Origin of the sequence: Actinoplanes sp. NBC_00393 (assembly GCF_036053395.1) — a bacterium.
Classification (GTDB): Bacteria; Actinomycetota; Actinomycetes; order Mycobacteriales; family Micromonosporaceae; genus Actinoplanes.
In genome coordinates this window covers 4304360-4361100 of the sequence record NZ_CP107942.1, presented here as the reverse complement: position 1 = coordinate 4361100, position 56741 = coordinate 4304360, and the positions used below count along the sequence as shown (strand labels likewise).

Annotated in this window: 53 protein-coding genes (2 of these 53 running past the window's edge); 31 read left to right on the top strand and 22 right to left on the bottom strand. The window is 71.0% G+C overall.

All coding sequences use genetic code 11. The features are described 5' to 3' along the window. From OHA21_RS20585 to OHA21_RS20560, 6 genes are all read left to right on the top strand, one after another. A protein-coding gene (locus OHA21_RS20585; protein ID WP_328475921.1) for an AAA family ATPase crosses the window boundary here: on the top strand, positions 1-265 show its 3' end. It extends 1955 nt beyond the left edge of the window; the window shows 265 of its 2220 coding nt (coding positions 1956-2220); its start codon lies off the left edge, out of view; its stop codon occupies positions 263-265. Next, complete coding sequence (locus tag OHA21_RS20580) at positions 219-542, top strand: hypothetical protein (RefSeq protein ID WP_328475919.1); 324 nt, start codon at positions 219-221, stop codon at positions 540-542. Before OHA21_RS20585 ends, OHA21_RS20580 begins: the two co-directional genes overlap by 47 nt. A 100-nt stretch (positions 543-642) precedes the next feature. Next, positions 643-1734, top strand: coding sequence for a hypothetical protein (locus OHA21_RS20575; protein WP_328475917.1), 1092 nt, complete (start codon positions 643-645; stop codon positions 1732-1734). A gap of 133 nt (positions 1735-1867) precedes the next feature. Further along, on the top strand, positions 1868-3478 hold the full coding sequence (locus OHA21_RS20570) for a methyl-accepting chemotaxis protein (RefSeq protein ID WP_328475915.1): 1611 nt from the start codon (positions 1868-1870) through the stop codon (positions 3476-3478). Between the two features lie 511 nt (positions 3479-3989). Next, positions 3990-4868 carry a metallophosphoesterase gene (locus tag OHA21_RS20565; RefSeq protein ID WP_328475913.1) on the top strand — a complete coding sequence of 293 codons (879 nt, stop codon included), beginning with the start codon at positions 3990-3992 and terminating at the stop codon, positions 4866-4868. A 1-nt stretch (position 4869) separates the two neighbouring features. Continuing rightward, on the top strand, positions 4870-5334 hold the full coding sequence (locus OHA21_RS20560) for an SAM-dependent methyltransferase (protein ID WP_328475911.1): 465 nt from the start codon (positions 4870-4872) through the stop codon (positions 5332-5334). Positions 5335-5368: 34 nt separating this feature from the next. Here OHA21_RS20560 and OHA21_RS20555 read toward each other — a convergent pair whose 3' ends face one another. From OHA21_RS20555 to OHA21_RS20540, 4 genes are all read right to left on the bottom strand, one after another. Continuing rightward, complete coding sequence (locus OHA21_RS20555; protein WP_328475909.1) at positions 5369-7402, bottom strand: cellulose binding domain-containing protein; 2034 nt, start codon at positions 7400-7402, stop codon at positions 5369-5371. 306 nt (positions 7403-7708) lie between these two features. Then, a complete protein-coding gene (locus OHA21_RS20550) occupies positions 7709-9040 on the bottom strand; it encodes an acetamidase/formamidase family protein (RefSeq protein WP_328475907.1) in 1332 nt (443 codons plus the stop codon). An 83-nt stretch (positions 9041-9123) separates the two neighbouring features. After that, positions 9124-9762, bottom strand: a complete 639-nt coding sequence (locus OHA21_RS20545) for a DUF402 domain-containing protein (protein ID WP_328475905.1) — start codon at positions 9760-9762, stop codon at positions 9124-9126. Then, positions 9762-10649 carry an aldo/keto reductase gene (locus OHA21_RS20540; RefSeq protein WP_328475903.1) on the bottom strand — a complete coding sequence of 296 codons (888 nt, stop codon included), beginning with the start codon at positions 10647-10649 and terminating at the stop codon, positions 9762-9764. Before OHA21_RS20540 ends, OHA21_RS20545 begins: the two co-directional genes overlap by 1 nt. A 111-nt stretch (positions 10650-10760) precedes the next feature. Here OHA21_RS20540 and OHA21_RS20535 point away from each other — a divergent pair, with 111 nt between their 5' ends. Together OHA21_RS20535 and OHA21_RS20530 are read left to right on the top strand one after the other, a co-directional pair. After that, a complete protein-coding gene (locus tag OHA21_RS20535) occupies positions 10761-13448 on the top strand; it encodes a TIM barrel protein (RefSeq protein ID WP_328475901.1) in 2688 nt (895 codons plus the stop codon). A 10-nt stretch (positions 13449-13458) separates the two neighbouring features. After that, positions 13459-14334, top strand: coding sequence for a hypothetical protein (locus OHA21_RS20530; protein WP_328475900.1), 876 nt, complete (start codon positions 13459-13461; stop codon positions 14332-14334). Between the two features lie 6 nt (positions 14335-14340). On the opposite strand, the gene OHA21_RS20525 is transcribed toward OHA21_RS20530, so the two are convergent. The 3 genes from OHA21_RS20525 to OHA21_RS20515 are packed head-to-tail and all read right to left on the bottom strand — an operon-like array spanning position 14341 to position 17244. Beyond that, positions 14341-15306 (bottom strand): ThuA domain-containing protein, encoded by a 966-nt coding sequence (locus OHA21_RS20525; RefSeq protein WP_328475898.1) that lies wholly within the window; start codon positions 15304-15306, stop codon positions 14341-14343. A 1-nt stretch (position 15307) separates the two neighbouring features. After that, entirely contained in the window at positions 15308-16069 is a 762-nt protein-coding gene (locus tag OHA21_RS20520) for a citryl-CoA lyase (protein ID WP_328475896.1), read from the bottom strand. Next, positions 16066-17244, bottom strand: coding sequence for a CaiB/BaiF CoA transferase family protein (locus OHA21_RS20515; protein ID WP_328475894.1), 1179 nt, complete (start codon positions 17242-17244; stop codon positions 16066-16068). The genes OHA21_RS20520 and OHA21_RS20515 overlap by 4 nt, the downstream gene beginning before the upstream one ends. Before the next feature lie 114 nt (positions 17245-17358). Here OHA21_RS20515 and OHA21_RS20510 point away from each other — a divergent pair, with 114 nt between their 5' ends. Genes OHA21_RS20510 through OHA21_RS20490 form a run of 5 tightly spaced genes read left to right on the top strand, consistent with a single transcriptional unit; the run spans position 17359 to position 24134 of the window. Next, positions 17359-18834 (top strand): aldehyde dehydrogenase family protein, encoded by a 1476-nt coding sequence (locus OHA21_RS20510; protein ID WP_328475892.1) that lies wholly within the window; start codon positions 17359-17361, stop codon positions 18832-18834. Continuing rightward, positions 18834-20564 carry a thiamine pyrophosphate-binding protein gene (locus tag OHA21_RS20505; protein WP_328475890.1) on the top strand — a complete coding sequence of 577 codons (1731 nt, stop codon included), beginning with the start codon at positions 18834-18836 and terminating at the stop codon, positions 20562-20564. The genes OHA21_RS20510 and OHA21_RS20505 overlap by 1 nt, the downstream gene beginning before the upstream one ends. A gap of 11 nt (positions 20565-20575) precedes the next feature. Further along, positions 20576-22684, top strand: a complete 2109-nt coding sequence (locus OHA21_RS20500) for an outer membrane protein assembly factor BamB family protein (protein WP_328475888.1) — start codon at positions 20576-20578, stop codon at positions 22682-22684. Then, entirely contained in the window at positions 22681-23163 is a 483-nt protein-coding gene (locus tag OHA21_RS20495) for a type II 3-dehydroquinate dehydratase (protein ID WP_328475886.1), read from the top strand. Before OHA21_RS20500 ends, OHA21_RS20495 begins: the two co-directional genes overlap by 4 nt. Further along, positions 23115-24134: a Gfo/Idh/MocA family protein gene (locus tag OHA21_RS20490; RefSeq protein ID WP_328475884.1), complete on the top strand. Its 1020-nt coding sequence runs from the start codon at positions 23115-23117 to the stop codon at positions 24132-24134. The genes OHA21_RS20495 and OHA21_RS20490 overlap by 49 nt, the downstream gene beginning before the upstream one ends. A gap of 103 nt (positions 24135-24237) precedes the next feature. Here OHA21_RS20490 and OHA21_RS20485 read toward each other — a convergent pair whose 3' ends face one another. After that, entirely contained in the window at positions 24238-25011 is a 774-nt protein-coding gene (locus OHA21_RS20485; protein ID WP_328475882.1) for an IclR family transcriptional regulator, read from the bottom strand. Between the two features lie 197 nt (positions 25012-25208). Between OHA21_RS20485 and OHA21_RS20480 the strand changes: the two genes are divergently transcribed. The 5 genes from OHA21_RS20480 to OHA21_RS20460 are packed head-to-tail and all read left to right on the top strand — an operon-like array spanning position 25209 to position 30278. After that, a complete protein-coding gene (locus OHA21_RS20480; RefSeq protein WP_328475880.1) occupies positions 25209-25754 on the top strand; it encodes a TRAP transporter small permease in 546 nt (181 codons plus the stop codon). Then, entirely contained in the window at positions 25751-27031 is a 1281-nt protein-coding gene (locus tag OHA21_RS20475; protein ID WP_328475878.1) for a TRAP transporter large permease, read from the top strand. Before OHA21_RS20480 ends, OHA21_RS20475 begins: the two co-directional genes overlap by 4 nt. Before the next feature lie 16 nt (positions 27032-27047). Then, complete coding sequence (gene dctP, locus OHA21_RS20470) at positions 27048-28055, top strand: TRAP transporter substrate-binding protein DctP (RefSeq protein ID WP_328475876.1); 1008 nt, start codon at positions 27048-27050, stop codon at positions 28053-28055. Positions 28056-28112: 57 nt separating this feature from the next. Continuing rightward, the gene (locus OHA21_RS20465) at positions 28113-28976 is read left to right on the top strand and encodes a shikimate dehydrogenase (protein WP_328475874.1); all 864 of its coding nucleotides are present in this window, start codon (positions 28113-28115) and stop codon (positions 28974-28976) included. A gap of 3 nt (positions 28977-28979) precedes the next feature. Further along, positions 28980-30278 (top strand): sodium:proton antiporter, encoded by a 1299-nt coding sequence (locus tag OHA21_RS20460; protein WP_328475872.1) that lies wholly within the window; start codon positions 28980-28982, stop codon positions 30276-30278. Positions 30279-30465: 187 nt separating this feature from the next. On the opposite strand, the gene OHA21_RS20455 is transcribed toward OHA21_RS20460, so the two are convergent. Continuing rightward, a complete protein-coding gene (locus OHA21_RS20455; RefSeq protein ID WP_328475870.1) occupies positions 30466-31866 on the bottom strand; it encodes an MFS transporter in 1401 nt (466 codons plus the stop codon). 58 nt (positions 31867-31924) lie between these two features. Here OHA21_RS20455 and OHA21_RS20450 point away from each other — a divergent pair, with 58 nt between their 5' ends. Beyond that, positions 31925-32404: a winged helix-turn-helix transcriptional regulator gene (locus OHA21_RS20450; protein WP_328475868.1), complete on the top strand. Its 480-nt coding sequence runs from the start codon at positions 31925-31927 to the stop codon at positions 32402-32404. Here OHA21_RS20450 and OHA21_RS20445 read toward each other — a convergent pair. The 10 genes from OHA21_RS20445 to OHA21_RS20400 all read right to left on the bottom strand — a co-directional run bounded on the left by OHA21_RS20445 (position 32397) and on the right by OHA21_RS20400 (position 44129). After that, positions 32397-33224, bottom strand: coding sequence for a carbohydrate ABC transporter permease (locus OHA21_RS20445; RefSeq protein WP_328475866.1), 828 nt, complete (start codon positions 33222-33224; stop codon positions 32397-32399). The genes OHA21_RS20450 and OHA21_RS20445 overlap by 8 nt on opposite strands. Further along, positions 33221-34102 (bottom strand): carbohydrate ABC transporter permease, encoded by an 882-nt coding sequence (locus tag OHA21_RS20440; RefSeq protein ID WP_328475864.1) that lies wholly within the window; start codon positions 34100-34102, stop codon positions 33221-33223. The genes OHA21_RS20445 and OHA21_RS20440 overlap by 4 nt, the downstream gene beginning before the upstream one ends. Continuing rightward, entirely contained in the window at positions 34099-35406 is a 1308-nt protein-coding gene (locus OHA21_RS20435) for an ABC transporter substrate-binding protein (RefSeq protein ID WP_328475862.1), read from the bottom strand. Before OHA21_RS20435 ends, OHA21_RS20440 begins: the two co-directional genes overlap by 4 nt. Before the next feature lie 8 nt (positions 35407-35414). Beyond that, a complete protein-coding gene (locus tag OHA21_RS20430) occupies positions 35415-37406 on the bottom strand; it encodes a glycoside hydrolase family 36 protein (protein ID WP_328475860.1) in 1992 nt (663 codons plus the stop codon). 15 nt (positions 37407-37421) lie between these two features. Continuing rightward, positions 37422-39569, bottom strand: a complete 2148-nt coding sequence (locus OHA21_RS20425; RefSeq protein WP_328475858.1) for a CBM35 domain-containing protein — start codon at positions 39567-39569, stop codon at positions 37422-37424. A gap of 110 nt (positions 39570-39679) precedes the next feature. After that, positions 39680-40672 carry a LacI family DNA-binding transcriptional regulator gene (locus OHA21_RS20420; RefSeq protein WP_328475856.1) on the bottom strand — a complete coding sequence of 331 codons (993 nt, stop codon included), beginning with the start codon at positions 40670-40672 and terminating at the stop codon, positions 39680-39682. A gap of 166 nt (positions 40673-40838) precedes the next feature. Continuing rightward, entirely contained in the window at positions 40839-41972 is a 1134-nt protein-coding gene (locus tag OHA21_RS20415) for an SGNH/GDSL hydrolase family protein (protein WP_328475854.1), read from the bottom strand. 98 nt (positions 41973-42070) lie between these two features. After that, the gene (locus OHA21_RS20410; RefSeq protein ID WP_328475852.1) at positions 42071-42937 is read right to left on the bottom strand and encodes a hypothetical protein; all 867 of its coding nucleotides are present in this window, start codon (positions 42935-42937) and stop codon (positions 42071-42073) included. A gap of 20 nt (positions 42938-42957) precedes the next feature. Next, entirely contained in the window at positions 42958-43404 is a 447-nt protein-coding gene (locus OHA21_RS20405) for a hypothetical protein (protein ID WP_328475850.1), read from the bottom strand. 104 nt (positions 43405-43508) lie between these two features. Then, entirely contained in the window at positions 43509-44129 is a 621-nt protein-coding gene (locus OHA21_RS20400) for a hypothetical protein (protein WP_328475848.1), read from the bottom strand. 47 nt (positions 44130-44176) lie between these two features. Here OHA21_RS20400 and OHA21_RS20395 point away from each other — a divergent pair, with 47 nt between their 5' ends. The 6 genes from OHA21_RS20395 (at position 44177) to OHA21_RS20370 (ending at position 49433) form a co-directional block, all read left to right on the top strand. Further along, positions 44177-44767 carry a matrixin family metalloprotease gene (locus OHA21_RS20395; RefSeq protein ID WP_328475846.1) on the top strand — a complete coding sequence of 197 codons (591 nt, stop codon included), beginning with the start codon at positions 44177-44179 and terminating at the stop codon, positions 44765-44767. Positions 44768-44786: 19 nt separating this feature from the next. Beyond that, on the top strand, positions 44787-45479 hold the full coding sequence (locus tag OHA21_RS20390) for a hypothetical protein (RefSeq protein ID WP_328475844.1): 693 nt from the start codon (positions 44787-44789) through the stop codon (positions 45477-45479). Between the two features lie 76 nt (positions 45480-45555). Then, complete coding sequence (locus tag OHA21_RS20385; RefSeq protein ID WP_328475842.1) at positions 45556-46104, top strand: QsdR family transcriptional regulator; 549 nt, start codon at positions 45556-45558, stop codon at positions 46102-46104. A 64-nt stretch (positions 46105-46168) separates the two neighbouring features. Continuing rightward, positions 46169-47482 (top strand): alpha/beta hydrolase domain-containing protein, encoded by a 1314-nt coding sequence (locus tag OHA21_RS20380; protein ID WP_328475840.1) that lies wholly within the window; start codon positions 46169-46171, stop codon positions 47480-47482. A 75-nt stretch (positions 47483-47557) separates the two neighbouring features. Then, positions 47558-47749 (top strand): DUF3311 domain-containing protein, encoded by a 192-nt coding sequence (locus OHA21_RS20375; protein ID WP_328475839.1) that lies wholly within the window; start codon positions 47558-47560, stop codon positions 47747-47749. Beyond that, positions 47742-49433 (top strand): sodium:solute symporter family protein, encoded by a 1692-nt coding sequence (locus OHA21_RS20370; RefSeq protein ID WP_328475837.1) that lies wholly within the window; start codon positions 47742-47744, stop codon positions 49431-49433. Before OHA21_RS20375 ends, OHA21_RS20370 begins: the two co-directional genes overlap by 8 nt. A 55-nt stretch (positions 49434-49488) precedes the next feature. Here OHA21_RS20370 and OHA21_RS20365 read toward each other — a convergent pair whose 3' ends face one another. Then, the gene (locus OHA21_RS20365) at positions 49489-49674 is read right to left on the bottom strand and encodes a hypothetical protein (protein ID WP_328475835.1); all 186 of its coding nucleotides are present in this window, start codon (positions 49672-49674) and stop codon (positions 49489-49491) included. 68 nt (positions 49675-49742) lie between these two features. Between OHA21_RS20365 and OHA21_RS20360 the strand changes: the two genes are divergently transcribed. Continuing rightward, the gene (locus tag OHA21_RS20360; RefSeq protein WP_328475833.1) at positions 49743-50723 is read left to right on the top strand and encodes a threo-3-hydroxy-L-aspartate ammonia-lyase; all 981 of its coding nucleotides are present in this window, start codon (positions 49743-49745) and stop codon (positions 50721-50723) included. A gap of 7 nt (positions 50724-50730) precedes the next feature. Beyond that, entirely contained in the window at positions 50731-51087 is a 357-nt protein-coding gene (locus tag OHA21_RS20355) for a PRC-barrel domain-containing protein (protein ID WP_328475831.1), read from the top strand. 11 nt (positions 51088-51098) lie between these two features. On the opposite strand, the gene OHA21_RS20350 is transcribed toward OHA21_RS20355, so the two are convergent. Then, entirely contained in the window at positions 51099-52511 is a 1413-nt protein-coding gene (locus OHA21_RS20350) for an MFS transporter (RefSeq protein WP_328475829.1), read from the bottom strand. Between the two features lie 82 nt (positions 52512-52593). Here OHA21_RS20350 and OHA21_RS20345 point away from each other — a divergent pair, with 82 nt between their 5' ends. Continuing rightward, on the top strand, positions 52594-53556 hold the full coding sequence (locus OHA21_RS20345; RefSeq protein WP_328475827.1) for an Lrp/AsnC family transcriptional regulator: 963 nt from the start codon (positions 52594-52596) through the stop codon (positions 53554-53556). 6 nt (positions 53557-53562) lie between these two features. Here OHA21_RS20345 and OHA21_RS20340 read toward each other — a convergent pair whose 3' ends face one another. Continuing rightward, a complete protein-coding gene (locus OHA21_RS20340; protein ID WP_328475825.1) occupies positions 53563-54027 on the bottom strand; it encodes an Lrp/AsnC family transcriptional regulator in 465 nt (154 codons plus the stop codon). Positions 54028-54560: 533 nt separating this feature from the next. On the opposite strand from OHA21_RS20340, the gene OHA21_RS52770 reads away from it, so the two are divergent. The 3 genes in view from OHA21_RS52770 to OHA21_RS20325 are tightly spaced (at most 25 nt apart) and all read left to right on the top strand, a layout consistent with a single transcriptional unit that may run on beyond the window. Beyond that, positions 54561-54998: an EamA family transporter gene (locus OHA21_RS52770; protein ID WP_442875111.1), complete on the top strand. Its 438-nt coding sequence runs from the start codon at positions 54561-54563 to the stop codon at positions 54996-54998. A gap of 25 nt (positions 54999-55023) precedes the next feature. Further along, on the top strand, positions 55024-55992 hold the full coding sequence (locus tag OHA21_RS20330) for a hypothetical protein (RefSeq protein ID WP_328475821.1): 969 nt from the start codon (positions 55024-55026) through the stop codon (positions 55990-55992). Further along, positions 55985-56741, top strand: partial view of an AAA family ATPase gene (locus OHA21_RS20325; RefSeq protein ID WP_328475819.1) — the 5' portion only. 260 nt of this gene lie beyond the right edge of the window; only the first 757 of its 1017 coding nucleotides appear in the window; its start codon is at positions 55985-55987; its stop codon lies beyond the right edge, outside the window. Before OHA21_RS20330 ends, OHA21_RS20325 begins: the two co-directional genes overlap by 8 nt.

The following is a 56741-nucleotide window of genomic DNA, read 5'->3' as shown; positions in this document are numbered from 1 at the left end:
GCGGGAGGCGGAGATGCTGCCGATGGTCGAGGAGATCGTCGGAGCGCAGCGCGGTGGTCGCGGACCGGGTGGGCGTACGCTATCTGGCTCGTCTTTTGACCAGTCCGGGCCGCGCGATCCCGGCGCTGGAGCTGGCCGGAGCGCCGTCCGGCGTGCTGGCCGTGACGACCCGGCAGCCGCTGCTGGACGAGCAGGGCCGGGCCGCCTACCGCCGGCGGGTGCGGGAGCTGACCGGCCGGCTGGAGAGCGCCGACGCCCGCGGTGATCAGGCGGCCGGCGAGCGGCTGCAGGCCGAGCTGGACGCGCTGCTGGCCGAGGTGCGCCGGATGACCGGCCGGGGCGGGCGGGCCCGCGCGTTCCCGGCGGAGGGCGAACGGGCCCGGACCGCGGTGCGCAAGGCGATCAAACGGGCCATCGACGAGGTGGCCGCCGGGGATCCGGGCCTCGGCCGGGCGCTGGCCGCGACTGTGCGTACCGGGCAGATGTGCTGTTATTCGCCGGACCCGGCGTGCCCGGTGGTGTGGCGGTTCCTGGATCCGTGACCGCACCGTGCCGTGCGATGGCACGGCTTCGCCCGGCGATGTCACGCCTACCTGGGCAGGACGCGCGACAGGCGTGCGTCATACACGGGAGGAGGCACTGATGGCGCCTCGGAAACCGGACGTGATTCTCGACGGTGTGCTGCAGCGTAAGGGCAAGGGCGCGACGATGCGCCGGCAGCTGGCCGCCAACAAGCCGCGCAACTGGATGCTCGCGCTGACCCTGCACAGCTTCGCCAAGTTCGCCGCGAACGGGCAGCTCACCGACCTGGAGCGGTCGATCGTGAGCGCGTACCAGAAGAACGGCTTCTCCGACGCCGAGATCAAGGAGCACGGCAAGGTGGGCGAGCGGCTCACCGACCCGGTCCGCAAGGAGCTGTTCCCGGAACGGTACGCGCGGATGCGCTTCGGCAAGGACTCGTACTCGATGAGCGACCTGCGCACCGACGCGCCGGACCTGGTCAAGTCGTTCCGGGCGATGCCGAACGTCGTCGACGTGGACGTGGAGGCGATCCACGGCGGCCGGGCCGTGATCTCCGACTTCCGGCCGCCGGACCGTGAGGTGCTGCGCGAGCACGCCAGCGAGGGCCTGATCGCGCTCGAGGCCGCGGCCGCGCCACCCGGGCGGTACACCATCAAGGCGACCAGGTTCAAGTGCATCGACCGGGCCACCGACAGCATCTTCGGCCCGTCCAACGAGCCGTACTGGGTCTTCGGATCGACCGACGGGGACAAGGCCAAGGCCACCCGAAGCTCGGTCTTCGGCGACGTGGACAGCGGCGAGTCACGCAACTTCAACTCCACCGACGGGGTCATGTGGGGTCTCAACGGCGCGGCCCAGCCCCTGCCCGATGGCGAGGTCGGCATGCTCGTCTCGCTGTGGGAACACGACGAGGGCGACCCCTCGAAGATCCAGGCCGGCGTCGCGGCGGCGTTCGCGGGTGCGGCCGGCATCCTCGTCGCCACCGGTGTGGCCGCGTGGGTCGGCGCGGTGGTGGCCGCGGTCGGCGGCGTCGTGCACTGGCTGCTCGGCTTCCTCGACGACGACCACATCGCCGACCAGGTGTTCACCGTCTCCGGGCCGCTGATCGCCAAGCAGGTCCCGAACGTGGGCGGGTCGACCGACCTGATCCGGCGGTTCACCGACGGCGACGCCGACTACGAACTCACCGTCAAGATCACTCGTACCGCCTGACCGGTCTCTCCTGATCCGGGCCTCTCGGGGCCCGGATCAGCCCGCTACCCGTCTGCTCCGCGACCGAACCGGGGCCCGGCCTCGCTCCCGCCGAATGGTCAGATCAGAGCCCGCCGTTGCTGAGGAGACTTTGATGGCTACCGGAACCAACCCCATGCGGAGGCTGTTGGCCAACCGGCGGGTCAGCACGAAGATCATGACCGCGGTGGGGATCGTGGCCGTGTTCAGCGTCGGCGACGGGATGTTCGCGCTCACCAGCCTGGGCGCCACCAACGACCAGGTCAAAGACGCCTACGTGCAGAACCATGAGCTGAACACCATCGGCAACCTGCGCAGTGCGGTGAACCGGGTCTGGCTCGGCGCCGACGACTACCAGCTGGCGACCACGGACCAGCAGCGTACGGACGCCGAGGCGGCGATCACCGCCGCCGAGAAGCAGGTGACCGAGTACGCCCAGGCGTACGGAACCTATCCGATCAGTGCCGGCGCCCGGACCTCGCTCACCTCGTTCCAGAGCAACTGGGCCCAGTTCGCCGAGCTGCTCGACGGCAAGCTGCTGCCGCTCGCCGAAGCGGGGAAGACCAAACAGCTGGCCGCCCTGCGCACCGGCGAACTCGCCGAGAAGCGCGCCGCGGTCCGCACCGACCTGACCGCCCTCGCCGACATCACCGTCGCCAGCGGCGCCGAACACCAGGACACCGCGCAGGACCGGTACGACTCCACCCGCTTCTGGGTGATCGCCCTGCTCGCCGCCTGCACCGCACTCGGCCTGCTGCTCGCCGCCGCGATCGCCCGCATGATCGTCAAGCCGCTGGCCCGCAACGTCGAGGCCCTCAAGCGCATCGCCGACGGCGACCTGACCGCCCGGGTCGAGGTGGACAGCGCCGACGAGGTGGGTCACATGTCTTCGGCGCTCAATACGACCGCCTCGGCGATGTCGGGGATCGTCGGCCGGATCACCGACAGCTCGGCGTTGCTCGCCTCCGCCTCGGAGCAGATGTCGGCGGTGGCGTCCCAGCTGTCCGCCTCGGCGGAGCAGACCGCGGCCCAGGTCGGCACGGTGTCGGACTCGGCCGGGCAGGTGTCCGACAGCGTCCGCACGGTGTCCGCGGGCGCCGACGAGATGGGCGTGTCCATCCGGGAGATCTCCACCAACGCGAACGAGGCGGCCGGCGTCGCCGCCGACGCGGCCCGGGCCGCCGAGACCACCAACGCTGGCGTCCTGCGGCTCGGCGAAGCCTCCCACCAGATCGGTACGGTCGTCGCGATGATCACCTCGATCGCCGAGCAGACCAACCTGCTGGCCCTCAACGCGACCATCGAGGCCGCCCGCGCCGGTGAGATGGGCAAGGGGTTCGCGGTCGTCGCGTCCGAGGAAAAGGACCTCGCCCAGGAGACCGCCCGGGCCACCCAGGAGATCACCGCGCAGGTGTCGGCGATCCAGGCGGAGAGCACGTCGGCGGTGACCGCGATCCAGCAGATCGGCCAGGTCATCACCACGATCAACGACTACACGACGACGATCGCGGCCGCCGTGGAGGAGCAGACGGCGACCACGGCCGAGATCTCCCGCAGCGTGGGCCAGGCGGCTGCAGGCTCGGCCAGCATCGCCGGCACCATCGCCGGCGTCGCCGAGGCATCCCGCCAGGTCACCGCCGGCGCCACCGAGACCCAGCAGACCGCGGCCGAGCTGGCCCGCACGGCCGCCCAGCTGCAGCAGACAGTCGCCGCCTACCGAATCTGACGCCCAACGCCGCCAAGAACTCGGCTGGCCGGCCGCTCACCTGCCCGAACGTCCGCGGCCGGGCCGTTCCGTGCCGTCCGTGCCGCGGCCGGGCCGCCGTGCCGGCAGGCGCTACCTGCCTGGCCGGCGGCTCGTGGTTGCGGGCCGTCGTTCAGGCATGTATCCGGGCTGCGGTTACCTGCGTGGGTGGCGGCTCGTGGGTGCGGGCCGCCGTTTAGACATGTATCCGGGCTGCGGTTACCTGCGTGGGTGGCGGCTCGTGGCCGCCGGCCGCCGTTCAGGCATGTATCCGGGCTGCGGTTACCTGCGTGGGTGGCGGCTCGTGGCCGCCGGCCGCCGTTCAGGCATGTATCCGGGCCGCGGTTACCTGCGTGGCTGGCGGCTCGTGGGTGCGGGCCGCCGGTGAGGCGTGTTTCGCGGCGTGGGCGGTTGGCGGCTGGGCGCGGGGTGGGGATTCCGGGGAGCGGTAATGCGGTCATCGGCCGGGGCGAATGTTCGTTAGGTTCGCTGAATGCGGATCTTGCACTTGTCGGACACCCACCTCACTCAAGCGTCCGGGCCGAACGGCGACGGCGTTGACACCCGGGACTCCCTGCGGCGCATCCTGTATGACTGTCGCGAGCTACCCGGGCTCGACGCGGTGGTGGTCACTGGGGACATCGCCGATGACGGCTCGCGGGAGGCGTATGTCGCCGCGCGGGAGCTGGTCGGCGGCTTCGCCGGGGAGCGGGGCATCCCGGCGATCTTCAGCACTGGCAACCACGATGAGCGGGTGGCGTTCGCCGGTGTGCTCGGCAGCGGTCACCGTGATGCCGGCGGGCAGGATCGGCCGGATCAGCAGTTCGACGGTGATGCCCGCGCCGCGGTCACCCTGGTCGACGGGTATCGGGTGATCACGCTGGACTCACTCGTACCGGGCAAGGGTTTCGGGGAGATCAGCGGAGCGCAACTCGCCTGGCTGCGCAACGTCCTGGTGGCGCCGGCGCCGCGCGGCAGCATCCTCGCCTTTCATCATCCGCCAGTCGCCGTGCCCGGTGTCACCGTGCAGGACGCGCTCGGGCTGCGCAACGCGGCCGAGCTGGCCGAGGCGATCGCCGGGAGCGACGTGCGGCTGATCCTTTGCGGACATTTCCACCTGCAGATCTTCGGGATGCTCGCGGGTGTGCCGGTCTGGGTGACGCCCGGCGTGGTGACCCGCATCGATCTGACCGCCACGCCCGGCGCCGAACGGGCGGTGCACGGCGCGTCCGCGACCCTGGTCGACCTCGGCGGCCCGCACTCGCCGGTGCTGCACACCCTGCACGCCCGGGACCCGCAGGCCGGCCGGACCGCCTACGACATCGACGCCGCGGAACTCGCCGCCGTCATCGCCAAGCTGGGGAAGGCCTGAGATGAGCGAGCAGATCTGGACTCCGGTGGCCCACGTGCGAGGCGGCCGCGCCGAGGTGTTCGACGACGCCTGGGACGAGGTGGGCGCCGTGATCCGCCTGGACGCCGCGCAGTTCGGCGAGGAGGCGCTCTACGGCCTGGACGCCTTCTCCCACCTGGAGGTGGTGTTCCATTTCGACCGCGTGCCGATCGGGAAGATCGAGACCGGCGCCCGGCATCCGCGCGGCAACACCGACTGGCCGCTGGTCGGCATCTTCGCGCAGCGCGGCAAGAACCGGCCGAACCGGCTCGGCGTCTCCCGCTGCCGGCTGCACCGGGTGGACGGCCTCGACCTGCACGTCAGCGGCCTGGACGCGGTCGAGGGCACCCCGGTGCTCGACATCAAGCCGTACATGACCGAATTCGGTCCGCGCGGCGAGGTCCGCCAGCCCGGCTGGGCGACCGAGATCATGCGCGACTACTACTGAGTGGCCGGGTCCGTGCTCGGACCCGGCCCACCCGTCAGATGCTGGTGCAGACGGTGCCGTTGAGGGTGAAGACCGCGGGCGGCACGTTCGGCCCGCTGTAGTTGCCGACGAAGCCGACCGCGGTGGTGCCCCCGGCGGCCAGGCTGTTTTCGCCGGTCACGCGTACCGTGCGGCCGCTGGAGTTCCAGGTGGCGTTCCAGCCGTTGCTCACCGTCTGCCACGTGGTCGGCCAGGTGAAGGTGAGCGTCCAGTTGCCCAGGGCGCTCGCCGCGTTGTTGGTGATGTCGATCGCCCCGACGTAGCCGTTGCCCCAGTCGGTGGTGTTGCGGAACTTCACCGTGCAGGCCGACTCGGCGGGCGTGCCGGTGGTGAAGGTCAGCGGCGGTGAGGCGGGCGAGACCCGGCCGGCGCCGTCGCGGGCCAGCACGTTGACCGTGTAGCGGCGGCCCGGTTCCAGGTTGCGGGCGGTCAGCGAGGTGCCGGTGGTCTCGCCGAGCAGTTCGCTGGCGCCGCCGTTCTGCCGGTACACCTCGTATTTGATCCCGGAGCCGGCCGCCGGCCAGGTGATGGTCGCGGTGCGGTCGGTCGCGGTCGCAGTGGGCCGCGCCGGCGCCTTCGGCCCGGCCGCGATCGGCCCGGCGGGTTTCAAGGTCAAGAGCGAGATGGAGTACGGCGGAAGCGTCTGCGCCGCAGCGGTGCCGGCCGGGCCGGTGGTGATCTCGTCGGCGCCGTTGGTGTAAGTGGCGACCGTCGGGGTGCTGCCGGCCGCGGTGAACCCGTGGTAGTTCAGGGCGACGGTCTGCTCCGCCTCCGGATCCTTGTTGATCATCAGGACCGCGACGTCACCGTTGGCCCGCCGCACCGCGTGCGCGCTCACCTGCGCATTGTCGGTGCCGGCGCCGATGAACCGGTCACCCGGCCGGGCAAAATCACCCAGCAGGGACAGCGCATGGTACGGGGCGAACGGCGTGTTCAACGGCGGCTGGCAGACCGTGTTGTCGGCGTTGCAGTTGCCGCTGGACAGCAGCCCGAAGTCGCCGTAGTCGGTCTCGCCCGCCACCTCGGAGATCGTGCCGAGGCCGTTGTGCACGTTCCACCAGTGCACGGTGAAGACGCCCTGGGCGAGCAGGCCGCTGTACACGTCGGCCAGGAACAGCGCGCCGGGCTGGGTGTTCCGGCCGATGTCGACGTTGGTCTCGGTCATGCTGATGCGAATGCGGTCGGCGCTCGGTCCGGCGTACCGATGAATCTGCTGCTGCAGAAGGTGAACCGCATCCTGGATCTGTGCGGGTTTGGTCAGGGTCTCGGCCGCGGTGCTGCCGCCCGGGTACCAGTGCACGTCGACGAAGTCGATCACCGAGCCGGCGCGGGTGAGCACCTCCTGGTTCCAGCTGCCGGTGTCACCGGGGCCGACGATCGCGTCCGGCCAGTTGCCCGGCATGGTCAGCACGGCGCCGATCTTGATGTCCGGGTCGACGGCCTTCATCGCCTGCGCGTAGGCGAGGACCGTCGACGCGTACTCCTTCGGGCTCTTGTCGGCGTGCTCGTCGGCCTCCCAGTTCGCGCCGTAGTGGCCGTTGCCGTAGTTCTCGTTGCCGATCGTCCAGTAGGTGACGTCGTAGTCCTTGGTGACGTTCGCGTACTCGACCCAGTCGGCGGCCTCCTGAGCGGTCCCGGTGCCGTAGTTGGCGATGATCATCGGCTCGGCGCCGGTGCGCTGGGCCCCGGCCATGAAGGTGTCGAAGTCGGTGTTCGGGGCGACGTAGCCGCCCGGCGCGGTGTGGTCGCGCCAGTGGTAGATGTCGGCGTAGGAGCCGCCGGGGTAGCGCAGCATCTGCACCCCGGCGTCCTTGAGCAGGTCGGAGACGGCGGTGGTGCCGAGCTCCTTGTCCCAGATGGCGTGGTTGACGCCGAGCGCGACGTCACCGACGGTCGCGAGTCCGGCCCGCACGTCGACGTCGACCCTGGTGGTGGCGGGGGCGGCGGCTTGCACGCCGGATGGCGCGAGGACCACGCCGGTCAGCAGGAGGGCGCCCGCCAGCGCCCGGGAAAGGGATGGGATGTGCACGAGGAACCTCCGCGGGGAAGCGGTGGATTGGGAGCGCTCCCAGCATCAACAAGGTCAAAGAAGTCTGTCAATGCCTACCGTGATCCCACCCGGTTGATCTTGGGCGGTTCAGCCCATTCGAGTCGGCGCCTGCCACGCATCGGAGGCGCGAGCTACCGACGGCGATCTGCTCGCCATCGCCGCGGGGCACTGAACTGCCGGCCGTGCGGGTCCGGCGGCCGGGACCGGCGGACCCGCGACGGGGACCGGCGGCCGGGGGCGGCGCCGGGGCCGTCCCCGGCCGCCGGCCGAAGCGAATCCGGTCCGTCAGAAGTGGTCCTTCGGGATGACCGCGTGCACGCCCACCGTCCGGTCGACCACCTGAGAGATCGAGAAGTCGGCGGCCGCCGACAGGTACGCGTACGCCACCGCCCGGTGCATGCCCAGATCGTGCTCCAGAAAGTCCAGCGCGTTGACCACCGCACGCCGCATCGCGATGTCCAGGTCGTTGCCCTGGCCGTTCTGGGCGCCGTCCGGGTCGGACAGGCCGATCGGCACCCAGGCGTCCGGCGTCTCGGCGAACGGGTAGCCGAACGCCACCGACGGCGCTCCCGGGCGGCCCTTCTTCACCACGGTCAGCCGGTAGGTGGCGCGCAGCGAACCCTCCATCGCGGTCAGCGCCACCTCGCCGTTGCCCATCGCCATGTGCGGGTCGCCGACGTAGAACAGCGCGCCCTCAGCGAAGACCGGCAGGTAGAACGTGGCGCCGTGGCCGAGCAGGTTGATGTCGATGTTGCCGCCGCCGAGGGTGGGCGGGATCGAGTTCAGTGCCGGGTCGGTGAGCGAAGGCGCGGCGGCGAAGGCGACGCCCATCATGCCCATGAACGGGTTGAGCGGGAAGGCGACGTTCTTCGACGAGCCGCGCGGCAGGACGCCGGTGAGGGCGCCGCCGCGCGCGGTGCGCACCGGGGTGAAGACGGAGACGTTGCCGTACTTGCGGGGGTCGCCGGTCGGGCGGCCGTCGGTGGCCACCGGCGGCATGATCTCCGCCTCGGAGATGCCGGCCGGGACAGCGCCGCCGGCCAGGCGCGGCAGCGCGCCTTTGCCGTGCCGGCTCGACACGACGCCGTACGGCACGCGAGGCAGCGCCGACAGAATCTCGATCTTGAGTACGTCACCGGGCTCGGCGCCGTCCACATGAATGGGGCCGGTGACGACATGCGGTCCGTCGACATCGAAGTTGCGCGCCGTACGGTCGTAGTCCTTGGCGATCGCGATCGCATCGGTGAGCACCTCGCCGCGCTTGACGCCGTGCTGTGCGAACCAGGCGACCGGGTCGCGGCCCTGATCCTCCAGGATGCCCTCGTGCGAGACCGTGTCCACGGTGACCGTCTCACCGGAGCGCATGCGCAGCACCGGGTCGCTGCTGGTCGACGGCAGGTAGCCCCAGCGCACCTCGTCGGGCCGGGAGCGCAGGTAGTGCCGCCCGTGGATGGGGCCCTTGCCGGGCTGCAGGATGCCCTTCGGGGCTTTCGCGACGGTCGCCGCGGCCGCGGACGGCATCGCGGCCGCTGCCGTGCTGCCGACGCCGACGGCCGCGATGGCCTGCAGAAAAGTACGCCGCCCGAGCGCATCCCGAAGTTTCTGAATACCGTCCACGAGACCTCCCAGCGAGCCGAACTTGATCATGAATTTCTACGGCTCCGGTGTATCCCGGGGATCGCTCAGGCGTGACGGCGGCGTTAACGGGCCTGCGGCCGCTCCCAGCCGTGCTCGGGCATCTCGGGCACCGGCCACGCCGGATCGGGCCGGAAATCGCACCACGTCCCGTCGAACGGGAACCGGCCGGCCTCGACGTCCGCGACCACCGCCTCACCCTCGGCGCGGATCGCGGCGGCCTGCTCGGCGGACCAGTAGGCGGGGTGACCGACCCGCTCCAGGTACTCGTTCTCGTCCTTCCATCGCCACTGCCGGTCCGGCATGACGACGATGTCCAGCGCGTGGTCGAAGGTGTCCACCCCGGCCAGAAGACCGTCATCCCAGCGCGACGGTGGCGCCTCGAGGTTGACGTACCAGCGATTGAGGGTGAGATCGGCATTGAACATCCACCACACCGAGTGCGCCCGGCCGGGCCGGAACAGGTGCAGGACATGCAGCCCGCTCCAGACCATCGGCGCCAGCTCCCACTCGACGGTGTGCCGCTGATGGAAGGGGATCTCGCGCCGGTCCCGCCCGTCGACCGTCCGCCGGAACCGCCACGGCGTCCCGATCGGACGCCAGGTCAGCAGGCCGCGCTCGTTGTCGGAGACGACCCGTTGCGGCATCACCAGAACCAGGTGCCCGTCGCCGCGGTAGTCCCGGTACAGCACATCAGTGATCATCACGACCAGGGTAGTGCCGCGCGGGTTCGCCAATAGGTCTCGGCCGGCTCGGCGAGCGCGGCCAGCCGGTCCAGATCGTCGGCGGCGAGGATGAGCGTGGCAGCCCGCAGGTTGGAGGTCAGCTGAGCGCTGGTGGCAGCGCCGGACAGGACGATCGTCGCCCACGGCTGATGCAGGGCGGCGGCCAGCGCGACGGCGTCATCGGCCGAGGCGAGGCGGCCGTTGGCCAGCGCCTCCTTGACGATCACGGCGCAGCCGGCCGCGTGCGCCTCGGCCAGGGCAGGGCCGGCGCTCGGCTCCAGGACGTTCCAGGTGGCCTGCACGCTGCGGAACAGCGGCCTGCCGTCCACCTCGATCTCCAGGGCGGCACGAATGGCGTCGGCCTGCGCGGGCCCGCTGGTGGACAGGCCGACCACGGCGCCCTGGCCGGCGAGCCGGCGGTGCAACTCCCGGTCGGTGAGCGCGGGACTGTCCGGGGTGACCGAGTGGATCTGGTAGAGCGTCAGGCGATCGCCCAGCAGCGCCCGGCTCTCGCCCAGCTGGCGTTCGAAGGTGGCGACGCTGTGGTCCTTCACCTCGTGGGCCTCGGCCTCCACCTGCCAGTTCGCGGTATAGGTGTAGCCCCACTTGCTGCCGGCGATCGCCTCGGCGTGGCCGGGCAGCCAGCCCGCGAGGAACTCCTCGGCCCGGCCGTAGGAGCGGGCCACGTCGAAATAGCGGACCCCGGCCGCGTACGCCGCGTCGAGCAGCGTGTGCGCCCGTTCCCGCATCGCCGGCACGGTGCGCGCGGGCGGGAGATCCCGGTCCCGGCCCAGGTTGATGTAGCCGGGGCGGCCCACCGCGGCCAGCCCCAGCCCGATTCGCGCCACCCCGTCGAACAGCCGCATGCCGCTATTCAACACGTCGCCGCTTCCGTGACCGGCGGGCGTCGACTATAACTAACTAGTTAGTTCATTAGTTCGGACCGGTAGGACCGTCTAGCGGACCAGGGAGCGCTCATGCTCATCGCTGAACCGGCCACACCGATCAGCAGCCCCCGGCTGTCCATCGCCACCGCATGCCTGTCCGGCACCCTGGAGGACAAGCTGGCGGCCGCTGCCGCGGCCGGCTTCAGCGGGATCGAGATCTTCGAGAGCGATCTGATCGCCTCGGCCTGGACACCGTCACGGGTACGCCAAGAGTGCGCCCGCCGCGGCCTGACCATCGACGTCTACCAGCCGTTCCGCGACTTCGAGGCGGTCCCACCGCTCACCCTGCGGGCCAACCTGCGCCGCGCCGAACGCAAACTCGACGTCCTCGAACAGCTCGGCGCGCGCACGCTGCTGGTCTGCTCCTCGGAGGCCGCCGAGGCGGTCGACGACGACGACCTGGCCGCCGAGCAGCTGCGCGAACTCGCCGACCGGGCCGCGCGGCGGGGGCTGCGGATCGCGTACGAGGCACAGGCCTGGGGCCGCCACGTGAAGTCCTACGCCCACGCGTGGCGGATCGTGCGCCGCGCCGACCATCCCGCCCTGGGCCTGTGCCTGGACAGCTTCCACGTGCTGTCGCGCGACGACGACCTGACCGAGGTCGCGGTGATCCCCGGCGCCAAGGTGTTCCACCTGCAGCTGGCCGACGCGCCCCGGCTCAAGATGGACGTCGTCGAGTGGAGCCGGCACCACCGGCTCTTCCCCGGCCTGGGCTCGTTCGACCTGGCCGCGTTCGTCAACCGCGTCCTGGGCACCGGTTACGACGGGCCGCTCTCGCTGGAGGTGTTCAACGACATCTACCGGCAGGCCGATCCGCGGCACGCCGCCATCGACGGGATGCGTTCGCTGCTGGCGCTGCAGGAGGCCGGCGCCCATCTGCCGCCCGCGCCGCGGCTGGGCGGGCACGTCTTCACCGAGCTGGCCGTCGACGAGGTGTCCGGGCCGGGCATCGCGCGGACGCTGACGGCGCTGGGGTTCGCCCGTACCGGTCAGCACCGGTCCAAGCCGGTGCAGCTGTGGGAGCAGGGCAGCGCCCGGATCCTGCTGAACTTCGCGCCGCAGCGCCGGGTCGAGCCAGGCACCGCGATGATCTGCGCGCTGGCCGTGGAGAGCGATGATCCGCCACGGTCGGCGCAGCGCGCGAACCGGCTGCTCGCGCCGGTGCTGCCCCGGGTCCGGCAGCCCGAGGAGGCGGATCTGAGCTCGGTGGCGGCGCCCGACGGCACCGCGGTCTTCTTCTGCCGTGCCGGGACCGAGGGCGCCAGCTGGCTGACCGACTTCGAGGCGACCGGGGAGCGGGCCCGCGCCGACGGCCTGGTCACCGCGACCGACCACATCGCGCTCACCGAGTCGGTCGACGACTTCGACCAGGTCGCCCTCTTCTATCGGTCGGTGCTCGGTCTGCAGTCCGGTCCGGCCACCGAGCTGGCCGCACCGTTCGGGCTGTTGCGCAGCCGGTCGGCGTCGGATGCCGCGCACACCGTACGGATAACTCTGAACACCGCGCCCCTGCGGCGCGGAACCTGGGCGCCGGGCATCCCGAACCCGCAGCATGTCGCGTTCGTCAGCGACGACGTGATCGCCAGTGCCCGGTCCATGCGGGCGCTGGGCGCGCCGGTGCTCGCCATCCCGGACAACTACTACGACGACCTGGACGCCCGGCTGGCCCCGCCGCCGCAGCTGCTGGCCGAGCTGCGGGAACACTCGATCCTGTACGACAGCGACGCCGAGGGCGAATACCTGCACTTCTACACCGAGATGCTCGGCTCCCGGCTGTTCTTCGAGGTCGTGCAGCGCGTCGGCGGCTACGCGGGGTACGGTTCCGCGGCCACCGTGCCGGTGCGGATGGCGGCGCACCGGCACCGGCGGTTGCAGGGGCTGCGCGAACCGGCCGGGCGGGTGCACGACTACTCGCTCGCCCACCTGACCGCGCTGAGCCTGTCACCGCCGGAGCTGGTGGAGGCCGCCGCCGAGGCGGGTTACCGCTACGTCGGCGTACGCCTGACCCGGGTCACCCCGCAGGAGCCGCACTACCCGCTCGCGACCGATCCCGCGCTGATGCGGACGACCAAGGTGCGCCTGGCCGCCACCGGCGTCGAGGTGCTCGACATCGAACTGGCCCGGATCGGCCCGAACGAGGACCCCCGCGACTTCCAGCGCTTCCTGGAGGCCGGCGCCGAACTCGGCGCCCGGCACGTGATCACCCAGCTGCCGGACCCGGACCGCTCCCGCAAGGTGGACCGGTTCGCGCAGCTGTGCGAGATGGCCCGGCCGCTCGGCCTGACCGTCGACCTGGAGTTCCCGTCCTGGACCGAGACCCCCGACCTGACCGAGGCGACCCGGGTGCTGCGGGCCGCCGCGCAACCCAACGCCGGCATGCTCATCGACCTGCTGCATTTCGCCCGTTCCGGCTCCAGCGTCGCGGACCTGCGTGAGCTGCCGGCCGAGTGGTTCCACTTCGCGCACGTCTGCGATGCCCCGCCCGGGGTGCCGCCGACCAACGAGGGGTTGATCCACACGGCCCGCTTCGAGCGGCTCTATCCGGGCGAGGGCGGTATCGACGTCGACGGCATCCTGTCGGCGTTGCCGCCGGGTCTGCCGTACGCCCTGGAGATTCCCCGGGCCCAGATGGTCGCGCAGATAGGCGCGAAAGAGCATGCGCGCCTCGCGCTGGCAGCCACCCGGCGGCGCCTGGATTCCCTCACGCCGGCAGCCTGATAATCCGTACGTGGATGGGCTTGATCGTGTGCAGTGGGCGTCGCTGCACGGCACGTATGACTCGGCCGAGAGTATCCCCGGACAGATTGTGGCGCTGCGCTCACCGGATCCGGCCGTACGCGGCGATGCGCTCGGGGAGTTGGGCAACGCCGTCGTGCATCAGGGCACCCGCTGGCAGGTCAGCGCGCACGTGGTGCCGTTCCTGGTCCGGTTGATCGACGACCGGGACACCCCGTCCCGGCCGGACCTGGTCACCCTGCTGCGGCAGATCGGGCTGGGCCCGCGCAACGATCGCGATCTGCCGTTCGACCCGGAGGCCGTGTTCCGCCGGCAGCGGGTGACCGAGCAGCAGGAGGCCATGGTCATCGATCGGGTCTACTACCGCGAGGACGACTTCGACGAGGACTGGGTGGACATCGCCGACGCCTGCGCCCAGAAGTGGGAGGCCGACGCCTATTGGGCGACCGCTCAGCACGCGGACGCGTACCGTCGCTGGCTCCCCGACGACCCGGAGGTCGCCTCCCCGGCCGCCGAACTGCTGGCCTGGATCCCGCCGACCGCGCCGACCGTCGCCGCGCTGCTGTCCGCGGACACCGGTGACGCCGTGCGGGCCAGCGCCAACCTGGCGCTGGCCCACCTGAACGTGCCACCGGCGGCCGTCGTGAGCCGGATGACGTCGCTGCTCGACCATCCCGCGCTGGTGGTGCGGGTGACCGCTGCGATCGCTCTCGCGAACCGGGTCGGCCCCGACCTGCCGGGCGAGGCGCTGGACATCCTGATCGACGCCAAGGAGCGTGAGGTGCTGCCCGACTTCCCGCGCGGCTGGCATCAGCGAGCGCAACGCGGGTTCGTCGCGCTCTCGCTGCAACGTCTCGGGTTGGGCTGACGGCGCTCAGCGGCAGAACGGTTCGCGGCCCATCGCTGACTCGATGCCGCCGAGGACGTGCTGCAGGAAGTACGTGTCACCGGCCATCGGGGCGTCGGTCCAGGCCTCCACCGCGTGACCCAGCGTGGTGACCCACGAGCGGCCGCCGTCGTAGTACTGGCACCAGGACACCGGGTGGTTGCGGCCGTGACCGGGATGGCCGCTGCCGCCGGTCGCCCCGTCCGGCAGGGTGGCCTCGTCGACCTTGGCGAGGATCCGCACGTCGCTGGGGAACGGCACCAGGTTGTACCACTCGTCGGCGAAGTCCCACCGGGCCGGCAGACCCGCGGTCGACACGTCGCGGCGGCTGGTCGTGACGACCGTGCCCGGCTGGTTGCGACCGTGGTCGTAGTAGTTGGCGCCGCCGAGCAGGCCCTCGTACCACTCCCAGTTGTACTCCGTGCCGAACGCGTTGTGGATGCCGACGAAGCCGCCGCCACCGCGGATGTACTGCCGCAGCGCGGTCTGCGCCGGGTCGTCGAGGGTGTCGCGGGTGGTGCTCATGAAGATCACCGCGTTGTAGCGGAACAGCCGGCCGGGGGAGTTGAGCTGGGTGACGTCCTCGGTCCAGTCGACCGCGAAGTTGTGCTCGGCGCCCAGCTTGACCAGGGCACTCTGCGCGGCGTGCGCCGGCGTGAGCGGCGGGTTGAGGCCGGCCGGCAGCGCCGGGCCGAGGTGGGCGTGGCGGGGCCCGGCGGTACGGCTGTACACCAGCACCCGATAGCCGGCGGCCGGGTCGAAGTTGCCCCAGTCGTGGTAGCAGTCCGGGTCGGTGCCCCGGCAGACGCCGTAGTCGACGCGGCCGAGGTTGGTCGCCGCGGTGTCACGGCCCTGGGGCGGGGTCTGGCCGCCGGCGTTCAGGACGGCGTTGCCGGACACCAGGACCAGCGCTGTCGCAGCGGCGGCGAGGACGGCGGCGGTGAGTCGTCTCATTTCAGGCGTCTCCGATCTGGGTGGGCAGGATCGTCGGTGGCATCGGTCCCTTGTTGCGCCGGCCCTGACCGGACTCCTCCCAGGCGTGAGCGAGGATCCCGACACTGCGGCTGAGGACGAACAGGCCGCGGGCCAGTGGGGGTGGAAACCCGAGTTCGCCGTAGACGACGGCGGTGCAGCCGTCGATGTTGATCGGGACCGGGGCGATCAGTTGCTCGACGGCGCGGGCCGCGCGCAGGTAGGAGCCGTCGACCACCCCGTCGGCGGCGGCCTGGTCGACCAGGGTGAGCAGCGGGTCGCGGCGCGGGTCGACGGTGTGGAAGCGGTGACCGAAGCCGGGCAGGTATTTCGAGCGGGCCCGCCACCGGGCGACGACCTCCTGAGGCTCAGCGCCGTCGGCGATTTCGGCGAGCAGGGCCACGCACTGCTCGCCGGCGCCGCCGTGCACGTCGCCGAGCAGGTTCACACCGGTGGCCACCGCGTTGTTCAGGCCGACGCCGCAGGTGGCGGCCATCCGGGCCACGGCGATGGACGGCGCGTGCGGCCCGTGATCCACCGAGGAGACCAGCGCCGCCTCGAGCAGGCGTTCCTGGCCGGGGGTGGGGGTGTCGCCGCGCAGCATCAGCCAGATGACGCCGGCGAAGCTGGTCGAGCCGATCAGGTCCTGGACCGGCCGGCCGCGCAACTCGATCACGTTCGGCGCGATGCGGGAGACGGCGGTGCCCCACCAGTCGGCGACGTCACCCACGGTCGGCTCGCTCATGGCGCCGGCACCTCCGCGTCGGTGGCTTTGAACTCGGTGTTGTGCTCGCCCAGCAGGGGTGGCGGCGCCTGTGGCCGCAGCGGTTCGCCGTCGACCAGCACGCCGTTGCCGCTGACCCGCAGGGTGCGCTGTGGATGGGCCGGGAACTCCAGGTCGGTGAAGAAGCCGCGCTCGGTGAGCTGGTCGAGCTCCACGGCCTGTTCGACGGTGAGGATGCGGGCCGCCGGCACGCCGGCGCCGTTGAGCAACTGCTCCCAGGCCAGGGCAGTGCGCTGCCGCAGCGCGGCGTTGATCTCGTCGTTGAGGGCGGCCCGGTGCTGTTTGCGGGCCTCCCGGTCGGCGAACCGCTCGTCGGTGGCCAGGTCCGGGCGGTCGATGAGCCGGCACAGCGTCTCGAACTGCTCCTGCCGGTTCGCGGCGATGTTCAGCGGTCCGTCGGCGGCGTGGAAGGTGCCCGAGGGCGCCGCTGTCGCGTTCTGGTCGCCCATCGGCTCCGGTGCGACGCCGCTGACCAGGTAGTTCGACGCGGCCCAGCCCATCGCGGACAGCGAGGTCTCCAGCATGGACACGTCGAGGTGGACGCCCTTGCCGGTCCGGGCGCGGCCGGTCAGGGCGGCGGCGATCGACATCGCGGCGACCAGGCCGCCGATCGAGTCGGAGACCGGGAAACCGACGCGCAGCGGGGCGGTGTGCGGCGTACCGGTGATGCTCATCATCCCGGACAGCCCCTGGATGATCTGGTCGTACGCGGGCGCGTGCCGCATCGGCCCGGTCTGGCCGAACCCGGAGATGGCGCAGTAGATCAGCCGCGGGTTGAGCCGGTGCAGCGTCTCCCAGCCGTAGCCGATGCGGTCGAGCACCCCGGCCCGGAAGTTCTCCAGCAGCACGTCGGCGCCGTCGAGCAGGTCCTCGAAGATCTCCCGGTCGGCCGGGTCCTTGAGGTCGAGCTCGACCGACTTCTTGCCGGCGTTCTGGGCCAGGAAGGACGCGCCGAGCGCGGCCCGGTTCAGGCCCGGTTCCGGGCCGAGCGAGCGGGCCAGGTCGCCCTCACCCGGTCGTTCGATCTTCACGACTTCCGCGCCGAGCAGCATCAACTGGTAGCTGCAATAGGGGCCGGCCAGGACGTTGGTCAGGTCCAGAACCCGGATGCCGTGCAGGGGCCGGTCGTCCGTCATACGGCGTGCCCTTCGATATCGGCCATTGCCAGGGGACTTCGCGGCCCGTACGTTACACCTAGTCCACAGAGCGGTCCAGAAGTACCGCCAAGCGGATTCTCATGGAGGGTGGCCATGCCGGGCAACGAGAAATCCGAGGTCGGATGCCTGATCGCCGGCTCCTGGGTGACCAGCGGGACGCAGTCGGACCGGGTCGGCCCGTGGACCCGCCGGGTCGTCAGCACCACCCGGCAGGCCGACGATCACGACGTCGAGAAGGCCCGGTGGTACGCGCGACGCGGCGCCAGGGCAGTCGCCCGGATGTCACCCGCGGCCCGCGCCGACGTGCTGGAGCGCGCCGCCGCCGAGGCCCTGAACCGCCGCGACGATCTGGCCCGGCTGCTCGCCCTGGAGCTCGGCAAACCGGTCAAGGACGGCCGCGGCGAGATCCTGCGGGTCGCCGACACCTTCGCGGTCGCCGCTGCCGAGGCCCGGCGGATCGGCGGCGAGGTCCTGCCGGTGGCCGGCTGGGCCCGCGGGGTGGGCAACACCGCGATGACCTACCGGGCGCCGGTCGGGGTCGCGCTGTCGATCACCCCGTTCAACGCCCCGGCCAACCTGCTCGCCCACAAGCTCGGCGCCGCGTTCGCCGCCGGCAACACCACCATCGTCAAACCGCCGCCGCAGGCCCCGGCCTCCTCGGTTGCCGTCGTGCAGCTGCTGCTCGACAGCGGGATGCCGCCGGAAGCCGTCCAGGTGCTGCACGGCGGCGGCGAGGTCGGCGCGGCGCTCAGCGCGGCGCCCGAGGTGGGCGTCATCAGCTTCACCGGAAGCCCGGCCACCGGCAATGCGGTGGCCCGGGCCGCCGGCGCGAAACGCCTGGTCATGGAACTGGGCGGCAACGCCGCGACGATCGTGTGCGCCGACGCGGACATCGCCGCGGCCGCGGCCGTCTGCGCGGCCACCGGCTACAGCAACTCGGGGCAGAGCTGCATCTCGGTGCAGCGTGTCTACGTGGACCGGCAGCGCTACGACGATTTCCTGGACGCGTTCACCGGCCAGGTGCGCGCGCTGCGCGTCGGGGATCCGCTCGACCCGGCCACCGACGTCGGCTCGATGGTCGACGACGAGGCGGCCGAACGGGTGGTCACCTGGGCGCGGGAGGCGGTGGCGGCCGGCGCGAGCATCACCACCGGCGGCAGCCGCGACGGCGCGACGGTGACCCCGACCGTGGTGGCGGCCCCGCCCGCGGACGCCCGGCTGATCCGCGACGAGGTGTTCGGCGCCGTGGTCAGCGTGGTGCCGTTCGACGACTTCGACGAGGTCATCGCCACCTGCAACGACAGCCGGTACGGGTTGCAGGCCGGCCTGTTCACCCACGACGTCCGCCGCATCGTCACCGCCTGGCGCGAGCTGGAGGTCGGCGGCCTCGTCGTCAACGGGTCGTCGAACTTCCGGCTCGACCACGTGCCGTTCGGCGGCGTCAAGGACTCCGGGTTCGGCCGCGAGTCACCGCGCTGGATGCTCGACGACTACACCACGGTCAAGACGCTGCTGCTGCGCGGCATGTCCCTATTCGGCGAGGTCCTGTTCGGCGAGGAGGAGGCCTGATGGGCACGGTCACCGCGGCTGAGGCGATGGTCAGCCAGCTCGAGTCGTACGGCGTCGAGCACATCTTCGGCACCTGCGGGCACACCAACATCGCGCTGCTGGACGCGATCGGGCGCAGCCGCATCCGGTTCGTCATCGCCCGCCACGAGCAGGCCGCCGCGCACGCCGCCGACGGGTATGCGCGGGCCACCGGCCGTACCGGGGTGGTGTTGCTGCACGTCGGCCCCGGCATGACCAACGCGGTGACCGGGGTGATGACCGCGGCGCTGGACTCGGTGCCGATCGTCGCGATCGCCGGCGACATCCCGTCCTACTACTTCGGCCGGCACCCGCACCAGGAGGTGAACCTGCACGCCGACGCCGACCAGTCGGCCATCTACCGGCCGTTCGTGAAACGGGCCTGGCAGGTGCACCGGGCCGACGACCTGGCCCGCTACACCGAACGCGCCTTCTGGACCGCTGCCTCCGGCCGGCCCGGCGCGGTACTGCTCAGCGTGCCGATGGACCACTTCTCCCGCCCGGTGAACCCGGCCGAGTTCCCGCTCGCCGAACCGCAGCGCCCGGACCTGCCCGCCGACGTCGCCGCGCAGATCGCCGAGCTGCTGCTCAGCGCCGAGCGCCCCCTGGTCTACCTGGGCGGCGGTCTGCGCCGCGGTCCCAGCCTGGACGCCCTGCGCGGCCTGGTCGAACACCTGGACATCCCGGTCGTGCACTCGCTGATGGCCAAGGGCACGCTGCCCGACGATCACCCGTTGCTGCTCGGCATGCCTGGCTTCTGGGGCCTGGAGATGACCAACCGGTACACCCGGGAGGCCGACGTGGTCCTCGCCCTGGCCACCCGGTTCGCCGAGACCGACGCCAGTTCCTGGGACCGCCGCTACACCTGGCAGTTCCCGCCCGGCAAGCTGATCCAGATCGACATCGACCCGGCCGAGATCGGGCGCAACTTCCCGGTCACCGTCGGCGCGGTCGCCGACGTCGGCCGGGCCGTGCACGCGATCGACAGCGCCGTCCGGTCGCGGCGACCCGAACCCCGCAAGCGCGACGGGCAGCGCGAGACCATCACCGCGGCCCGGCGCAGCCTGTTCGCCGACAGCCGCGGGCGCGGCGCCAGCGACCGGTTCCCGCTGCGCCCGGAACGTATTCTCACCGATCTGCGGGCGCTCCTGCCCGCCGACGCCGTCCTGGTCACCGACGTGGGCTGGAACAAGAACGGCGTCGCCCAGTGCTACGAGCTGCCCGAGCCGGGGCGGTTCATCACCCCCGGCGGCGCGTCCACCATGGGCTTCGGCCCGGCCGCCGCCGTCGGCGTGCAGATCGCCCAGCCCGGCCGCACCGTGGTCGCGCTGATCGGCGACGGCGGCATGAGCGCCCAGCTGCCCGCGCTGCCGATGGCCGTCGAACAGGGCGCTCCGGTGATCTTCGTGGTGATGAACAACCGCTCCCACGGCACGATCAGTGACCTGCAGGCGGCCAACTTCGGGCAGAGCTACGGCTGCGACTTCACCGGGCCGGACGGCGAGGCGTACAGCCCGGATTTCGCCGCTCTCGGCCGGGCCTGCGGTGCCGACGGCTACAGCCTGACCAGCGCTGATGGCTTCGGCGAGGCGCTGCGGGCGGCGCTGCAGGCACGCCGGCCGGCGGTGATCGACGTGCCGATGGTCAACGAGCCGGTGCCGACGCCCGGCCACTGGAACATCAAGGACATCTACCAGGGCATATTCGAGTAGAGGGGACACGCGTGGCCCACATCGACAGACGACACCTGCTCAAGGGCGCCGCCGCGGCAGCCACCGGCCTGGCGATCTCCGGCACCCCGGCAATGGCGGGCGGCCGCACCGGCGCCGCCGACCTGAAATTCTTCGACACCCCCGGGGACGCCGATTTCCCCAAGGTCGGCGGCAACCTCGGCAACCAGAACTACAGCGGCCTGCGCCGCATCAACCCCGGCAATGTACGCGGACTGCGCGGCGCCTGGATGAACTCGATCGAGGGTGGGCTGCGCACCGGCAACAGCCAGAGCACCGCGGTGGCCGTCGACGGCGTGCTCTACATCGAGTCGGCGCTGGGCAACGTGATCGCGGTCGACGGTGTCACCGGCGCGACCAAGTGGCGTTACGACCAGACACGCGGCACGCTGACCCGCCGCGGCGTCGCCGTCAGTGACAAGCACGTCTTCACCAAGTCGAACGAGAACTACGTGATCGCCCTGGACCGCGCGACCGGGCAGGTGGTCTGGGAGCGGCAGGTCAGCGGGTTCGGCAACATCGAGAAGGTGGCCGTGGTCTACCACGACGGCCTGCTGTTCTGCGGCACCAACGACGGCCCGCGCGGCGCCGCCCTGGCCCTGGACGCCACCACCGGCGACGTGCTCTGGCACTTCTGGGGCACGCCCGGTCCGGGCGAGTTCGGCAACGACACCTGGGAGGGCGAGTCCTGGGCCGAGGGCGGGGCCACCCCGTGGATCCATCCGGCCGTCGACCCGGAGCTGGGCCTGACCTACTGGACGTTCGGCAACGCGCGGGGCAGCAACTCGTCGCAGGACGGCTCGGCCCGCGGCGGGTCGAACCTGTTCGCGAACTCCCTGGTGGCGCTGGACATGCGCACCGGCGCGTACCGGTGGCACTTCCAGTCGATCCACCACGACATCTGGGACATGGACAACGTGATGTCGCCGGTGCTCGCCGACGTGCGGATCCGCGGCCGCATGCGCAAGGTCGTCGTCTACGGCAGCAAGTCCGGCATGTTCTTCATCCTGGACCGCACCGACGGCACCGCCCCGCTGGGCATCGTCGAACGGCCGGTGCCGCAGGAGCCGCGGCAGAAGACCTGGCCCACTCAGCCGTTCCCGGTGCAGGGCGGCTGGACCGAGCAGCGCGTCGTCGACCAGCCGCTCGGCACGTCGGTGCCGGGCGACCCGAACCGGGCGGTGCCGAACTACGTACCGGGCGCCCTCTACGACCCGCACTGGGACGTTCCGATCCTGTCGATCCCCGGGCACGGCGGCGGCGCGGACTGGTCGCACCTGTCGTTCAGCCATCGCACCGGCCTGGTCTACACCGGATACGGGTACGTGGCCGCCGCGCACTCGCTGACCGAGAGCAGCAACGGGCTGCGGCCGCCCGGTGAGTACCAGACCGGCGGGATCGTCGCCGTCGACGTGAGCACCAACCGGGTGAAGTGGAAGCGGCGGATGCCGTACTCCCTGGCGCACGGCAACGGCATCCTGACCACCGCGAGCGACCTGATGTTCATCGGGCAGCCGGACGGCAACCTGCTCGCCATGGACGCGCGCACCGGCCGGGAGCTGTGGCGGTTCCAGACCGGCGCGGCGATCAGCTCCAGCCCGATCATGTACCGGGCCGGCGGTAAGGAGTACCTGGCCGTGTACGCGGGCGGGACCAGCATCCCGTACGGCAACTCGGCGCCGCGCGGCGACTTCCTGTGGGCGTTCGAGATCGGCGGCGACCTCGGGCCGGCGGCCACCCCGCCACCGCCGGTGATCCGCCGGCCGGTTTCCGGAACTCCGGTGGAGGGCACGGCGGTGGCGAACACCGTGGTAATCGGCCGCACCTACAGCGGTGGCACGGTCGGGGCCACCGAGTCGTTCGCGGTCGCAGGGATGGCGCCGACCCACCTGCGGGTCCCGGTGGGCACCACGGTGACGTTCACCAACCATCCGGGCAACGCCGGGCCGCGCGGGGTCACCCAGTTCTTCGAAGGCCTGTTCAACGTGACACTGGCGCCGGGGGAGTCGTTCACCTACACGTTCAACCGGGCCGGGGAGTACTTCTTCAACGACCCGGCCAGCCCGCGCTCCACCGGCAAGATCGAGGTCTACCAGCCGTGACCGAGCGGCTGTTCATCCTCAACGGCCCGAACCTGAACATGCTGGGCCGGCGGGAACCCGCCCTATACGGGCGGGTCACCCTCGCCGAGATCGAGAAGCGGTGCCGGGACCTCGCCCCGGAGCTCGGTTTCGACGTGTTCTTCGGGCAGTCCAACGCGGAGGCGCAGCTGATCGACTGGGTGCACCGGGCGTACGACGAGGCGGTCGGGGTGCTCATCAACCCGGCCGGCCTGTCCACCCGCTCGGTCGCTCTCTACGACGCGCTGCGCATGCTCGACCAGCCGGTCGTCGAGGTGCACCTGACCAACGTGCTCGGCCGGGAACCGCTCTACCGGGAACTGCTGACCGCGGCTGCGGCCTGGGGCTTCGTGGCCGGGTTCGGCGCGGACGTCTACGAGCTGGGGATGCGCGGACTGGCCGGGAGGTTGTCGTGCGATTCGGCATCATCGGCTGCGGGAGGATCGCCCGCAACCACGTGAGCGCACTGCGGGCGGTCGCCGGCGTCGAGGTCACCGCCGTGGCCGACGTCGACGGGCAGCGGGCCCGTGCCTTCGCTGCCGAGCACGGGGTGCCGGACGCGTTCGAGGCCGTCGACGACATGTTCGCCGGCGGCCTGGAGGCGGTGAGCATCTGCACCCCGCACGGCGCCCACGAGGCCGGGGTGCTGGCGGCTGCCCGGCATCGCGTCCACGTGCTGTGCGAAAAGCCGGTCGCGCTGGACGTGGCGCAGGCCGGGCGGATGGTCGCGGCCGCCGAGGCGGCCGGGGTGCGCTTCGGCGTGGTCTTCCAGCGCCGGTTCTGGCCGGCCGCGCAGCGGATCCGGGCCGCGATCGAGGATGGGAGTCTCGGGGCGCCGGTCGCCGGTGGCATCGTGGCGCGGCTCAACCGGGATGCGGACTATTACGCCGAGCCGTGGCGCGGGCGGCAGGCGTCCGAGGGCGGCGGCGTGCTGATGACCCAGGTCATCCACCACATCGACCTGCTGCGCTGGTTCATGGGCCCGGCGGTGTGGGTGAGTGGGCGGTGCGCGACGCTGGTGCCGCGGGCCGGCATCGACGTGGAGGACACCGCCGGGGCGGTGATCGGGTTCCGGTCCGGGGCGATCGCGACGGTGCAGGCCGGGACCACGTTCCAGCCGGGCCTCGGGGTGCACGTGTGGGTGTCCGACGCGCAGGGCCGCACGGCCGGGGTGATGGAGTATCCGGAAGGGGTGGGCTCCGCCGACGTGTGGCCGCGGCCGGGGGCGGAGGTCGGCGATCTGCCGCTCGGGGCCATCCACGAGCACCTGGTGCCGTACCACGCACGGCAGATCGCGGACTTCGTGGCGGCGGTGCGTGAGGGGCGCGAGCCCGCCGTGACCGGCCGCGACGCGGTGCGGTCCCTGGAGATCGTCGAGGCCGTCTACGAGTCGTCGCGATCCGGGACAGCCGTGCGGCTGGCCGGGCACTGAGATGCGGCAGACTGCTTCAGCCCGGCGGCCGCGCTGCGGCCGTGCGTGGCAGCCGGTCGCGCGGAGCAGGCGGGACCTTTCGAAAAATCGTACGAATAAGAAATCAAGCCGTGCCGAACGGGCGGTCGAAACCGCGCTCCGAGATCTCCTTGGCCATCTCCTGCAGGTCGGCGGCGAACTCGGTGACCCGGTCCGGGGTGAAGCGGATGCTGGGGCCGCTCAGCGTGAGCGCGGCGACGACCGTGCCGGAGCGGCCGATGATCGGCGCGGCGACCGCGGACAGGCCCTCCTCCCGCTCGCCGTGGCTCTCGCCGAACCCGTTGCGGGCCGCCTCGTCGATCCACGCCCGGATCTGCTTGGCGTGGCCGGGACCGTGCGGGGAGCCTTTGGCGATGCGCTCCAGCAGACCGAAAGTGGCGTCGCGCAGCAGCACCTTCGAGGAGGCGCCGGCCCACATCGGCAGCTCGTCGCCGACCTGCACGACGTGCCGCAACGGTTGCGGGCTCTCCTGCTGGGCGACGCAGACCCGGTAGATGTCGCGGGCCACGTAGAGGTTGACGGTCTCGCGCCGGCGGGCGGCGAGCTCGCGCATGCCGCGCTGGGTCTCCGGCGGCAGCTCCCAGCTGCGGCGGGCCAGGTGCGCCCACCGCCACAGGCCGGGCCCGGCCATGTAGCCGCCGGTGGTGGCCCAGAGCAGGCCGCTCTGCTCCAGGGTGGACACCAGCCGCAGCACGGTGGTCTTGGCCAGGCCAGTGGCCTCGACGATCTCCCGGACACTCACGATCGGCCGGTCGTCGGTGAGCAGGCCGAGGATGCCCAGGGCGCGCTGGACGCTGCGAACGCCCTGCTGGTCGACGGACTCGGCCGATTTCTCCACGGTGACCCACTTTCCTCACGTCGGTGCCTCACCAGGATTCTGCTGCATTTCGCTAATCCGTAACGGACGGCGGTCAGCCCCTTGCCAGAACCGATCGACGCCCGTACGTTACACGCAGTCCACGTGACGGTCCAATAGGTCCGGCTGGTGGTCGGAATCAAGCGTCGACGATTCCGCTCGGAGAGCGAGGTCCTTCGTTGAGCACATCCATCGAACCGGCTGAGAAGGCCGATCCGGTGCGCGAGTGGCGTGAGCCGGCGGTGTTGCGCGCCTGGGGCTCGGCCGAGTTGTGGGTCGCCGTCGTGGCGCTGGTGGTGATCTTCGTCAGCGTGCTGTGGCAGGTGGTCAGCCGCTACGTCCCGGCGCTCAACTGGCCGGGGGTGGGGGAGCTCGCCAACTACTCACTGATCGTCCTGACCTTCATCATGGTCGGCTACCTGATCGGCAACAACGGGCACATCACCATCCAGATCATCGACTACCTGGTGAAGGGCAGGGCCTTCACCGTCGTCAAGGCGCTCTCCGCGGCCTGCACCGGGCTGATCTGCACGCTGCTGGTCTGGGAGGCGTACCAGTTGATCCTGATGTACCCGGCCCGCCGGACCGCCGCCCTCGGCATCCCGGTCTGGCTGCTCTACGCGGTCCCGCTGCTCGGCTTCGCCTCCGGAGCGGTGCGGGCCTTCGTGCGGGTCTTCGTGGCCAACCGGCCGGACGCCCCGTTCGACGCGGCGGAGGCGAGATGATCCTCGAACTTTGGATGGTCGGCGCCGCCATCGCCTTCCTGCTGCTGATCCGGGTGCCGGTCGGGCTCGCCTTCATCGGCCCCAGCCTCTGGTGGGCGCTGGCCGACGGCCGCTCCGAGGGCTTCGCGCTGAAGACCACCTTCGACGGGCTCAACAGCTTCCCGCTGCTGGCGGTCCCGCTGTTCATCCTGGTCGGCGTGCTGGCCAACCGGCTCGGCATCGCCGACCGGCTCTACGAGTTCTGCCTGGCCGCGCTGGGCCGGCTGCGCGGCAACCTGGCCTACGTCAACGTCGGCTCGGCGGTCGGCTTCTCCTGGATGAGCGGGTCCGCGCTGGCCGACGTGGCCGGTCTGGGCAAGATGCAGATCCCGCAGATGGTCAAGGCCGGCTATCCGCACGGGTTCGCCTCCGGCCTGACCGCGTCGTCGTCGCTGATCAGCCCGGTCATGCCGCCGAGCATCCCGGCCGTCATCTACGCGGCGACCGCCACTGTCTCCACCGGCGCGCTGTTCGCCGCCTCCGTGCTGCCCGCCTTCGCGATGGCGATCGGGCTCTGCGTCTACATCTTCCTCTGGACCGCCCGCCGGCCGCAATTCGGCTCGGTGCCGTTCGACCGGGCCCGGTTCGCCCGGGCCTCGGTCGGCGCGGTGGGCGCGCTGCTCACCCCGGTGATCCTGCTCGGCGGCATCCTGTCCGGTGTCTTCACCCCGACCGAGGCGGCCTCGGTGGCGGTGCTCTACATGCTGATCCTCGGCGTGGTCTACCGCACCGCCAGAGTCCGGGTGCTGTTGCAGGCGGCCCGCGAGACCGCGGTGATCACCGGCGGCATCATGCTGATCCTGGGCGCCGCCGCGCTGCTCGGCCTGCTCCTCACCCGGGCGCACGTGTCGCGCAACGTCGCCGAGTTCCTGACCGGGGTCTCCGACAACCCGTGGGTCTTCATGATCCTGGTCAACCTCATCCTGTTCATCCTCGGCTGCCTGATCGACGCCACCGCGGTCATCCTGGTCACGGTGCCGGTCCTGCTGCCGATCGCGATCGACTTCGGCATCGACCCGATCTACTTCGGCGTCGTAATGATCATCAACCTGATGATCGGCCTGCTCACTCCACCGGTGGGCAGCGTCCTCTACATCACCAGTTCGGTGACCGGCAAGCCGGTCGACGTGATCTTCCGCGGGGTCGCCCCGTTCCTGATCCCGCTGCTTCTCGTCCTCATCGTGGTCACCGCACTGCCCGGTGTCGTGCTGTGGCTGCCCAGCCTGCTCGGATTCTGACAATTCGGGAGAAGCCATGAAACGCTCTGTCATCGCCCTTACGCTCGTCCTCCTCGCCGCCGGATGCACCACCGCCGACAACACCACCGCCGCCGAGGGGGAGAACCCTCAGCTCACCATCAAGATCGGCAGCTCGCAGCCGGAGACCCAGCCGAACTACTACTGCGGCATGCAGCTGCTCAAGGAACGCCTGGAGTCGCAGCAGGGCCTCAACCTGACCCTCGACCTGTTCCCGAACAGCCAGCTGGGACCGGACGCCGAACGATTCGCCAGCGTGCAGAGCGGCGACATCGACATCGACCTGCAGGGCGGCTCGGCGATGTCCACCGCCTTCCCGAAGATCGGGGTGCTCGACGCGGCGTACGCGTTCAACGACATCGACCACTTCTTCAAGTGGATCGACCAGAACGGCAAGGACTTCTTCGCCGAGTTCAACACGGCGACCGACACCACCATCGTGGACGCCTGGTACTTCGGGATGCGTACCTTCACCGCCACCAAACCGATCAAGACGCCGGCCGACCTGTCCGGCCTGAAGATCCGCTTCCCGAACACCCCGCAGTTCCTGGCCAACGCCGAGGCGCTCGGCGCGACCGCGGTCGCCATCGCCGTCGAGGAGCTGTACCTGGCACTGCAGCAGGGCGTCGCGCAGGGGCAGGAGAACCCGGTCACCGCCACCCACGCCCAGAAGTTCGACGAGATCCTCAAGGTCGCCAGCCTGAACAACCACCAGGTCGGCGCCCACTACGTGGTGGTCTCCGACAAGACGCTGGACAAGATGAGCCAGGCGCAGAAGGACGCGCTGTTCAAAGCGGTGCACGACATCCGCGCCGAGAACCGCAAGTGCGTCGACGAGGAGACCGAGAAGGTGCTCGACGGGTGGCGGGGCGACTCCAGCCGTACCGTGGTGGAAATCGACCAGGTGGACCGCGACGCCTTCATCAGCAAGGCTGAGGCCTACTTCAACAGCCACTACACCGGTGAGAACCTCGAGCTCTACAAGAACATCCGGGCGTCCGCCTGACCGTGGCCCGTTCCGGGGGCTGCGGCCCCCGGAACGCCGACCTGCGAAAGAGGCACGGTGACGACCCGCGTACTGATCGGCCTGATCGGCGCCGGCATCCGGCAGTCGCACTCGCCGTTGCTGCACCAGCACGAGGCCGACCGCCACGGCATCCGCCTGCTCTACACCACCATCGACTCGCACGCCCTCGGGCTGCACGCCGAGGACCTGCCCGAGCTGCTGCGCTGGGCCCGCGCCCTGGGTTACCGGGGACTCAACGTCACCCATCCGTTCAAGCAGCAGATCATCGGCCACCTCGACCGTCTCTCGGCGCAGGCACGCACGCTCGGCGCGGTCAACACCGTCGTCTTCGACGACGAGACAACCACCGGGCACAACACTGATGCGTACGGCTTCCAGCACAGTTTCGCCGAACACTTCCCGACCGTGGCGCGCGATCGGGTCGTGCAACTCGGCGCCGGAGGAGCCGGCGCCGCCGTCGCGCACGCCATGCTCACCCTCGGCGCCGGGCACCTGAGCATCGTCGACCTCGACGCCGGCCGGGTGGCCGCCCTGGTCCGGGCCCTGGCCGGCCAGTTCGGCGCCGACCGGGTCAGCGCCGGCACCCCTGCCGGGCAGAGCGCCCTGCTCGCCGCCGCCGACGGTGTCATCAACGCCACCCCGGTCGGCATGGCCCACCACCCCGGCCTGCCGGTGGCCGCCGCCGACCTGCGCGCCGATCTGTGGGTGGCCGACCTGGTCTACCGGCCCGCCGACACCGCCCTGCTGCAAGCCGCCCGGGCCGTGGGCGCCGCCACTCTGCCCGGCGCCCCGATGAGCGTCTACCAGGCGGTCGCCGCGTTCGAACTGTTCACCGGGGTGCCCGCCGACCCCGGCGCGATGCTCGCCGACTCCGCCTCCCTGCTGCGCGCCGGCCACTGAGGCATGCAGCTGCCCCTGTGGACCGCCGCGCCGTTCGTCCTGCTGCTGCTCGCGGTGGCGCTGTGCGAGGTGCTGGCCGCGAACTGGTGGGGCCGGCTCGCCAACAAGGCGCTGGTGGCCGCCGCGCTGGCCGTCCCCGCCGCGGTGCAGCTGCTGACGGTGGCGGGCGGCCTGCACGCGCTGGCCCACTCGCTCGCCGAGTACGCCTCGTTCCTGTCCCTGCTCGCCGCGCTGTTCGTCATCGCCGGCGGCATCCACCTGCGCGGTTCGCTCGCCGGCACACCCCTGTCCAACGCCGGCCTGCTCGCGGTCGGCGCGGTGCTGGCCAACGTCATCGGCACCACCGGCGCCGCCATGCTGCTGATCCGCCCGTTCCTGCGGGCCAACGCCCGCCGCCGGCACCGGACCCACCTGGTCGTCTTCTTCATCCTGATCGTCGCGAACGCCGGTGGCCTGCTCACCCCGATCGGCGACCCGCCGCTCTACCTCGGCTTCCTCAAGGGCGTGCCGTTCGACTGGACGTTCCGGTTGTGGGCGCCGTGGCTGTTCGTCAACGGCACCCTGATCCTGCTGTTCAACCTGGTCGACCAGTTCCTCGTCAACCGCGAGGAACGCCGTGACCGGGTCGTCGGGCTGATGGACGAGCTCTTCGAACACGAGCCCCTGGCGGTCGCCGGCCGGCGCAACCTGCTGTTCCTGGCCCTGCTCGTGCTCGTCCTGCTCTCCAAGGGGGTGATCGCCTGGCCGTACGGGGTTCCGGAGGTGGCCCTGCTTGCGATCGCGTACGCGTCGTACCGCCTCACGCCCCGCGAGGTGCACGACGCCAACCACTTCACCTTCGGCCCGATCCTGTCGGTTGCGATCATCTTCGCCGCGGTGTTCGTCACGATGACCCAGCCACTGCTCATCCTCAACGCCCGCGCCGAACAGATCGGCCTGGACCAACCCTGGCAGTACTTCTGGGTAACCGGGGCGCTGTCCTCGACGCTGGACAACGCCCCCACCTACCTGGCCTTCACCTCGGTCGCCGCCGGCCAGCTCGGCATCAGCGTGGACGACCCGCACTACCTGACCGCCCTGATCAGCACCGCGACCGGCAACGACCTGCTGTACGCCATCGCCTGCGGCGCGGTGATGATGGGCTCGCTCACCTACATCGGCAACGGGCCCAACCTGATGGTCAAGGAGGTCGCCGAGCACCGCGGTGTCTCGATGCCGCACTTCTTCGCCTACGCCTTCCTCGCCATGCTGATCATGCTGCCGGTGCTGGCGGCGACCACTTTCCTGTTCTTCCCACCCTGACGGCGGCTCCTCGCCGCCACGGATCCGGTCCGGGATGCGTGCCTCGCGGGCGGCCCGCGGTGGCGAGCCGCCGAGCGGGCGGTTCCGGGTCTCGGTTGCAGGCCTTGGCGGCGGCTGGTGGTGGCGGGCCGCCTACCAGGAGCGTTTCAGGGCGGCCGGGTGATCGGAGAGGCCGGCCGGCCCGCGGCTACACCGGGGCCGGGGTCGGGGTCGGGACGGATGTGCGGGCGCGCAGGCCGAACGCGGTGATGATCGCGGCGAGGACCGCGGCGGCGGCGGGCAGGATCAGGGCGGTGCGGATCGCCTCCAGGGTGATCGGGGAGCCGGCCGTGTCGAGGGCGACCACGCTCAGCGCGGTCACCGCCGACACGCCCAGCGCGGTGCCGAACTGGATCGAGGTGTAGAGCAGGCCGCCGGCCAGGCCGTGCTCGTGCTCGGCGACGCCGTCGGTGGCCGCGGTGGTCAGCGGGCCGTAGGCCAGCGAGAACGCCAGGCCGAGCAGCAGCATGCTGGGCAGCATCGCGGCGTACGTCCAGTCCGCGCTGACCGGCAGGAACAGCGCGTAGCCCAGCACCGCCGAGCAGATGCCGGCGAACAGCACCCGGGCGGTGCCGAACCGGTTGACCAGCTTCGGCGTCAGCGTGGGCGCCAGAATCGTGTCGATGCCGACGATCAGCATCGCCAGACCGGTCTGCAGCGGACTCCAGCCGCGCAGCTCCTGCAGGTAGAGCGTGATGACGAACTGGAACCCGGCGAACGCGGTCAGGAACAGCAGCGCGCCGGCGTTGACCCGGACCAGACCCGGGGTGCGCAGGATCCCGAGCCGGACCAGCGGGGCGGGGGAGCGCCGTTCGATGCCGACGAACGCAGCCAGCGCGGCGAAACCGGCGGCGAACACGGACAGGGTGATGCCGAAACCTTCGGTGCCGTGTTCCAGGCGGACCACCCCGTACGCCAGAAGCAACATGCTGGTGGTGACCGCGGCTGCGCCGGCCAGGTCGAAGCTGCCTCGCGCCGGGCGTGCCGGGGGAGTGTCGTCGCGCAGCAGCGGTATCGCGGCGGCCAGGATCACCGCGGCCAGGATGACCGGGGCGAAGAACACCCAGCGCCAGCCGGCCGAAGCCAGCACCCCGCCGGCGACCAGGCCGAGCGAGAAGCCGCCGGCCGCGGTGCCGGCGTAGACGCCGAGGGCCCGGTTGCGCGGCGGGCCCTCCGGGAACGTGCCGGTGATCAGGGCCAGGCCGGCGGGCGCCATGAACGCGGCGGCGACCCCGGTGACGAAGCGGGCGGTGAGCAGCATCCAGCCTTCGGTGGCGAACCCGCCGAGGCCCGAGAAGATCAGGAAGACGGTCAGCCAGAGCAGGAACATCCGCCGCTTGCCGAGCAGGTCCGCGGCCCGCCCGCCGAGCAGCATGAAGCCGCCGTAGCCGAGGACGTACGCGCTGACCACACCGCTGAGGGTGCCGGTACTCAACCCGAGGTCGTCGCGGATCGCGGGTAATGCCACGTTGAGCATCGCCACGTCGATGCCTTCCAGGAAGATCGCCCCGCTCAGGACGAACAGGACTCCCCATGCCCGTACGTTCATCTGTTTTCTCCCGGTTCTTTTTGGTAACCGGGTCGATCGTCGGGCAGTATCGGGAACCATGGAAGAACGCACTTCCGAAGAACCCGGTTCCTGCGAGGTAACCGACGGCGACTACGACGTCTGGCAGTGGGACACCCGGGAGGACTGCGAGGTCCGGCAGATCCTCGACCGGGTGGCCGACAAGTGGTCGCTGCTGGTGATCGCCCTGCTGGAGCGGCGCACGCTGCGGTTCACCGAGCTCAAGCGCAAGATCGACGGCGTGAGCCAGCGGATGCTCGCGCAGACCCTGCGGCACCTGGAACGCGACGGCTTGGTCTCGCGCACCGTGCACGCGACCGTGCCGCCGCGGGTCGACTACGCGCTGACGCCCCTCGGCGCGACTCTGCACGAGACCATCCGCACGCTGGTCACCTGGACCGAGTCGCATCAGGGCGAGATCGTGGCGGCCCGCAACACTTACGACCGGCGGGTAGTGGCCGAGAAGGCGGAGGCCGAGCGGGCGGCCGCGGAGCGGGACGCCATCGCCCGCGCTATTTGACGGCGCCGCCGGTGATGCCCGAGATGATCTTTCGCTGGGCGACCGCGAAGACAGCGACCAGCGGCAGGCTCATCAGGATCACGTACGCGAAGATCAGGTGCCAGTTGTTCAGGTACAGGCCGGCGCTGGCCACCCGGAACAGGTTCAGCGGCAGGGTGTCCAGCCGGCCGCCGACCACGAAGAACGCGTAGAACACGTCGTTCCAGACGTACAGGCAGATCAGGATGGTCGCGGTGGCCAGCACCGGGCGCAGCAGCGGCAGCACCACCTTGCGGAACACCGCGACCGGCCCGGCCCCGTCGATCTGCGCCGCCTCCTCCAACGAGGAGGGGATGGTCCGGACGAATCCGGTGACGAAGAAGATCACCGTGGACAGGTAGATGCCGAGGTAGACGCCGATCATCCCGATCGCGGTGCCGGCCAGGCCGAGCTGGCGCAGCAGCAGCACCACGGTGACCACGGCCGGCGGCAGGATGATGCCGCTGATGCCGAGCGCGTACAGCACCGCGGTCAGCCGGGAGCCGCGCCGGGCCAGCACCCAGGCCGCCATCGAGCCGAGCACCAGGACCCCGGCCACGGTCGGCACCACGATCAGCAGGCTGCCGAACAGCGCGGCCGGCACGTCGGCGTCGATCCACACCTGCCGCAGGTTGTCCCACAGGTGCCACTCGGTGGGCGGGCTCAGGTTCGGATCGATCGCCTCGCCCTGCGACTTGCCGGCGGTCGCCACGACCAGCCACAGCGGAATCCCGATCAGCGCGACGACCAGGACGAGTGCGGCGACGGGTTGCAGCCGCCGCCAGATCGGCAGGTCGCTCACGACATGACCTCCTCGCGTTTGCGCAGCAGCCGGATGACCGGGAACGCCAGCACCACCACCATCAGGAACAGGACCAGGCTCATGGTGGTGGCCTGGGCGAACAGGCCCTGGCCGAAGGTGCGGTAGATGAAGATGTTGAGCAGTTCGGTGGTCCGCGCCGGGCCGCCGCCGGTGGTGGCCTGCACGATGTCGAAGCCGTTCATCGAGCCGAGCAGGGCGGTCGCCACGTTGAAGGTGACAGCCGGGGCGAGCAGCGGGGCGCGGACCTTCCAGAAGGTCCGCCACCGGGAGGCGCCGTCGATGCGGGCCGCCTCCAGGACGTCGAGCGGGACGGTCTTCAGGCCGGCCAGGTAGATCAGCATGGCCAGGCCCATCCACTTCCAGGCGTGGATCAGTGAGACGACCACGATGGTCCAGGTGGTGTCGGCCAGCAGGCCGGTGCCCTTGAACAGGGCCTGGAAGATGTAGCCGACGGCGAGCGCGGACATCAGCACCGGGATCAGGAAGAACGTGCGGGCGATCCGGTTGAGCACGGTGTCGCGTTCCAGGAGCACGGCCAGGCCGAAGCCGAACACATTCTGGAAGATCGCCACGAGTACGGCGTACACGAGCGTGATCCGCAGCGACCGGAACAGCGTGCCGTCCGAGGCGAGCTGGGCGAAGTTCTCCGTGCCGACCGGGTTGATCGACGCCTTGAACCCGGACCAGTCGGTGAACGCGTAGATGAACTGGTAGACCGTCGGCAGCACGAAGAAGACGAGCAGCAACGCGTACGCGGGAAGAAGGAACCACAGTGGATGCGTGCGCCGGGTGATGGTGCCCGGGGCTGCTTTCGGCAGCGCCCGGGCCTTCGTCAGCGTTCCGATGGCAGTGGTCACTTGAGGTAACCGGCGGCCTTGGCGAGCTGCTCGAACTGGTCCTGGGTGGCCTGGGCGACCTGCTGCGGGGTCATCGTGCCGGCGATCATGTCGGCCAGGTTGAGGTACAGGTCGGGGTTGGCGACCGCGAGGGCCTGCATCGAGCCGGCCGAGGAGCCGACCGCGGCGTGCACGTCGAGAAGGGCCTGAGGTACGCCGGACGGGTTGGCCACCCCGGTCTGCAGCGAGACCGTGTTGCGGTCGGTGATGAAGTCCTGGTAGCCGGGGCCCATCCAGTAGGCGAGCAGCTGCCGGGCCGCCGCCTCGCGCTTGGCGTCACCGGTCTTGAAGGCGACCAGCGCGTTGGACTGGTCCGGGATGAAGGTGCCGATGTTGCCGGACGGCGCGATCGGGAAGAAGCCGATCTTCTTGTTCAGCGTGGCGGTGTCGGCCTTGGCCTGCAGCTGACCGAAGAACGAGTTGACCTGCACGACCATCGCCGCCTTGCCGTCCAGCAGCGCCGTACCCTGGTCCTCGAATTTGGCGGTCTTGATGTCCTTGTTGAACAGACCATCCTTGATCAGCGCCTGATATTTTTCGATGGCGGAAAGAACCGTCTTGTCGGTGAACTTCTCCTGCCCGGTGTTGATCCGGTCCCACAGCCCGGCCTTGGCCGCGTCGGCGAGCTGCACCTGCACCCACCACTGGGTGGCCCAGCGGTCCGCGCCCATCTCGTAGAACGGGGTGACGCCCTTGCCCTTGAGGGTGCGCGCGACCTCGATCAGCTCGTCGAAGTTCTTCGGGTTCGCCGTGATCCCGTTGGCCGCGAAGACCTCCTTGTTGTAGTAGACGCCCTCGACGGCCGGGCTGGTGACCAGGGCGGCGTACCGGGTGTCGTCGAGGATGCCGGTGATGTCCTTGAGGGCGGGGTCCACCGACGAGAGCCAGGGGGCGCCGGTCAGCGGCTGCAGGTTGGTCTTCGCGTTGATCGCGGTCAGCATGGAGGCGGTCGGCTGCCAGAACGCCAGGTCCGGTTTGTCGCCGGTGGCGACCTTGGTCTGGATGCCCTGCTCGTACGGGTCGGGGATGGTGACCACCTCGACCGTGGCGCCGGTGGCCTGCTGGAAGCCCTCGACCACTTTCTTCGGGACGGTGTTGCTGTTCTGCGCGGCCCAGATGGTCAGCTTGACGCCGTCCAGCTTGGCGGCCGGGTCGGCCCAGGTGATCGCGGTCGCGTCGGTGGTCGTCTCGGCGCCCGGGTCGGTGCAGGCGGCGAGACCGGCGGCGAGCAGCAGTGCGCCGGCGGCGCTGATCCAGCGTTTCATCGCAATCCTTATCGGGAGGGGCGGTGGCGGATCCGGAAGATCCGGGCCGCGTACGGGTCGGTCTGATCGGTGGTCACGGTGAGCCCCCCGGGCGCCCAGGAGTATGACCACTCCGGGAGGCGTCGCGGGTAGAGCACCTCGACCTCGCCGGCGGACAGCGGCAGGGTGACGCTCGGGTCGGCGCCCGGGCGCCGCCAGAGGCCGAGGTAGGTGGTGTCGCCGGCGCGCAACCCGAGGGCGAGCCAGGTGTCGTCCCAGCCGGGCAGGCCAGTCGGCCAGAGCGGGACGCTCGCGGCGATCTCCGGACGGACGGCCTGGTGGGCGAGCACGCCCTCGCGTACGAGTTCCTGCTGGTCAGGGCGCATGATGTCGAGACGCCCGGAAAGGTAGAGCCGGCCCAGCAGACCGGTGCACATGGTGTACGCGATCTCCTCGGCGGTCATCTCCGGCTGCGGGTAGGCCCAGCTCGCCGCCTGCTCGGGCAGCACGGACAGCGGCGCGGCCACCGCGATCGGCGGGTACAGCCGGAAGTCCTGCTGGTCGCTGGTCGACTGCAGGTGCATCCGGCTGAGCAGGGCGTAGTCGGCGCGCATCGCCCCGGAGGCGCAGTTCTCCAGGATCAGGCCGGGATGCCGGGCCAGGACCTCGTCGAGCCAGGCCAGGTGGGCACGGTTGTGGGCGAGCAGCCCGGCGCCGGTGCTGGGTGTGCCGAGGTCGGTGCCGGTGCCCGGGTCGATGTTGTAGTCCAGCTTGAAATAGCCGACCCCGAGCTGCTCGACGAGGCGGTCCACCACGTCGTCGAGGTGCGCGATCGCGGCCGGGTGCCGCAGGTCCAGGTGGTAGCGGCCGTGCTCGACCAGCCGCACACCGCCACGCTGCAGGAACGCGGCGTCGGGCAGTTTGTCGGCGACCGGGCTGCGCACCCCGATCACCTCCGGCTCCAGCCACAGCCCGGGGACCAGGCCGTGGCCGCGGATCCGGCCGATCACCTCCTCGAGACCGCGCGGGAAGCGGGTCTGCGACGGCTGCCACTCGCCGACGCTGTCCCACCAGTCGGCCTCGTTGTCGTACCAGCCGGCGTCGATGCAGAACACCTCGGCGCCGGCCTGCGCGGCGGCGTCGATCAGCGGCAGCAGTTTCGCCGTGGTCGGGTCGCCCATCAGCGTGTTCATGTAGTCGTTGAAGATCACCGGGTGGGCGCTGTCCGAGTGGCGCAGCGCCCGCCGGTGCGCGGTGAGGTCCTCGATCGAGTCGGCCAGCGAGACCGGGACCGTGGTGAACGACTCGCCCGGGGCGAGCCACTGCTGCCACTGGTGGTCGATGTCGGTCGGCCCGAGCAGGGCCAGGTAGACGCCGTCGCGGCGTTCCCCGACCTCGTAGCGCCACGGGCCGTTGTGCTCGATCTGCCACCACCAGGACCGGCCGGTGGTCCGGTCGGTCAGGCCGCCGGTCGGCAGGTGGGTGCCGGTGGACCAGGTTCCGGTGCTGGTCACGGTATGGCAGCCGCGACCGTCCTGGCCGTGCGCGCGCAGGTGCAGGTCGGGCACCAGGTCGCGCACTGGGCGCCGGGTCCACCGGCCCTCGCCGAGCCACTCGCTGTCGCCGGTGACCAGGTCGAGGTCGTCGACCGGGCCGGGCCGGCCGGCCGCGAGGGAGGTGACACCGAGCAGCAGGACCGGGTCGGGGCCGTTGTTGGTCACCGTCGTGCGTACCTGGACGGCCGCGACGCCGTCGGTCCGGCGCAGAGCGAGGCGTACGCCCAGACCGGTCCGCTCGTCGTGCTGGTCGAGCCGCAGCTCGTGCCAGTCGCCGTCGCGGGTCTGCGCGACCCCGGTGAACCGCAGCCGGCGGCCGATCGAGGTCTCCGAGAAGCGCCGCGACACGTGGTCGCGGCCCTCCCCGGCGACCAGGACCTCGACCAGCGGCTGCCCGGTTCCGCGGAGCACCGCGGGCCCGTCCACGCCGGGGTCGATGACCAGGTTTGCCCATTCCAAGGTCACTGTTGCTCCTGTTTCTCAGCCCAGCACTGCGGCGATCTGGATCCGGTCGATGTTCGGCGCGAACCCGCTGGAGGCGTTGCCGAACGTGATGGTGTTGGCCCCGGCGGCCAGGTCGACGTCGACCACCGCGGTCCGGTAGGTGGACCAGCCGAAGGTGTTGCGGAAAACCGCCCGTTTCGCGGCGCCGCCGTTCACGCTGATGTCCGCGTGCCGGTCGACGATGTTGTTGTTGTAGGCGTGCTCGCCCACCACCTCGGCGTTCGCATAGCTCACGACCAGGCGGTACCGGCCGGCCGCGTGTGCGGTCACGCCGTTGAAGCGCAGCGTGTTGGCGGCGCCGGCGCCGATCCAGCCGACGTAGCGGCCGCCGGAAGCGGCGGCGTCGCTGACGTTGACGGCCGTCCCGCTGAGCGTGTTGGTCGCGCTTTCGGCTTCGTACGCGGTGACGGCGCCCGTGGCGGCGGTGACGTCGAGGTAGTCGAGGTTGACGGCATCCCGGTCGTCGCTGGCGAAGGCCCGGTAGTCGATCCGGTTGATCCCGGCCGGCAGGTAGACCTTGGTGGTGGCGGTCCGCCAGGTGTTCCAGTCAGCCGTGCCCGGCAGCGCCACGTCGGTCAGATCCGACCCGTTGACCCGCAGCCGGATCGAGCGGTTCGCGGGCGCCCCGGTCAGCGGCCCGGCCGAGTACCGCAACGCCAGCTGGTAGTAGCCGTCGGCGGGCGCGGTGACGACGAAGTTGGTGGCGGCGGTGCTGCTCGACCCGTACCCCTCGGTGAAGTAGGTCCCGGAGTAGCCGCTGTTGCTGCCGTAGGTGATCCGCGCGGTGCCGCCGATGGCGGCATATTCGGCCTCGTAGCGGTTGGCCGAGGCCGCGGTCAGATCCCGGTCCGGAGTCAGGATGACGTGGTACGCCGACTGGCCCTTCAGCCCCGTCAACGGCACCGTGATCTGCCCGTTGGCGGCGGTGAAGTCATTCTCCTTGACGACGTACGGCCCGCCGGACGGGTTGGTCCCGGACGTGTCGACACCCCAGACAGTGGCGTGCACCCGGCTGCCCAGGTACGACGGCAGACCCTTGACCAGCACGTTCGTGTCGTAGGTGCCGCTGGCCGGATTGTTGCCGCCCAGAATGACCCGGGCCTGCTTCTTGTTCGCGTCCAGCGCGGCCAGGCCCTGCAGCGACCCACTCGCCGACGGCGGCGTGACCGCGACCGTGTTGCCGGTCAGCTCGCCGTACCACTTGTAGAGCCACCACGCGCCGGTCGCCTGGTTGTTGCGGGTGACCAGATCGTTGAGCCCGCCCGCGGTGGTCCAGTAGGCGAGGCAGCCGTCCACCTTGCTGGCCTCGAACTTGGCGACGAACTGAACCAGGTTGCCGGACACGCCGAGGTCGCCGGAGGAGCGGCCGTACTCGTTGATGGTGATCTGCCGGGCGCTGACCCCGAGGCTGCGCTCGATCGCCCGGTAGTCGTCGAAGTGCTGCTGCCAGCTGGTGAAGAAATCGTTGCCGAGCTCGTGCCAGGCCATCACGTCCGGCAGCACGTTGTTGTCGCGGGCGTAGGTGAGGAAGGCGCGCAGGTCGGCGGAGCGGTAGGAGGCGAAGTTCGGGCCGGCGATCCGGGCGCCCGGGTCGATCGAGCGGATCCGGCGGAACACCGTGCGCCAGTCGGCGAGCAGCCCGGACAGGTTGCCGCCGTACCAGATCAAGTCGGGCTCGTTGAACGGGACGTAGACGTAGGAGCTGCGGTACGGATCGACGACCACCTTGCGGGTGATGGTGTCCACCTTGGCCAGGTAGTCGTTGATGCCGAGGTTCTCGTACGGCCACTGCTGGTAGATGTCCTGCATGTAGATCTGGATCTCGCGGCCGCCGGCGCGCTTGAACATCGGGGCGATCTTCAGGGCGTCGCCGTTCGGGTGCTGCAGACCGTCCGGTGCTTTCTGGGCGGTGACCTGCGGTTTGAGGGCGGCGAGCATGGTCTCGGTGGGGATGCCCTCGTCGCCGAGGCCGTAGAGGAAGCCGGTGGCGCCGTAGCGCAGGGCGCCGGTGCTCGTCGCCAGGTCGACGGTGAACTGCGAGGGTGCGGCCTGGGCGGGGACGGCGGGGAGGGTCGCCGCGAGGACGGTCGCGGCGATGGCGGTGGTGATGTGTCTCGATCGCACGGGGGTCTCCTCGAGGAGATGTGACCGGTCACATTTACTTCGGACGCGTCGAGTGTGACCGGTCACACGCTGCGCGCGGAAGGGTGCGTTACGGTTTCGTTACACGGGTGCTACCGGGGTGGGGCGGTGGACTCCCGCACCACCAGGTGCGGCGGATCCACGCTCACCGGCGCCGCGTCCTCGGCCAGGGCGGCCACGCAGGCCCGGCCGAGTCCGACGAAGTCCATCCGAACCGTGGTCAGCGCCGGCGTCCAGTAAGCCGCGCCCGGCACGTCGTCGAACCCGACGATGCTCACGTCGCCCGGTACGTCGCGGCCGGCTTCGTGCAGCGCGCGCCGGACGGCCAGGGCGGTGTCGTCGTTGCCGCAGAGGATGGCGGTCACCGCGGGGTCCGCGGCCAGCGCCTGCCCGGCCCGGTACGCCGACGCCAGGTTCCAGCCGGCGTGCACCACCTCGGGCACCTCGGCGCTGGCCTGCTCCAGCGCGGTACGCCAGCCGCCCTGCCGGGCGCTGTCCCGCACCTCGGACGGGATCGTCACATGGTGGACCGTGCGGTGTCCCAGCCCGAGCAGGTGCCGGGTCGCGTCCGCGGCGGCCTCCCGCTCGTCCAAGAAGATCATGGTGCGGTCGACTCCCGGCAGGCCGCCGGCCTCGGTGGCGGCCACCATCGGGAGGTCCTCCGGCATCGCGCGCAGCACACCGCTGCCGGCCGGGTCGAACGCCACCACGATGACGTTGCCGCAGCTCGGATCGGTGACGTACTCGACCGCGTGCCGCACGTCGTCGGCCGCCTCGGATTCGACCACGCGCACGCCGACGGTCAGCCCGAGCAGCCGGCCCGCCTCCTCGACGCCCTGCAGCACTCCGGCGTACCCATAAAGGGTGGTGTTCGCGGTGACCACGGTGACCGCGTTCGCCCGGCCCGAGCCCAGCGCCCGCGCCGCCCGGTTCGGCCGGTAGTCCAGCCGCTCGATCGCCTCCAGGACCAGCTGCCGGGTGTCGGCCCGCACGTTCGGCGAGTTGTTCAGCACCCGCGACACGGTCTGATACGACACCCCGGCAGCCGCCGCCACATCCCGAATCTGCGGCGTCGCGCGCTTCATCCCGCCCACCCTAGTAGGTGGGCCCCGCCTCGCCCGGCGCGGCAGGAGATTCCGTGCTACGGCCAGCTGGGGGAGCCCGGCCGGCGTTGATGCGCCGAATTCGGCCCGGGTTCCGTGCGTTGCGGCCAGCCGGCTGGGCTGGGCCGGCGTTGAGCCACGGAATCAGTCACCACCGCACCGGGAGGGCTCGGAGGAACGAGGTGAGCACGCCGGCCAGCAGTTGGTGGTCGCGGGCCGACGGGTGCCAGTCGCAGCCGAGGGAGTCCAGGCCCAGGGCGTCGGTCTCGTAATGCAGCGCCCGGACGCGGTTGTCGCCGGCGGCGTTGCGCTCGGCGACGATCTGCTCGACCGACGAGGCGAAGGCCGTCGTGTTCCACATGTCCGGGTAGGTGAGCACCAGCTGAACGCGCGCCCCGTACCGTTGCCGAAGTTTGTCCAGAAAGCCCTGGTAGGCCGTGCGGTAGGCGGCGGCCAGCGCGGCCTCGTCGGCCCACTGCTCGCCGGGGTTGAGGGCGGTGGAGAAGTCGTTGATGCCCAGGCCGATCACCACGACCTGCGGCTTCCAGCTGCCCGGCCGCCACACCGCGGGGTCGGCGGCCTGCAGGGTCCGGTCGTAGTACGTGCGGTAGTCGGTGCCGGGATCGCCGCCGTTGTAGTTGCGGACCATGCCCCGGCCGGACCAGGCGTTGAGCTGGTAGTCGGCGCCCAGCGCGCGGGCGGTGAGCGCGCCGAAGGACTGGTCGGCGTTGCTGTTGCGGTCGACGCCGCCGGTCGTGCTGCAGTCGCGGCTGGCCGACATGTTGCCGTACCCGGCCGTCCAGGAGTCGCCGATGAACTCGATCTGCCGGCTGCGGGGGACCGGCCTGCTCAGCACGGCGCCGCCGGCGCCGACGACAAACCCGCCGAACTGTCCCGCTGACCAGGGGCTTTCGGTGCGTTTCGCGATCCGTACGCGGTGCGCGCCCGGATCCAGCCCACGCACCCAGTGGGTGGTGCGTCCCGGGGTGACCAGGTTGACCGGGGCCTGGTCGTCAATCTGGATCGCGTAGTCGTTGACCGCGTCGTCGAGCACGATTCCCACGCTGCTACCGCGGAACCGGCCTTCGAAGTACACGCCGGGCCAGGTGTACCGCACCCCGGCGCCACGGTCCTCGACCCGGCCGGCGGTGTGCACGCGGGCCAGGACGCGGGTGTCCGGGGCGACGGCCTGCCCGGACGCGAGGACGGCCGTGGACGGGTGGGCGACGATCCCGGCGGCGACCAGGGCGGTCGTGGCGGTCAGCGCGGCAAGACGTTTCATCGACTTCCCTTCGAAGGGCGCTTCTCGGGAGCGCTCCCACCTCGAAGCCTATCGATGTATATGCGCCGAGTGCCAGACAGCGGGAGTACGGCGACGCGTCATCGATGCGGCTGGTCGTCCGCGACTCCGGCTGACCGCAACGGGAGGATACGGCCGGCGACCGCGATGAGCAGGGCGACCACCAGGACGGTCAGAGCGGGCACGGCCAGGCCGCCGAACTCGTCGGTCGGGACCAGCGCGCGCCAGAACGGCATGTCCTGCGCGCCCCGGCCGGTGAGCGTGCTGAGGAAGCTCAGGCTGCTGAACAGCCACGCCGGCGCCAGCGTGAGAATGCCGATGACCGCGGCCACGCCTGCCGCGTAGGACATGCCGGCGCGGCCGCGCAGACCGCGGCTCGCCCATCCGGTCAGCACCCATCCGGCGAGGGCGCCCAGCAGGCCGGCCAGCAGGGTGGTGACGGTCAGCCACCGCGGTTCGGCGCGGTGCAGCACGACGCTGAGGCCGCCCTCGTCGTACGCCGCGTCGAAGTAGTCCTCGAACGAGAGCACGAGCGTGTCGTTACGGGCGATCAGCGCCTGCGAGTTGTTCTGCGGTACGCCGGTCGCGATGTCGGTCGGGCTGGTCGGCCAGCTGTCGAGGACCCGCCAGCCGGCCGCGTCCAGGCGCTGCTCGAGGCCGGCCAGGTAGCCGTCGACGTCCTCGGTGGCCGGGGTGCGCCCGGTGTCGTACTGCAGGGACGCGGCGTCGGTCTCGCCACCGTTGTTCTCGAAGGTGGACGTGCTCTCGTACCAGTCGGCCGCCATGCCGGGCGTGAACAGCTCGGCGAGCTGGTCCCGCTCGGCCCCCGCCGGGAAGGCCGGCACAGCCTCCCACCCGATGCGATTGCCGAGCGCGGCACCCAGAAAGCCGGTCATCACCGCCACTGCCGCCGCCAGGACAGCACCCTTGCCGACTCGCTCGATCATGGCGGCCAGCATAGAGACCGTTACGCGGCGGCGGCGTTCGCCATCCTGACCCGGCCCCGGCGGGCGAAGCCACGGGCCGCGCCCGGGCGGGTGTTCGTGGCCTCCCGGGCGAAGACGGTCACGCGCGTGCGGCGCAACGTCGGATGCCGGGTCTCCCAGGCCTCGCGGACCCGGGACGGCAGGTGCAGGTCACGCCACACCCGGCGCAGCATGGCCGGATTCAGCAGATCCTCGACCTCGCCGCAGTTGGCCGCCTCGCAGAGCACCTGCTCGTAGGCGTGCCGGCACTGCACCGGGTCGTCGAGGTCGTACCGGCGCCGGCTGGCATGCCCGGTCGCCATGTGGTGCGGCACCTCGATGACGCCGATGCTGTGGCCGTGCAGGTCGTCGAGCCGGTCGGGAACGGACGGGGCCCGGGTCGCGGCGCTGCGGTTCTTGCGGCCGTCGCGGGCGGCAACATACGACATGCCGTTCAGGCTAGGCGCGCGGCGTTGCCCGGGCGGGCGCGTCGCCAGGACCGGTGACCTCGGTCCACCGATGAGGCAGAAGTGACCGAAGGCAGCTCCTGAGTTCAGACGTGCGGTTCGAAGGCGACGGCACAGACCAGGAACGAGCGGCTGGCCAGCTGCCAGCGCCAGGGCATGGAGAGGGCGACCTGGTGGGCCCGGATCTGCGGGTCGGTCATCAGGCGCTGCCGGATGGCGACCGGGTTGGTCCCGGTGAAGAAGTCGCCGGCGTTGATGGAGTCGATCATCAGGGCGGCCAGTTCGTGATGGCCGGCCGCCGGGAGCCGGGTGCAGGTGTCCGAGGAGACCACGTCGGTGATGAGCAGGCCGCTGCCCTTCGGCGTCAGCAGCCGCGCGATCAGCCGCAGGTGGGCGTCGCGGACGGTCAGCAGCTGCGTGCCGGTCTGCCCGGTCTGTTCGGCGGTGTCGATCAGCTGGGTCAGCAGGGCAGAGGAGACGGCCACGTCGGCCGGGTCGATCTGCCAGGCCGGGTCGGTGACGTCGACGCCACCGTGCAGCACCAGGCCGGTTGCGGACTCGACCTGCTGCCGGGCCACGCCCTCGGCCAGGGCCTGTTCGTCGATGTCGACCAGGTGCACCTCGGCGTAGGTGTCGAGGATCCGGGGCAGATCGAGGTCGTTGCTGTTGCCGGCGCCGAGCACGGAGCCGTTCCGAAGCGTGAACAATCAGATCGGACATTGACGCATGGAACCGCCTGTCCAGCCTGTCGGCATTGACCCTGCTCGCCACCGCCGGCGCGGCGGCGCTGGCACCCAGCCCGGCCCTCGCCAACCCGTTCGGCTCGGTCTGCGACAACGCCTACGACTGCGTGAGCATGGCGAACAACCCCGACCACGCGATCCGATTCCAGAACCTGTCCGACCCGGACGATTACTGGAACGGCATTCCCGGTGCGGCGGTGGCCGCGAATCACGCGATCTCCCAGTTGAACCGGACTGACATGACCGTGTACCGGAACGAGTCGGACTCGCTGCCGGACGTGTGGGTGCACGATTTCGACTACGGCGCCAGCGGGTGGCTCGGGATCGCGCGGTGCCCGGCGAACAACACCGGTACCGGCGGCTCGCACCCGAACCGCTGGTGCCGGGGCCAGAACATAATCATGAACTCCTGGTACTACTGGAACACCACCTACCTGGACACCGAGTTCACCCGCCGGGTGCTCGCCTGTCACGAGCTGGGCCACACGGTCGGTCTGCAGCACTCCGACGACACCAACAGCTGCATGTACACGTACCCGCGCAGCGCCACCGGATCGATCCTGCAGGCCCACGACATCGCGCACGTCAACGCGCGCTACTGAGAACCGGGAGGTGACAGCAATGCTGAAGATGATCCGTACCGCTGCCGTCCTGTCGGTGGCCACCGCGATGATCGCCGGTTGCGCGGGGAACCAGCCGTCGGCTCCGGCCGCGCAGCCCGCGCCGGTCGTGGAGCAGGCCGCGAAGCACAGCGGCACCGGCTTCTACGACGCCCTGCGCCCGGCCGAGAGTGCCCTGCTCGTTCCGCAGCCCGAGTCGCTGGCGGCCGCCTACGGTCAGGCCACCGCCACGATCGAGGCCGAGGTGATCGGGGTACGCCCCGGCCGCCCCATCCACGACCTGCAGCAGATCGTGGTCGAGCTGAAGCCGACCCAGGTGCTGCGCGGCGCGCTGCGCCCGGAGCTCAAGGGCAGGGTCGAGGTCGAGTTCCCGGTCGCCTTCGTGCCGGAGCCGATCGCCCCGATCGTCGAGAAGATGAAGGCGGACATGCCCGAGGGCCGCGGCGTCTGGCTGCTGCGCTGGCAGGGCGCCCCGCCGCCGGCCGCCAAGCCGAGGGCGGTCAAGTCGTCGGCTCTGGACCCGGCGTTCTACTCGGTGGTGCACCCCAACTGCGGTGTCTTCGTCGAGAACGAGGGCGGCGTGGAGTCGGTCGCCGCCCAGCACGAGGGCGGCGAGGAGCCGATCGCCGCGCAGGCCGAGGGCCAGCGTTTCGGCAAGCTGAAGGATCTGGTCGCACACGCCCGCAAGAAATGAGTACGACCGATGGCCGGGCATTCCTTGCCCGGCCATCGGGTGCTGCCATCGACGATCGTGACGTACGGTGCTGAGCGTGAACGGCCGTCGGGTGGTGAGTGACGACGAGGTGGCGCGCGCCGGATGCCACTTCTTTCTGCGGCACGGCACCGTCGACATGGATCGGCTGGCCGCCGCGATGTGTATCAGCCGGGCCACCCTGTACCGGGTGACGCACGGCCGGGACCGGCTGCTCGGCGAGGTGCTGTGGCGGCTGGCCGAGCGGATGCTCGCTGAGGCGCGACGGAGCCGTACCCGGTCCGGTGTGGACGGCGCTGTCGAGATCACCTACCGGTTCACCGGTCGGCTGCTGGCCGCCGAGCCGTTCCGCCGGTTCATCGCGGCCGAGCCGGAGGCCGCCGCGCGGATCCTGCTGACCAGCGCGGGCGGGCTGACCGAGCGGATCGTGGCCGCCCAGCAGGAGATCTTCACCGAGGTCGGGCTGGACAGCGCCGGCCCGGACCTCGCCTACCTGTATGTGCGGATCATCGAGTCGGCGCTCTACGGCGAACTGGTCGCGGGCCGTCCCGCCGATCTCAACCTGGCGCACCGCGCCGCCCGGACCCTGTTGCTCGCCGCTTGCTGAGACAGGTGTCGCAGCCTTGGCCGCGACCATGGCGTGACGTATAGACGGCTGCTTATGGTGCGGCATGGTCAAGCACTCGTGGCGATCCGCCGCCGTCGCGATCGCCGTCCTGGGCGGCACGCTGCTCACCGGCGCCCCGCCCGCTGTCGCCGGCACACCGGCGGAGGTCATCGGGCCGCTGCCCGGCACCGCGCCCGGCGACCCGAAGTCGCCGGATATCGCCGACACCTATCCGTTCTTCGCCACTGTGGACGATCTGGCCGCGCGCGGCTATGTCGAGCAGGAGTTCCTGATCTCCGGCCGGGCCGACGGATGGGACACCGCCGGGGTACGGGTCGCCGAGGACGTCCCGTACACCACCCGGATCGTGGTGCGCCGCCCGGCGAAGGCGAAGCACTTCAACGGGACCGCCCTGGTCGAGTGGCAGAACGTCACGGCCGGCTACGACCTGGACGCGCTGTGGAACGTGGACACCGTCACCCGGGCCGGGTACGCGTGGATCGGCGTCTCCGCGCAGCGGGTGGGCGTGGACCAGCTGCGGGGCTGGAGTCCGGCGCGTTACGGTTCGCTCGATGTCACCGGTGGCGGCCGGTTCGCTGCCGACGAGCTCTCGTACGACATCTTCGCCCAGGCCGCGAAGGCGCTCACCGCGAGCCGCAAACCGCTCGGCGGGCTGACGGCCCGCACCTTGCTCGCGATCGGCGCCTCGCAGTCGGCGGCCCGGATGACGGTCTACTACGACCGGGTGTTGCCGCAGGTGGCGCCGGTCTTCGACGGCTACGGGTTCATCGTCGGCAGCGCCCCGGCGCGGCGCGGCCCGGAACCGGTGTTCCAGGTGCTGTCCGAGACTGACGTGCGCAGCCCGGTGCGGCCGCCGGACACCGACCGGTTCCGCCGCTGGGAGGTCGCCGGCAGCGCCCACTCCGGCCATGCCGGCCAGGTGTATCGGGAGCCCATCCAGGTGCGCGATCTGGGCGCGGCGCCGGTGTACGACTGCGCGCAGCCCCCGTTCAGCCGGGTGCCGCTGCATCACGTGGTGGCCGCGTCCTACCGGCATCTGGAGCGCTGGGTGCGCCGCGGCACCCCGCCGCCGGCCGCCGAACCGCTCGTGGTCAACGAGGACGGCAGCAAACAGCGCGACGAGCTGGGCCTGGCCCGGGGCGGGATCCGGCTCTCCGAGGTGGCCGTGCCGACCGCGCTGAACAGCGGGGACAACAGCGGTGAGTCGTTCTGCCGGCTGTTCGGCACGTATGTGCCGTTCGACCGGGCGCTTCTCGAGCAGTTGTATCCGAGCCGTGTCGCGTACCTCATCAAGGTCGCGCGCACTGATCTGCGCAACATTCGGGCGGGTTACCTGTTGCCCGCGGACGCGCGGTAAGCGACGCCTTTCTCACGTGCGGCACGCCCTCGGGCGTGCCGCACGCTGTTGAGCGCATTCCTGACAAGGAGATCCATGTCCCGCCATTGGCAATGGCTGCTGATTCTGCCGGCCGTCGCACCGCTGCTCACCCCGTACGCCAACCGGATTGAACCGACCGTGCTCGGGGTGCCGTTCTTCTTCTGGTACCAGTTCGCCTGCGCGCTGTTCGCGATCGTCGTCATCTCCGTCGTGCACGTGGCCACCCGCGAGGACGATCATGAGTGAGCGTGACATCGAGGTCGGCGTCTTTGCCGTGCTGATGGCGGTGGTGCTGGTCCTCGGCTTCGGCGCGGCCCGCTGGCGGCGGCCGGAGAACCCGCACACCCTCGAGGAATGGGGTGTCGGCGGGCGCGCGTTCGGCAACTGGGCGATCTGGTTCCTGATCGGCGGGAGCATGTACAGCGCGTACACGTTCATCGCGGTGCCGGCGTTGACCTACGGCATCGGGGCGATCGGGTTCTTCGCGGTGCCGTTCGCCATCATCACGACGCCATTGACGTTCGTGTTCACGACCCGGGCCTGGTCGGTCGCGAGGCGGCACGGTTTCCTCACCCACAGCGAGTTCGCGGCTGCCCGATTCGGATCACCCGGGCTGGGCGCGCTCGTCGCGGTCACCGGGATTCTGGCGACCATGCCGTACGTCGCGGTGCAGCTGCTGTCGTTGCAGGCGGTGCTGCGTACGGTCGGGTTCGGCGGGGAGTGGCCGCTGCTGGCCGCGGTGACGGTCGTGTCGGTGTGCACGTTCCGGTCCGGGTTGCGCGCGCCGGCTCTGCTGTCGGTCGTCAAGGACGCGCTGATGGCGTGGATGTTGCTGACCGCGCTGCTGGTGGTCGCCATGTACGGCGGGTGGGACCGCACCTTCCGGGTGGCCGGGGAGCATTTCGCGGCGACGCCGTCCCGTATCGACGGGCTGTTGTTGCCGGACACCGGTCATCTCGGGTTCCTGACTCTGATCATCGGCTCGGCGCTGGCCGTTTTCGCGTACCCTCATGCTCTGGTCGGCATGCTTGCCGCCAAGGACCGCGCAACTGTTCGGCGTAACGCCGCCGCCCTGCCGGTTTACTGCATGGCCCTCGCCGTGATGGCGCTGCTCGGTTTCTTCGCGCTCTCGCGCGGGGTGAAACCGGTCGACGGCGACCTCAACACCGTCATTCCGCAGCTGATCCATTCGCATTTCCCCGGCTGGTCGGCCGGGATCGCCTACGCCGCGCTGACCGTTGCCGCTCTGATTCCGGCCGCGGTGATGTCGATCGCCGCGGCGAACGCTTTCACCCGCAGTCTGTTCCGCCCGTATCTGCAGCCGAACGCGTCACCGGCCACCGAGGCGCGGGTGAGCCGGTGGGTGTCGCTGGTGGTGAAATTCGGTGCGGCGGCCCTGATCCTGGCGGTCGACCCGGCGTATTCGGTCGACCTGCAGCTGATCGGTGGGGTGGTCATCCTGCAGACCATTCCGGCGACGTTCCTGGGCCTGGTCACCGGCTGGTTCCATCGGGCCGCGCTCATTTCCGGGCTGATCGCCGGTCTGGGGGTCGGCGTGGCGATGCTTTACAGCATTCCGAAACTGGACGCGACCGGGCGGGTGGTCGCCGAGCATTTTGGCGGGTCCAGCTGGCCGTTGGGCAATGGGACGACGGTGTACGTGGGAATGGTCGCCCTGTTCGTCAATCTCGCCGTTGCCGCCCTGGCCACGGTGATGTTGAAGGCGGCCGGGGTGCCGGGCGGGCTGGACGCGACCCGGCCGGACGACTATCTGGCCGACGCGGGCGACGCGAAACTGAAGCGGCTGGACGAACTGATCGACGGCCTGCCCCGGCGGCGCGCGGAACCACCCGCCTACGTCGGACGGGCCCGGTTGCTATCCGGGGCCGTCGGCGAGCAGTCGCTCCGGGCTCCACGCGAGCGAGCCTGAGGCGGGCGGTTCGATCGTGCTGCCCCAGCCACGCCGCCTCCGCCCGTGGGAGGCGCTAACGCTTGCGGGGATGCTCGGTGGTCTGGACCGGGCTTCCGCCGCTCAGCAGCCGGGCCACGCCGCGGGCCAGGCCCTCGGCCGGCCACCACGTCTTCATGAACAGCCGGCCGCTCGCCCGCCGACCCTCGGCCCACCAGCCGAAATGGCGGCCCGGGTGCACTTTCATCTGTCGAGTGCCCATGGGCTCGACGCTATAGCGCAAGGATCGCCATCGATATGCCATCTTCCGCGGGCTCGTACGATCGGCGCATGGTGACTCTGCAGGATGTCCGGGACGCCGCGGAGCGGATCGAGGGTTTCGCTCACCGCACGCCGGTGATCCGGTCCCGCACGCTCGACGAGCGGGTGGGCGCGCAGGTGTTCCTGAAGGCGGAGAACCTGCAGCGTGTCGGCGCCTTCAAGATTCGCGGCGCGTACAACGCCATCAAGCAGCTGGCGCCGGAGCAGCTGGCCCGGGGGATCGTCGCCTACTCGTCCGGCAACCACGCCCAGGCGGTCGCGCTGTCGGCGCGGGAGCTGGGAAGCACCGCGGTGATCGTGATGCCGGCCGACACCCCGGCCTCCAAACTGGACGCGGTCCGCGGGTACGGCGCCGAGATCGTCACCTACGACCGGTACACCGGCAACCGCGAGGAGATCGGCCGGCGGCTGGCCGAGGAGCGGGGCCTGGCGCTGATCCCGCCGTACGATCATCCGCACATCATCGCCGGCCAGGGCACCGCCGCCCTGGAACTGCTCGAGGAGACCGGCGCCCTGGACGCGCTGGTCGTGCCGGTCGGTGGCGGCGGGCTGATCGCCGGGAGCGCGACCGCTGCCAAGGGCCTGCAGCCGGGCATCCGCGTGATCGGCGTCGAACCGCAGGCCGGCGACGACACCAGGCGCTCGCTCGCCGCCGGTGAGCGGGTCCGCATCGACGTGCCGCGCACCATCGCCGACGGGCAGGCCGCCCCGATTCCCGGCGAGCTGACCTTCGCGATCAATCGGCGGCTGGTCGACGAGATCGTGCTGGTCAGCGACGACGAGCTGCGCGAGGCGATGCGGTTCGCCGTGGACCGGCTCAAGCTGGTGATGGAGCCCAGCGGCGCGTCCGGGCCGGCCGCGCTGCTGGCCGGGCGGCTGAATCCGGCGCCGGCCCGGATCGGTGTGATCATCTCGGGCGGCAACGTCGGGGCGGCCCGGCTCGCGCAGTTGCTCGGCGACGGCGTTTCGCCGGGCTCCACCGGGGCATGAGCACCACATGTTCCCGGCTGAGAATCTTCGTGACTGGCGCGGCGAGAACGTCATCGACCCGGAGGGCGACAAGATCGGCGATCTGGAAGCCGTCTACGTCGACACGATCAATGACGAGCCGGCGTTCGCCACCGTGCGGGTGGGCATCATCGGACGGCACCGGCTCGTCTTCGTTCCGCTCACCGGCGCGACGGTCACGCCCAAGGCCGTGCGGGTCCGCTACGACAAGAAGCTGGTCGGCAACGCGCCCAGCATCGGACTCGACGGGGAACTGGCCGCCACCGACGAGCCGGCGCTGTTCGAGCACTACGGCCTGCCGTACGAGGCGGGGATCTCCGGGGCCCGGCGGCTGGCTCGCCGCTGAGCCCCGGTCGGCTACCGCCCGGCCGGCTCAAGGGCGTCGCGGCCGCGGCTGCCCACTCCAGCGTCGCGGCTCGGCACGACGGCGAGCACCAGCAGCGCGGCGATCACGGCGAGCACTGCCGCCACGGTGAGCATCGCGTTCAGCCCGTCTGCGAACGCCGCCGGCTGACCGTGCCCGTCGCTCACCCGGTTCGCGAAGATCGTGCCGAAGACCGCGACGCCGAGCGCGAACCCGAGCTGCCGGAACGTGTTGAGCGCCCCGCCGGCCATGCCGCTGCGCTCCCGCGGCACCGCGCCGAGCACCGCGGACGACAGCGACGGCAGCACCGAGCCGACCCCGAGTCCGACCAGGATCAGGCCGGGGATCAGCGCGGCGCCGCTGCTGTCCGCGTCCAGGCGCGCCTGCAGCAGGTCGCCGGCGGCGATCAGCAGCAGGCCGAGTCCGACGGTCCAGCGCGGGGCGACGCGCTGCAGCAGCCGTCCGGCCGCGGCGCCGACCACCAGTGAGGCGGCGGCCATCGGCAGCGCACCGTACAGGCCGGCGTCGACCGGGCCGTTGCCGAGCACCTGCTGCAGCCAGACCGTGGTGAACGGCAGGTACCCGAAGGCGGCGGCCTGGGTGAGGAACGCGGCCACGATCAGCACGGCGAACGACGGCTGCCGGAACAGCGCCAGGTCCAGCATCGGGTGATCGGAGCGGCGTTCGGCGGCGAGGAACGCGATCGAGGCGAGGGCGCCGGCAGCGAACGCGGCGAGGGCCAGGGTGTCGGTCCATCCGGCTTCGCCGGCGCGGATCAGCGCGTACGTCCACGCGCCCGCCGCCACCGTGAAGCTGATCGTGCCGGGCAGGTCGAAGCGGCCGCCGGACGGCGCCTTGGACTCGGTCACGCCGCGCACCGTGAACCAGACGGCGGCCAGGCAGACCGGCAGGTTGACCAGGAAGATCCAGCGCCAGCCGAAGTGCTCGGTGAGCAGGCCACCGGCGAGGGGCCCGGCCGCCGCGGCGGCGCCGTTGACCGCGCCCCAGATCCCGAACGCGGTGCCCCGGTCGCGGCCCTGGTAGGTGACGTTGAGCAGGGCCGCGGTCGTGGCGAACATGGCCGCGCCGCCGGCGCCCTGCAGGATGCGGGCGGCGATCAGCGCCTGCTCGTTAGGGGCGATCGCGCACAGCAGTGAGGAGAACGCGAACAGGCCGATCCCGGCGAGGTAGGTGCGGCGGCGGCCGTACCGGTCGGCGAGCGAGCCGGCGCCGAGCAGCAGGGCGGCGAGCGCGAGGGCGTACCCGTCGAGGACCCACTGCAGGTCGGCGTAGCCGGCCCGGAACTCGTCGCCGACGGTCGGAAGCGCGACGACGACGATGGTGACGTCGACGAGCAGCAGGAAGGTGCCGAGACAGACGGCGATCAGGGGTGACCATTTGCGCATGCTGTGCAGAGTGCCGCCTGCCTCGCAGAATCCGTTAACCAGTGCACGGGATCCTGCGGATCTCGACAAAGGCTAGGCTCGGATGGTGGAAATCGACGAGCTGGACCGGCAGGTGACGCACGCGCTGCGGATCAACGGCCGGGCCGGTTACCGCGAGATCGGTACGGTGCTCGGCGTCTCCGACCAGACGGTCGCCCGGCGCTATCGCCGGTTGCGCGAGGAGGCGGGGCTGCGGGTGGTGGGGCTGCCCAATGCCATCGAGCTGGGGTACGAGATGTGGACGCTCCGCCTGAGCGCGGCGCCGGACGCCGCGGTGCCGATCGCCGGGGCGCTGGCCCGCCGCCCGGACACCGGGTGGGTGGCGATCATGTCCGGCGGGACCGAGATCGCGTGCAGCGTACGCGTTCCGGCGACTGCGGATCGTGAGTCGCTGCTGCTGCAGAAACTGCCGCGCACACCGCGCCTGGTCGCGGTGACCGCGTATTGCGTGATCCACCAGTACGTCGGTGGCGCGGTCGGCCCGGACCGCCGCGACGACGCGCTCACCGCCGGGCAGATCGAAGCCCTGACCCCGCGCTGGCCGGCCGGTCCACCGGGGGCGGCGCGGCTCACCGGCGCCGACGCGGCGCTGGTCGAGGCGCTGTCGTGGGACGGCCGGCTCAGCTACACCGAGCTCGCCGCGGCGACCGGCTGGCCGGAGTCGACCGTGCGCCGGCGGGTGCAGGAGCTGCTCGGCTCGGGGTCGCTCTACACCGACGTGGAGATCGAGCCGGAGCTGTTCGGGTTCCGGGCCGCGGTGGTGCTGTGGCTGTCGGTCGCGCCGTCACGGGTGGCCTCGGTCGGCGCCGTGCTGGCCGAGCACGAGGAGGTGGTCTTCGCCGCCGCGACCACCGGCCCGACCAACCTGCAGGTGACTGCGGTCTGCCCGGACATGCCGGCGTTCTACCGCTACGTGACCGAGCGGCTCGGCTCGCTCGACGGGGTCGAGCGCATCGAGTCGGCGCCGGTGCTCAAGCACGTCAAACAGCTGGGCGCGGTGCGCTGACCGGGCTCACGGCATGGGCAGCGGGGACTGCGGCTTGGTGACGGCGAAGGCGAACGTCGTCTTGATCGAGGCGAGCGACGGGATCGACCGGATCTCGCGGCGCAGCAGATCCTCGTAGTCCTCGAACGACTTGATGACGATCTTGACGAGGTAGTCGTCGTCGCCGGCGAGCAGGTAGGCCTCGACCACCTCGGGGATCGCCCGCAGTCGCTCCTCGACCTCGTCGACGACCGGCGAGGCGTGCGAGAGCAGGGTCAGGCGCGCGAAGGCGGTGATCGACAGGCCGAGCGCCTTCGGCGACACCACCGCGGTGTAGCGCTCGATCACCCCGGACTCCTGCAGTTGCCGGACCCGCCGCAGGCACGGCGACGGCGAGAGCCCGATCCGGTCGGCCAGCTCCTGGTTGGTGAGCCGGCCGTCCTTCTGCAGTTCCAGCAGAATCCGGCGGTCGATGCTGTCCAAGGCGATCATGTGGCAGATTCTGCCACTCATGGCCATGTCCGTGGCATAACTAGCAATCGCATGCCCCACCGTACTTCCTAGCCTTGCCCCTATGGGACGACCTGTTCGTGCCGTCGCGGCGCTCGCGACGGCTGTGCTGTTGTGGGCGTCGTTCGCGCTCACCATCCGCGGGATCGGCGGGTCCGGCCTGATGCCCGTCGACGCGGCGATCCTGCGATTCGTGACACCGGTGATCCTGCTGGCGCCGTGGTTGCCGCGGGCGATCCGGGCGGCACGCCGCGAGCGCGCCGGCCTCGTCGCCGCGCTCTGCCTGGCCGGGCTGCCGCATTTCCTGCTCTCCGCGCTGGGCGGCAGCCTGACCTCGGCGGCGCTCGTCGGCCTGTTGCTGCCCGGATCGGTGCCGCTGTTCGTGGCGCTCATCCTGGCCGGGTGGCGGCACGAGCGGGTCGGCCGGCAGCGGGCGGTCGCGCTGGCCGCGATCGTCTCCGGGGTGGTGGCGGCCGCCGTGCTGACGACCTCGGCGGCCACGCTCGCCGGGATCGGTGTGCTGCTGGCCGCCGGGTGCGCGTGGGCGATCTACACGATCGCGCTGCGCTCCACCGCGCTGGATCTGGTCAGCCTCGTCCTGGTCGTCTGCGTTCCGTCCGCGCTGGCCGCCGTCGTCCTGGCCGCGACCGGAGTGCTGCCGTCGAGCCTGGGGCGCCGCGCCGGCGTCGAACATCGCGCTGTTCGCGGTCCTGCAGGGCGTCGGAACCGGCATCCTGTCGACGTTGAGCTACGCGTACGCGGTCCGCCGGCTCGGCAGCAGCATTCCGGCGGTGACCGGCGCGATCAGCCCGGTGCTCACCACACTGCTGGCCGTCCCACTGTTCGGCGAGCCGATCACGGTCGGGATCAGCACCGCGCTGGCGCTCATCGTCGGTGGGGTGATCACGTTCAATCTCGCTGCGTCGCCCGTACGAAATGCGGTTGTTCGATGAACGTGCCGAGGGCGACCATGCTCGGGTGAGGTCGCCGCTGCAGGGTGGGTTGCCGCCGACGGGCGCGGTGGCCGGCGCGGTCGTGGAGATCGCGTGCGACGAGTCGGGGTTCTCCGGCTCCAATCTGCTCGATCCGGCCACGCCGGTGATCACGCACGCGAGCGTCGACCTGAGCGGGCCCGAGGCCGTCGAGTTGATCACCGAGCTGCGGTCCGGCTTCCGGTTCTCGCCGCACGAGCTGAAGTCCGGGCAGTTCCTGCGCCGGCCGCGCGCGGGTGAGGCGCTGGAGTGGTTCCTGACCGCGCTCCGCGGCCGGGCGCAGGTCTATCTGGTCGACAAGGAGTTCTTCCTGGTCACCCGGATCGTCGACCTGCTGCTGAGTGAGCCGTCGTATGCGGCCGGCACCCGGCTGGCGCTGGATCGCCGGCCGGCCGCCCTCGCGCTGTACCGGGCCGGGCGCGCGGCCGGAAACGACTGGGACGAGTTCCTGGCGGCCTTCGTCGACCTGGTCCGGATCAAACGCAGGCCGCCGGCTCAGCCCGGTGTGGACCGCTTCTTCCAGGCCCGCGACGCGCTGGCCCGGCACGGTCTGGGGGAGCCCGTCCTGGACGCCCTCGATCCGGGCGTGGTGTGGGCGGTGCTGACCAGGCTCGACCGCGACGACCGTACGATTCCGCCCCCGCTGGAGCCGCTGCTGCCGGCGCTGGCCGAAACCGTGCTGTTCTGGAGCGGCGGGCAGCGGCAGGTGCTGGTCTTCCACGACGAGCAGAGCGCGCTCACCGCCGACCGGCTGACCCGCCTGAAACAGGCACTGACCGGTCCGGCGGGCGTGTCGCCGCTGGCCGGGCTGGTGATGGTCGACTCCCGCGACGACCCGCGGGTCCAGGTCGCCGACCTGCTCGCCGGCGTCGTCCGGCGGCCGCGGGGCATCATCGGCGACGCCCTGCTGCAACCCCTGATCTCGCCCACCTCACTGAGGGATCCCGATGCTTGACCGTTTTCCGGTGCTCTGGTTGTGCGGCCCGTCCGGCGTCGGGAAGTCCACCATCGCGTGGGAGTTGTTCAACGAGCGGCCCGGCGCCGCTCACGTCGACATCGACCAGCTGGGCATGTGCTACCCGGAGATCCCGTCCGACCCCGGCCGCACGATCCTCGAGGCGCGCATCCTCGGGCAGGTGGCGGCCAACTACGCGGCGGCCGGCGCGACCAGCCTGATCGTCTCCGGCTACATCGACTCGCACCGCGGCATCCATACCGAGCACCTGACCGGGGTTGAGCTCACTGTACTGCGGTTGCGCTGCGACCAGCCTGAACACCGCCGGCGCCTGGTGGACCGGGCCCGCCCTGGTGAAGAGCGCGAAGCCGCGCTGCGGGCGGGAGTCGTGCTCGACCGCAGCGGCTTGCCGTATCCCGTCCTGGACACCACCGGGCGCACTGCGGCTGATGTGCTCGCCGAGGTCCGCGAGCGGTGGCCGTTCTGCCCGTCCCGGCAGCCGGGCGACTGGCCGCAACCGGCTGCGACGCCGGGGGAGATCATCTTTGTCTGCGGGGCGCCCGCGGTCGGCAAGTCGACGTTCGGATGGGAGCTTGCCGAGCGGTTCCGGCGGGACGGCCACACCACCGGATTCGTCGACCTCCAGCAGATCGGCTTCGGCCACGATCATCGGCTCAAGGCGGCCAATCTGGCCGCTGTCCATACAAACTTCTCGGCGTACGGTGCACAGCGACTCGTTGTTGTCGGCC

What these genes read in the sequence shown, in the direction of transcription:
- OHA21_RS20475 (WP_328475878.1), top strand. Translation starts at nt 25,751, where the DNA reads ATGATCCTCGAACTTTGGATGGTCGGCGCCGCCATCGCCTTCCTGCTG.
- OHA21_RS20375 (WP_328475839.1), top strand. Translation starts at nt 47,558, where the DNA reads ATGTCCCGCCATTGGCAATGGCTGCTGATTCTGCCGGCCGTCGCACCG.
- dctP (WP_328475876.1), top strand. Translation starts at nt 27,048, where the DNA reads ATGAAACGCTCTGTCATCGCCCTTACGCTCGTCCTCCTCGCCGCCGGA.
- OHA21_RS20350 (WP_328475829.1), bottom strand. Translation starts at nt 52,511, where the DNA reads ATGCGCAAATGGTCACCCCTGATCGCCGTCTGTCTCGGCACCTTCCTG.
- OHA21_RS20565 (WP_328475913.1), top strand. Translation starts at nt 3,990, where the DNA reads ATGCGGATCTTGCACTTGTCGGACACCCACCTCACTCAAGCGTCCGGG.
- OHA21_RS20505 (WP_328475890.1), top strand. Translation starts at nt 18,834, where the DNA reads ATGGGCACGGTCACCGCGGCTGAGGCGATGGTCAGCCAGCTCGAGTCG.
- OHA21_RS20545 (WP_328475905.1), bottom strand. Translation starts at nt 9,762, where the DNA reads ATGATCACTGATGTGCTGTACCGGGACTACCGCGGCGACGGGCACCTG.
- OHA21_RS20455 (WP_328475870.1), bottom strand. Translation starts at nt 31,866, where the DNA reads ATGAACGTACGGGCATGGGGAGTCCTGTTCGTCCTGAGCGGGGCGATC.
- OHA21_RS20560 (WP_328475911.1), top strand. Translation starts at nt 4,870, where the DNA reads ATGAGCGAGCAGATCTGGACTCCGGTGGCCCACGTGCGAGGCGGCCGC.
- OHA21_RS20515 (WP_328475894.1), bottom strand. Translation starts at nt 17,244, where the DNA reads ATGACGGACGACCGGCCCCTGCACGGCATCCGGGTTCTGGACCTGACC.
- OHA21_RS20370 (WP_328475837.1), top strand. Translation starts at nt 47,742, where the DNA reads ATGAGTGAGCGTGACATCGAGGTCGGCGTCTTTGCCGTGCTGATGGCG.
- OHA21_RS20575 (WP_328475917.1), top strand. Translation starts at nt 643, where the DNA reads ATGGCGCCTCGGAAACCGGACGTGATTCTCGACGGTGTGCTGCAGCGT.
- OHA21_RS20520 (WP_328475896.1), bottom strand. Translation starts at nt 16,069, where the DNA reads ATGAGCGAGCCGACCGTGGGTGACGTCGCCGACTGGTGGGGCACCGCC.
- OHA21_RS20390 (WP_328475844.1), top strand. Translation starts at nt 44,787, where the DNA reads ATGCTGAAGATGATCCGTACCGCTGCCGTCCTGTCGGTGGCCACCGCG.
- OHA21_RS20365 (WP_328475835.1), bottom strand. Translation starts at nt 49,674, where the DNA reads ATGGGCACTCGACAGATGAAAGTGCACCCGGGCCGCCATTTCGGCTGG.
- OHA21_RS20420 (WP_328475856.1), bottom strand. Translation starts at nt 40,672, where the DNA reads ATGAAGCGCGCGACGCCGCAGATTCGGGATGTGGCGGCGGCTGCCGGG.
- OHA21_RS20460 (WP_328475872.1), top strand. Translation starts at nt 28,980, where the DNA reads ATGCAGCTGCCCCTGTGGACCGCCGCGCCGTTCGTCCTGCTGCTGCTC.
- OHA21_RS20405 (WP_328475850.1), bottom strand. Translation starts at nt 43,404, where the DNA reads ATGTCGTATGTTGCCGCCCGCGACGGCCGCAAGAACCGCAGCGCCGCG.
- OHA21_RS20355 (WP_328475831.1), top strand. Translation starts at nt 50,731, where the DNA reads ATGTTCCCGGCTGAGAATCTTCGTGACTGGCGCGGCGAGAACGTCATC.
- OHA21_RS20380 (WP_328475840.1), top strand. Translation starts at nt 46,169, where the DNA reads ATGGTCAAGCACTCGTGGCGATCCGCCGCCGTCGCGATCGCCGTCCTG.
- OHA21_RS20535 (WP_328475901.1), top strand. Translation starts at nt 10,761, where the DNA reads ATGCTCATCGCTGAACCGGCCACACCGATCAGCAGCCCCCGGCTGTCC.
- OHA21_RS20435 (WP_328475862.1), bottom strand. Translation starts at nt 35,406, where the DNA reads ATGAAACGCTGGATCAGCGCCGCCGGCGCACTGCTGCTCGCCGCCGGT.
- OHA21_RS20540 (WP_328475903.1), bottom strand. Translation starts at nt 10,649, where the DNA reads ATGCGGCTGTTCGACGGGGTGGCGCGAATCGGGCTGGGGCTGGCCGCG.
- OHA21_RS20415 (WP_328475854.1), bottom strand. Translation starts at nt 41,972, where the DNA reads ATGAAACGTCTTGCCGCGCTGACCGCCACGACCGCCCTGGTCGCCGCC.
- OHA21_RS20410 (WP_328475852.1), bottom strand. Translation starts at nt 42,937, where the DNA reads ATGATCGAGCGAGTCGGCAAGGGTGCTGTCCTGGCGGCGGCAGTGGCG.
- OHA21_RS20570 (WP_328475915.1), top strand. Translation starts at nt 1,868, where the DNA reads ATGGCTACCGGAACCAACCCCATGCGGAGGCTGTTGGCCAACCGGCGG.
- OHA21_RS20340 (WP_328475825.1), bottom strand. Translation starts at nt 54,027, where the DNA reads ATGATCGCCTTGGACAGCATCGACCGCCGGATTCTGCTGGAACTGCAG.
- OHA21_RS20360 (WP_328475833.1), top strand. Translation starts at nt 49,743, where the DNA reads ATGGTGACTCTGCAGGATGTCCGGGACGCCGCGGAGCGGATCGAGGGT.
- OHA21_RS20450 (WP_328475868.1), top strand. Translation starts at nt 31,925, where the DNA reads ATGGAAGAACGCACTTCCGAAGAACCCGGTTCCTGCGAGGTAACCGAC.
- OHA21_RS20345 (WP_328475827.1), top strand. Translation starts at nt 52,594, where the DNA reads ATGGTGGAAATCGACGAGCTGGACCGGCAGGTGACGCACGCGCTGCGG.
- OHA21_RS20525 (WP_328475898.1), bottom strand. Translation starts at nt 15,306, where the DNA reads ATGAGACGACTCACCGCCGCCGTCCTCGCCGCCGCTGCGACAGCGCTG.
- OHA21_RS20510 (WP_328475892.1), top strand. Translation starts at nt 17,359, where the DNA reads ATGCCGGGCAACGAGAAATCCGAGGTCGGATGCCTGATCGCCGGCTCC.